The organism is Cupriavidus gilardii (genome assembly GCF_017598945.1).
Taxonomy (GTDB): domain Bacteria; phylum Pseudomonadota; class Gammaproteobacteria; order Burkholderiales; family Burkholderiaceae; genus Cupriavidus; species Cupriavidus gilardii_E.
Map to the genome: position 1 here is coordinate 1 of NZ_JAGFTW010000019.1, position 56,350 is coordinate 56,350.

The 56,350-nt window shown below is 68.0% G+C and carries 48 protein-coding genes (1 of these 48 cut by a window edge); 20 read left to right on the top strand and 28 right to left on the bottom strand.

Going from position 1 to position 56,350, the window contains the following annotated elements:
* Positions 1-291: 291 nt before the first annotated feature.
* A complete protein-coding gene (locus J5T34_RS07905; RefSeq protein ID WP_244258759.1) occupies positions 292-888 on the bottom strand; it encodes an alpha-ketoglutarate-dependent dioxygenase AlkB in 597 nt (198 codons plus the stop codon).
* A gap of 268 nt (positions 889-1,156) precedes the next feature.
* Here J5T34_RS07905 and J5T34_RS07910 point away from each other — a divergent pair, with 268 nt between their 5' ends.
* Entirely contained in the window at positions 1,157-1,939 is a 783-nt protein-coding gene (locus tag J5T34_RS07910) for a transporter substrate-binding domain-containing protein (protein WP_208579262.1), read from the top strand.
* 5 nt (positions 1,940-1,944) lie between these two features.
* Here J5T34_RS07910 and J5T34_RS07915 read toward each other — a convergent pair whose 3' ends face one another.
* Positions 1,945-2,343 (bottom strand): DUF1801 domain-containing protein, encoded by a 399-nt coding sequence (locus tag J5T34_RS07915; protein WP_208579263.1) that lies wholly within the window; start codon positions 2,341-2,343, stop codon positions 1,945-1,947.
* Between the two features lie 180 nt (positions 2,344-2,523).
* Complete coding sequence (locus J5T34_RS07920) at positions 2,524-3,849, bottom strand: PepSY-associated TM helix domain-containing protein (RefSeq protein ID WP_244258760.1); 1,326 nt, start codon at positions 3,847-3,849, stop codon at positions 2,524-2,526.
* Positions 3,850-4,120: 271 nt separating this feature from the next.
* On the opposite strand from J5T34_RS07920, the gene J5T34_RS07925 reads away from it, so the two are divergent.
* Positions 4,121-6,238 carry a TonB-dependent receptor gene (locus tag J5T34_RS07925; protein ID WP_432207638.1) on the top strand — a complete coding sequence of 706 codons (2,118 nt, stop codon included), beginning with the start codon at positions 4,121-4,123 and terminating at the stop codon, positions 6,236-6,238.
* A gap of 128 nt (positions 6,239-6,366) precedes the next feature.
* Positions 6,367-7,959 carry a phospholipase D family protein gene (locus J5T34_RS07930; protein WP_244258762.1) on the top strand — a complete coding sequence of 531 codons (1,593 nt, stop codon included), beginning with the start codon at positions 6,367-6,369 and terminating at the stop codon, positions 7,957-7,959.
* Between the two features lie 30 nt (positions 7,960-7,989).
* On the opposite strand, the gene J5T34_RS07935 is transcribed toward J5T34_RS07930, so the two are convergent.
* From J5T34_RS07935 to J5T34_RS07945, 3 genes are all read right to left on the bottom strand, one after another.
* Complete coding sequence (locus tag J5T34_RS07935) at positions 7,990-8,418, bottom strand: VOC family protein (RefSeq protein WP_208579264.1); 429 nt, start codon at positions 8,416-8,418, stop codon at positions 7,990-7,992.
* Between the two features lie 69 nt (positions 8,419-8,487).
* Complete coding sequence (locus tag J5T34_RS07940) at positions 8,488-9,672, bottom strand: DJ-1/PfpI family protein (protein ID WP_208579265.1); 1,185 nt, start codon at positions 9,670-9,672, stop codon at positions 8,488-8,490.
* A gap of 164 nt (positions 9,673-9,836) precedes the next feature.
* On the bottom strand, positions 9,837-10,745 hold the full coding sequence (locus J5T34_RS07945; RefSeq protein WP_208579266.1) for a MurR/RpiR family transcriptional regulator: 909 nt from the start codon (positions 10,743-10,745) through the stop codon (positions 9,837-9,839).
* Positions 10,746-10,904: 159 nt separating this feature from the next.
* Between J5T34_RS07945 and J5T34_RS07950 the strand changes: the two genes are divergently transcribed.
* Complete coding sequence (locus J5T34_RS07950; RefSeq protein WP_208579267.1) at positions 10,905-12,065, top strand: M20 family metallopeptidase; 1,161 nt, start codon at positions 10,905-10,907, stop codon at positions 12,063-12,065.
* Between the two features lie 64 nt (positions 12,066-12,129).
* A complete protein-coding gene (locus J5T34_RS07955; protein WP_208579268.1) occupies positions 12,130-13,131 on the top strand; it encodes a Bug family tripartite tricarboxylate transporter substrate binding protein in 1,002 nt (333 codons plus the stop codon).
* Positions 13,132-13,183: 52 nt separating this feature from the next.
* Here the strand turns inward: J5T34_RS07955 and J5T34_RS07960 are convergent, their stop codons facing one another.
* On the bottom strand, positions 13,184-13,663 hold the full coding sequence (locus tag J5T34_RS07960) for an RES family NAD+ phosphorylase (RefSeq protein WP_208579269.1): 480 nt from the start codon (positions 13,661-13,663) through the stop codon (positions 13,184-13,186).
* Positions 13,663-14,091 (bottom strand): antitoxin Xre/MbcA/ParS toxin-binding domain-containing protein, encoded by a 429-nt coding sequence (locus J5T34_RS07965; RefSeq protein WP_208579356.1) that lies wholly within the window; start codon positions 14,089-14,091, stop codon positions 13,663-13,665. The genes J5T34_RS07960 and J5T34_RS07965 overlap by 1 nt, the downstream gene beginning before the upstream one ends.
* Positions 14,092-14,305: 214 nt before the next feature.
* On the opposite strand from J5T34_RS07965, the gene J5T34_RS07970 reads away from it, so the two are divergent.
* A complete protein-coding gene (locus tag J5T34_RS07970; protein WP_208579270.1) occupies positions 14,306-16,672 on the top strand; it encodes a glycosyl hydrolase family 28-related protein in 2,367 nt (788 codons plus the stop codon).
* A gap of 32 nt (positions 16,673-16,704) precedes the next feature.
* On the opposite strand, the gene J5T34_RS07975 is transcribed toward J5T34_RS07970, so the two are convergent.
* The 7 genes from J5T34_RS07975 to J5T34_RS08005 all read right to left on the bottom strand — a co-directional run bounded on the left by J5T34_RS07975 (position 16,705) and on the right by J5T34_RS08005 (position 23,215).
* Positions 16,705-17,466, bottom strand: coding sequence for a hypothetical protein (locus J5T34_RS07975; RefSeq protein WP_208579271.1), 762 nt, complete (start codon positions 17,464-17,466; stop codon positions 16,705-16,707).
* Between the two features lie 80 nt (positions 17,467-17,546).
* Positions 17,547-18,287, bottom strand: coding sequence for a DUF2894 domain-containing protein (locus J5T34_RS07980; protein WP_347880640.1), 741 nt, complete (start codon positions 18,285-18,287; stop codon positions 17,547-17,549).
* The gene (locus J5T34_RS07985) at positions 18,280-18,927 is read right to left on the bottom strand and encodes an OmpA family protein (protein ID WP_208579272.1); all 648 of its coding nucleotides are present in this window, start codon (positions 18,925-18,927) and stop codon (positions 18,280-18,282) included. Before J5T34_RS07985 ends, J5T34_RS07980 begins: the two co-directional genes overlap by 8 nt.
* Positions 18,924-21,203 carry a DUF802 domain-containing protein gene (locus J5T34_RS07990; protein WP_208579273.1) on the bottom strand — a complete coding sequence of 760 codons (2,280 nt, stop codon included), beginning with the start codon at positions 21,201-21,203 and terminating at the stop codon, positions 18,924-18,926. The genes J5T34_RS07985 and J5T34_RS07990 overlap by 4 nt, the downstream gene beginning before the upstream one ends.
* Before the next feature lie 10 nt (positions 21,204-21,213).
* Positions 21,214-21,963 carry a DUF3348 domain-containing protein gene (locus tag J5T34_RS07995; protein WP_208579274.1) on the bottom strand — a complete coding sequence of 250 codons (750 nt, stop codon included), beginning with the start codon at positions 21,961-21,963 and terminating at the stop codon, positions 21,214-21,216.
* A gap of 116 nt (positions 21,964-22,079) precedes the next feature.
* Complete coding sequence (locus J5T34_RS08000; RefSeq protein ID WP_244258764.1) at positions 22,080-22,346, bottom strand: hypothetical protein; 267 nt, start codon at positions 22,344-22,346, stop codon at positions 22,080-22,082.
* Between the two features lie 95 nt (positions 22,347-22,441).
* A complete protein-coding gene (locus J5T34_RS08005; protein ID WP_432207639.1) occupies positions 22,442-23,215 on the bottom strand; it encodes an NADPH-dependent F420 reductase in 774 nt (257 codons plus the stop codon).
* Between the two features lie 350 nt (positions 23,216-23,565).
* Here J5T34_RS08005 and J5T34_RS08010 point away from each other — a divergent pair, with 350 nt between their 5' ends.
* Both J5T34_RS08010 and J5T34_RS08015 read left to right on the top strand, forming a co-directional pair.
* Positions 23,566-24,978, top strand: a complete 1,413-nt coding sequence (locus J5T34_RS08010) for a PLP-dependent aminotransferase family protein (protein ID WP_208579275.1) — start codon at positions 23,566-23,568, stop codon at positions 24,976-24,978.
* A gap of 147 nt (positions 24,979-25,125) precedes the next feature.
* A complete protein-coding gene (locus J5T34_RS08015; protein WP_208579276.1) occupies positions 25,126-26,340 on the top strand; it encodes an NAD(P)/FAD-dependent oxidoreductase in 1,215 nt (404 codons plus the stop codon).
* A 34-nt stretch (positions 26,341-26,374) separates the two neighbouring features.
* Here the strand turns inward: J5T34_RS08015 and J5T34_RS08020 are convergent, their stop codons facing one another.
* The gene (locus tag J5T34_RS08020; RefSeq protein WP_208579277.1) at positions 26,375-26,728 is read right to left on the bottom strand and encodes a hypothetical protein; all 354 of its coding nucleotides are present in this window, start codon (positions 26,726-26,728) and stop codon (positions 26,375-26,377) included.
* A gap of 342 nt (positions 26,729-27,070) precedes the next feature.
* Here J5T34_RS08020 and J5T34_RS08025 point away from each other — a divergent pair, with 342 nt between their 5' ends.
* Together J5T34_RS08025 and J5T34_RS08030 are read left to right on the top strand one after the other, a co-directional pair.
* Positions 27,071-27,892 carry a class I SAM-dependent methyltransferase gene (locus tag J5T34_RS08025; RefSeq protein ID WP_208579278.1) on the top strand — a complete coding sequence of 274 codons (822 nt, stop codon included), beginning with the start codon at positions 27,071-27,073 and terminating at the stop codon, positions 27,890-27,892.
* Positions 27,893-28,012: 120 nt separating this feature from the next.
* A complete protein-coding gene (locus J5T34_RS08030; RefSeq protein WP_208579279.1) occupies positions 28,013-29,101 on the top strand; it encodes a LacI family DNA-binding transcriptional regulator in 1,089 nt (362 codons plus the stop codon).
* On the opposite strand, the gene J5T34_RS08035 is transcribed toward J5T34_RS08030, so the two are convergent.
* The 4 genes from J5T34_RS08035 to J5T34_RS08050 all read right to left on the bottom strand — a co-directional run bounded on the left by J5T34_RS08035 (position 29,087) and on the right by J5T34_RS08050 (position 33,970).
* The gene (locus J5T34_RS08035; protein ID WP_432207640.1) at positions 29,087-29,797 is read right to left on the bottom strand and encodes a sulfite exporter TauE/SafE family protein; all 711 of its coding nucleotides are present in this window, start codon (positions 29,795-29,797) and stop codon (positions 29,087-29,089) included. The two genes, J5T34_RS08030 and J5T34_RS08035, sit on opposite strands and share 15 nt — an antisense overlap.
* A complete protein-coding gene (locus J5T34_RS08040) occupies positions 29,797-31,269 on the bottom strand; it encodes an amidohydrolase family protein (RefSeq protein ID WP_208579281.1) in 1,473 nt (490 codons plus the stop codon). The genes J5T34_RS08035 and J5T34_RS08040 overlap by 1 nt, the downstream gene beginning before the upstream one ends.
* 213 nt (positions 31,270-31,482) lie before the next feature.
* Positions 31,483-32,814 carry a uracil-xanthine permease family protein gene (locus tag J5T34_RS08045; RefSeq protein ID WP_208579282.1) on the bottom strand — a complete coding sequence of 444 codons (1,332 nt, stop codon included), beginning with the start codon at positions 32,812-32,814 and terminating at the stop codon, positions 31,483-31,485.
* A 274-nt stretch (positions 32,815-33,088) separates the two neighbouring features.
* Positions 33,089-33,970, bottom strand: coding sequence for a LysR substrate-binding domain-containing protein (locus J5T34_RS08050; protein ID WP_208579283.1), 882 nt, complete (start codon positions 33,968-33,970; stop codon positions 33,089-33,091).
* 109 nt (positions 33,971-34,079) lie between these two features.
* On the opposite strand from J5T34_RS08050, the gene J5T34_RS08055 reads away from it, so the two are divergent.
* From J5T34_RS08055 to J5T34_RS08075, 5 genes are all read left to right on the top strand, one after another.
* Positions 34,080-34,679: a cysteine dioxygenase family protein gene (locus J5T34_RS08055; protein WP_208579284.1), complete on the top strand. Its 600-nt coding sequence runs from the start codon at positions 34,080-34,082 to the stop codon at positions 34,677-34,679.
* A gap of 183 nt (positions 34,680-34,862) precedes the next feature.
* Entirely contained in the window at positions 34,863-36,431 is a 1,569-nt protein-coding gene (locus J5T34_RS08060; RefSeq protein WP_208579285.1) for a rhodanese-like domain-containing protein, read from the top strand.
* Positions 36,432-36,481: 50 nt separating this feature from the next.
* Positions 36,482-37,474, top strand: coding sequence for a Bug family tripartite tricarboxylate transporter substrate binding protein (locus J5T34_RS08065; RefSeq protein ID WP_208579360.1), 993 nt, complete (start codon positions 36,482-36,484; stop codon positions 37,472-37,474).
* A gap of 32 nt (positions 37,475-37,506) precedes the next feature.
* A complete protein-coding gene (gene metC / locus J5T34_RS08070; RefSeq protein WP_208579286.1) occupies positions 37,507-38,691 on the top strand; it encodes a cystathionine beta-lyase in 1,185 nt (394 codons plus the stop codon).
* A gap of 504 nt (positions 38,692-39,195) precedes the next feature.
* Complete coding sequence (locus J5T34_RS08075; RefSeq protein ID WP_208579287.1) at positions 39,196-40,287, top strand: porin; 1,092 nt, start codon at positions 39,196-39,198, stop codon at positions 40,285-40,287.
* Here J5T34_RS08075 and J5T34_RS08080 read toward each other — a convergent pair.
* Positions 40,278-41,819 carry a glycine betaine ABC transporter substrate-binding protein gene (locus J5T34_RS08080; RefSeq protein WP_208579361.1) on the bottom strand — a complete coding sequence of 514 codons (1,542 nt, stop codon included), beginning with the start codon at positions 41,817-41,819 and terminating at the stop codon, positions 40,278-40,280. The genes J5T34_RS08075 and J5T34_RS08080 overlap by 10 nt on opposite strands.
* Before the next feature lie 317 nt (positions 41,820-42,136).
* On the opposite strand from J5T34_RS08080, the gene J5T34_RS08085 reads away from it, so the two are divergent.
* The 3 genes from J5T34_RS08085 to J5T34_RS08095 are packed head-to-tail and all read left to right on the top strand — an operon-like array spanning position 42,137 to position 45,891.
* Positions 42,137-43,186 (top strand): LysR family transcriptional regulator, encoded by a 1,050-nt coding sequence (locus J5T34_RS08085; RefSeq protein WP_208579288.1) that lies wholly within the window; start codon positions 42,137-42,139, stop codon positions 43,184-43,186.
* Positions 43,187-43,206: 20 nt separating this feature from the next.
* Positions 43,207-44,676 carry an NAD(P)-binding domain-containing protein gene (locus J5T34_RS08090; RefSeq protein ID WP_208579289.1) on the top strand — a complete coding sequence of 490 codons (1,470 nt, stop codon included), beginning with the start codon at positions 43,207-43,209 and terminating at the stop codon, positions 44,674-44,676.
* Positions 44,677-44,721: 45 nt separating this feature from the next.
* The gene (locus tag J5T34_RS08095; RefSeq protein WP_208579290.1) at positions 44,722-45,891 is read left to right on the top strand and encodes a CMD domain-containing protein; all 1,170 of its coding nucleotides are present in this window, start codon (positions 44,722-44,724) and stop codon (positions 45,889-45,891) included.
* Between the two features lie 210 nt (positions 45,892-46,101).
* Here the strand turns inward: J5T34_RS08095 and J5T34_RS08100 are convergent, their stop codons facing one another.
* From J5T34_RS08100 to J5T34_RS08110, 3 genes are all read right to left on the bottom strand, one after another.
* Complete coding sequence (locus J5T34_RS08100; protein ID WP_208579291.1) at positions 46,102-49,176, bottom strand: DNA translocase FtsK; 3,075 nt, start codon at positions 49,174-49,176, stop codon at positions 46,102-46,104.
* Between the two features lie 96 nt (positions 49,177-49,272).
* A complete protein-coding gene (locus J5T34_RS08105) occupies positions 49,273-49,686 on the bottom strand; it encodes a DoxX family protein (protein WP_174106938.1) in 414 nt (137 codons plus the stop codon).
* A gap of 271 nt (positions 49,687-49,957) precedes the next feature.
* Complete coding sequence (locus J5T34_RS08110) at positions 49,958-50,923, bottom strand: LysR substrate-binding domain-containing protein (RefSeq protein WP_208579292.1); 966 nt, start codon at positions 50,921-50,923, stop codon at positions 49,958-49,960.
* A gap of 150 nt (positions 50,924-51,073) precedes the next feature.
* Between J5T34_RS08110 and J5T34_RS08115 the strand changes: the two genes are divergently transcribed.
* Together J5T34_RS08115 and egtB are read left to right on the top strand one after the other, a co-directional pair.
* Positions 51,074-51,697, top strand: a complete 624-nt coding sequence (locus J5T34_RS08115; RefSeq protein ID WP_208579293.1) for an FMN-dependent NADH-azoreductase — start codon at positions 51,074-51,076, stop codon at positions 51,695-51,697.
* Positions 51,698-51,918: 221 nt separating this feature from the next.
* Positions 51,919-53,220 carry an ergothioneine biosynthesis protein EgtB gene (gene egtB / locus J5T34_RS08120; RefSeq protein ID WP_208579294.1) on the top strand — a complete coding sequence of 434 codons (1,302 nt, stop codon included), beginning with the start codon at positions 51,919-51,921 and terminating at the stop codon, positions 53,218-53,220.
* A 216-nt stretch (positions 53,221-53,436) separates the two neighbouring features.
* On the opposite strand, the gene J5T34_RS08125 is transcribed toward egtB, so the two are convergent.
* From J5T34_RS08125 to J5T34_RS08140, 4 genes are all read right to left on the bottom strand, one after another.
* Complete coding sequence (locus tag J5T34_RS08125) at positions 53,437-54,153, bottom strand: ankyrin repeat domain-containing protein (protein ID WP_208579295.1); 717 nt, start codon at positions 54,151-54,153, stop codon at positions 53,437-53,439.
* On the bottom strand, positions 54,146-54,943 hold the full coding sequence (locus J5T34_RS08130) for a TatD family hydrolase (RefSeq protein ID WP_208579296.1): 798 nt from the start codon (positions 54,941-54,943) through the stop codon (positions 54,146-54,148). Before J5T34_RS08130 ends, J5T34_RS08125 begins: the two co-directional genes overlap by 8 nt.
* A 14-nt stretch (positions 54,944-54,957) precedes the next feature.
* Positions 54,958-55,494, bottom strand: a complete 537-nt coding sequence (locus tag J5T34_RS08135; protein ID WP_208579297.1) for a GNAT family N-acetyltransferase — start codon at positions 55,492-55,494, stop codon at positions 54,958-54,960.
* An 84-nt stretch (positions 55,495-55,578) separates the two neighbouring features.
* Positions 55,579-56,350, bottom strand: partial view of a DNA polymerase III subunit delta' gene (locus J5T34_RS08140; RefSeq protein WP_208579362.1) — the 3' portion only. It continues 260 nt past the right edge of the window; 772 of the gene's 1,032 nt are visible here — the last part of the coding sequence; its start codon lies beyond the right edge, outside the window; its stop codon occupies positions 55,579-55,581.

Consider the following 56,350-nt stretch of genomic DNA (forward strand, 5'->3'; position numbering starts at 1 on the left):
CACACGGCGCTCCCGGCATAGTCGCCGGCTGTGCCGTCATCGAAACTGCCAGCCTCCGAAAGGTAAGCGCCTAGGGGCGGGTAACAAATTTATGCAAAAACGGGTAACAAATTTATGCAAATTAACGCTCACACGCCCAGCCTTGTTAGCCGATCTAATCTGATGTTTAACATAACAAACATTATCGGCAACGCAGGTGTTGGCCGTTTTTTCTAATGTCGTAGATGGGATAAATAGAAATGTCCGCTGTCGGACCTGTCTCGGCGGCATGTGGCAGCGCCCATGCAATCCTCAGCGTTCGCGCGGCGCGCCGCGGCGTTCGCGGAACGTGATGGACCAGCGCATTTCCTTGGTCGGCTCGACGCTGTGCTGCCATTGCCATCGGGCGTCGCCCTCGATCCGGTAGATCGACCTGGGTTGCGCGTCGAGGGCCACAATGTGCCGCCGCAGAGACGAGCTGTAGGGATAAGGACGAAAGCGCAGTCGCGCGGCGCCACCGAGCGATACACCGAAGATCCGCTCGAAGTCAGGCACGTCGCGGTGCCAGCCCAGCGGTGTGCCCGGGGCGTACTCCGCCACAAGTACATGCGCCAGGCGCTCGGGCGACATGCCGGCCCACTGTGCCACGCGCTCGCGCAGCGGCAGAAGCCGCGCATCCAGCGCCTGCGCGGGCAGCAATTCGTTGCTGTCGAAGTCGTAGCTGCCGCCGAAGCTCACCACGCGGCGTCGGGCCAGATAGCCCTTGTATCGCGCAGCCTGCAGCGGCAAGGACTGAACGATCTCGATAATGGACGTTTCCTCGTCGGGGCTGAGGAAATCGGGCTGGTAGATCAGGCCCGGAATCGAGGCTTCGACCGCGCCGCCTCCGAACAGGCTGAATTGGTCCATCGCGTTCCTTCTGAAGCCCGTTGGCGCCCATGTGCGACCGGATTTGTGCTGGCGAAAAGAGTAACACGCCCGGTGGCGCCATCCCGCGGCGCAGCCGTGTGCTGGAGGTCGCCCCGACTGCTCAGTATCCGATGTACGCGGGTGTGCGCTTATGGGGCTCATTCATCACCTAGAATGATGCGAAATCGGCGTTCAGGGCGAAGGCGCGCACAGGGGCGCGCGATTCACTGCCCTGCTCTCACATCAAAACAAACCAGGAGATTCCCAGATGAAACGAACCCACAAAGCCCTCGCCGTGCTCGCCGTCGCCTGCGTGCCCTGCTTTGCATTGGCCCAGCCCGCCAATACGACGCTGAACCGCGTCAAGGACAACGGCACGCTGCGTATCTGCACGCCCGGCGACTACAAGCCGTTCAGCTTCGAGAAGGCGCCGGGGACGTTCGAGGGACTCGATGTCGACCTGATGCAGACGTTGGCCTCCGCACTGCAAGCCAAGCCGCAATACGTCAAGACGAGTTGGGCGAACCTGATGCCGGACTTCGTCGCGGGCAAGTGCGATATCGCCGTCGGCGGTATTTCGGTCACGCTGGAACGCCAGCGGCAGGCCTATTTCAGTGCGCCGTACATGATCAACGGCAAGACGCCGCTGACTCGCTGTGAAAACGTCGCCAAATACCAGACCATCGATGCAATCAATCAGCCGGCCGTGCGGGTGATTGCCAATCCCGGCGGCAGCAACGAGCGCTTTGCACGAACGCATCTGGGCCGGGCGCAGCTGAAGATCCATTCGGACAACGTGACCATCTTCGATGAGGTCATCCAGAAGAATGCCGATGTCTTTGTCACGGAAGCTGCCGAAGCCATCGTGCAAAGCAAGGCGCATCCCGAACTGTGCGCGGTCAATCCGCAGAAGCCGCTGCAGTATGCGGAGATGGCCTATCTGCTGCCGCAGGGTGACGAGGTTTTCAAACGCTTCGTGGACCAGTGGCTGCACCTGAACAATGCATCCGGCGAGTTCGCGCGCGTGCGGGCGAAATGGCTGCCAGAGTAAGCGGCTTATTTCTTTGGCTTGGCGCTGTTCAGCGCCACCGCCTCGCGGATCAGCGCCTTCAATGCGGCTTCGTTGATCCTGTCGCCCTCGTGGAAATCGATAGCCCGTCTGGTATTTCCGTCGAGACTGGCGTTGAAGAGACCCGACGGATCCGGCAAGGCCGCCCCTTTGGCGAAGGTCATCTTCACGGCGTTCTTGTAGGTCTCGCCGGTGCAGATGATCCCGTTGTGCGACCACACAGGAACGCCGCGCCATTTCCATTCCTCGACGGCTTCAGGATCGGCTTCCTTGATCAAGGCCCGGAGGGTGGCCAGCATGTCGCCGCGCCAATCGCCGAGTTCTTCGATGCGCGCGTCGATCAGCGCAGATGCGGACGGCTCTTCCCGGGCTTCGTTCTTTTGCATAGCGATGACTCTCCATAAGCGAAGGGCTCATGGCAATGTCGCCTGTGATCAGCGTTGCCACGCCCGCGCCGAACTTTATCCGAGTGGCCGCCAGGGGACAATGCGCTCCACCACTACCCTGCCCGCTTCATCGCGTGACATTGCTCGCCGACATCCAGGTTGGAGTAGTACCCCAACCGATCACTGCGGCACCGGTCTGGCCGGCTCGCTGGTTCTTCTGGCCACCAGCCAATCGATCATGCAGACCAGCAGCATCGTGATTCCCATCAGCGGAAAGATCATGCCCAGCACCGTCAGTCCGGCCATCCAGGCACGCATCGGCGGCTGGCTTGCCGGGCGGGACGGCGCGCCCAGTGCATTCGCCGGTTTGCGCTTGACCCACATGACAAAGCCAGTGATCGCCAGCGCCATCAGACCCAGCGAAATCGCGGCGCATACGATCTGATTGGCCAGGCCGAAATAACGGCCCATATGGAGGGACGTGCCGTAGGAGACGGCCTTGGCAACGGGGCCGTAGTCCTCAAAGCGGATATCCCGAACGATGTTTCCGCTGTGCTGATCGATATGCAGCGTCCGTTCGGCCTTCGGATCGGCGGGGAAGCACGAAACCGAATAGACCGCATCGGGCGTTCCGGGCAGCACGACCTGGCACCCCGGGCCGGCACCGCGCGAGTGGACGATGGCCAGAGCCCGATCGAGACCGATCGGCGCATCAGCGGTGGGCCGGGCAGCCCCGGTTGGGACGGCCGTCAATCCCGTCGCCCATGGCACGTCGCTCAGCGGCAGCGAGTCCATGGTCGTGCGGTGCCCTCGATGGTCTCCACGACTGTCGTGACGGACCGGTGCGTGCATGTGCCCTGCCTCGCCTTCTGCGGGCCGCCCCAGATTCGCCGCGGTCGTGATGGCCTTGAACTGCTTGCCCCAGATGGCCGTCCACGGCAGACCGGACAGGACGAACGCGAGCGCGCCGATGGCGAGCGATGCGCCAAGCATCAGATGGATTTCCTTCCAGCGCCCTCGCCGGCCGCTTGCCGGCTTCATCAGGAACGCGCGAGCGCCGGACTCGCGCAACCGTGGCCACCACATGGCCAGACCCGTGGCGATCATCACCAGCGTCCAGCATCCCGCCAGTTCCATCAGCAATTCGCCGGGCTTTCCTGCCAGCAAGGCGCGATGCAGCAGGCGCACCTGCTTCATGAACCGGTCTTCGACGCCAAGGCTGCCGAGGATCTGGCCGGTGTAGGGATTCAGATAGAGGCTTTCGCTGCTGCCGGAGGGCAGGCGAAAGATGAATTCCGAACTGGCGCGCGGATCGGTGCGAATCGAATAGGTGGTCGCAACCGCCCCGGCGGGCGCGGCCGTCCTTGCGCGCTCCAGCAGCGCCTGCGCGGAAAGCGGCTCGCCTTGCGGCGTCACCCGCAATAGCCGCGGATACAGCAAGGGCTCGATCTGCGGCTGGAAGCAGTAAATGGTGCCGGTGATCGCCAGGACGATCAGGAATGGCATCACAAACAGGCCGGCATAGAAATGCCAGCGCCAAAGCGTGCGATGGGCAGCCGACCTTGCGGTGGTCGATGGGGGTGTCGGTACGGACATCGGCGGAAGCGGTTGAGGCGTTATTTCTTTATGTCTTTTGCGTGCGAAGGGCGTGCAGCGGTTTTTCCGCGCCGATGCGTACTGTGCGACGAAATGCCGTGCGAGTCCTGCGGCATGGTGTCGCATGGTCCGTTTGGAGCGTGGCCAATAGAATCGGGCAGCAAAAAAACCACCGCATCTCATGGCCCGACTCCTTCCACGCGAGGTGGCGCTAGCCGCCGCCGCCGTTTGCCTTTCGGCTCAAGCCGCCGCAGCTTCTGATGATATTCACGAACTGGAACCGGTCACTGTCCATGCCGGCGGCCAGACCGCTCTGGATGAACCGGCGTCGACCGGATCGAATCTCGGCCTGACGCCGATGCAAACGCCGGCAAGCGTCGACGTGATTGCCCGCGACCAGATCGAGACCCGTGGCGACGTCTCGCTGGTCGATGCCATCACCCGTGCTCCCGGACTGTCCGCCCTCGGCCATCCCGGCAATGGCGGCGCTTCGCTGTCGGCTCGCGGCTTTACCGACGCGGCCTCGGTGATGCGGCTCTACGACGGAGTACGCCAATACGGCGGGATCGGCGTGACCTATCCCTTCGATACCTGGTCGGTGGAGCGGATCGAGGTGCTGCGCGGACCGGCTTCAGTGATCTATGGCGAGGGCGCGATCGGCGGCGTCGTCAATGTCGTGCCAAAGAAGCCAACACGCGGGCCGGTGGAAAACGAAATCCAGGCCACGATCGGCACGGAAAACACCCAGCGGCTCGCCTTTGGCAGCGGCGGCGCCATCGATGAGCGATGGTCGTATCGCTTCGATGTCAGCGGAAATCGCACGGACGGCTCGGTGGATTTCGCCGATTCGCGCAATCTGTCGGTGTCGGGGGCATTGCAATGGGACCCGACGCCCGAACTCGGCATCAAGCTGAGCTACGCCAAGGGCTGGCAGCAACCGGCGCGCTATTTCGGCGTGCCGCTGGTCAATGGCCGCCAGGACCCGTCGTTGCGGACCCGGAACTACAACGTCAGCGACAGCCGCATCCAGTACGACGACCAGTGGACGGAGTTGTCGGCGAAGTGGACGCCGAGCGCCGACCTGACCGTTCGTTCGCGCGCGTACTACATCGACAGCAAACGCCATTGGCGCAATGCCGAGTACTACGACTATCTGCCGGCCAACGGCCTGATCCAGCGTTCGTCCTATGTCGAAATCCTTCACGACCAGTGGCAGGTCGGCAATACCACCGATGCGGTCTATCGCCATGCGGTATTCGGCATGAACAACAGCGTGTCGGTCGGCTTCGATATCAATCGGGCATCGTTTCGCCATACCAATAATTCGCCCTACTCCGGCAGCACGGTGGTCGATCCTTACGCGTTCGATCGCGGCAATTTCATCAATGTGGCCGGTACCACGCCGCGCTACAGCAACGAGGCGGTGCAGTACGCCTTGTTTGCCGAGAACCGGTTGGAGATCACGCCGCGGTGGTCCGTACTTGGCGGTTTGCGTTATGACCATGCGCGGATCGAGCGCCACGATCTGGTCAATCATCAGCAAGCCTTCGACAAGACGTTTTCCCACGTCGGTTGGCGTGCGGGGACTGTCTACAACCTGACACCGAATCTCGCCATCTATGCGCAGTACTCGGAGGCCGCCGATCCGGTCAGTGCGCTGCTGATGCTCTCGTCGTCCAACAGCAATTTCGAGCTGTCCACCGGCCGTCAGATCGAGGCTGGCATCAAGCAGGATTTCTGGAACGGCAAAGGCGAATGGACCGTTGCGGCGTACCGCATCGTCAAGAAGAATCTGGTGACCCGCGACGCCGCCGACCCGACGAAAAGCGTACAGGTGGGCGAACAGTCTTCACGCGGCATCGAGGCCAGCGTCGGCGTGGAATTTCTGCCGGGCTGGCGACTGGACGCCAATGCCGCGCTGCTGCAGGCGCGCTACGACCAGTTCACCGAATCGGTGAACGGCACGGCAGTCTCGCGCAATGGCAACGTGCCGACCGATGTGCCGGAACGTCTTGCCAATGCCTGGCTGACTTGGCGCTTCCTGCCGGCATGGACAGCCGGCGCCGGGCTCCGCTATGTCGGCCGCCGTTTCGCCGATAGAGCCAATACGCTGGAGATGCCGGCTTACACCACCACCGATCTGCTGCTGCAATGGCGCCCGCGCAAGGACACCACGCTGTCGTTGCGTGGCTTCAATGTCTTCGACAGGCACTATGTCACCACGGCGTATTACAACCCGACGCAGTGGCTGCAGGGAGCGGGACGGCGGGTCGAGCTGACGGTCAATTACCGGTTCTGAGTCGTCGAGGGAGAGAGACCCGTTGCGACCGCTGCCGAGCAGTGGCGAGCCGAGTGCGGAGCAACCCGCCGACCGATGTGGTAAATACTGACGTCGTCCGGCAGTCCTTCTCGCCATCGTCCATGCTCATGCCGTTTCGTCGCGCCTTTTCCCAATTACGCCTCTTCGCCCTGCCCGCCCTGGCAACGCTGCTGCTTGCCGGATGCGCGCTGCCATCGCTGGAACACCGGACGCGCTCCGAAGCACTGACCCCGGAGCAGTCGCGCGAGACCGCGCTGGGCCGCGCGCTGGCACCGGCGCTGGCCGAGCGGCCTGGCCTGTCCGGCATCCACCCGCTATCCGATCCGCGCGAGGCCTTTGCGGCGCGGGTACACGGCGCCCGCATGGCCGAGCGTACGCTCGACGTGCAGTACTACATCTGGCGCCGCGACACGACGGGGACGCTGCTGCTGCGGGCCCTGAACGAGGCGGCCGAGCGCGGCGTGCGGGTACGCCTGCTGCTGGACGACAACGGCATTTCGGGGCTCGATGAAACGCTGGCCGCGCTGGACGCGCATCCCAATATCGAAGTGCGGCTGTTCAATCCGTTCGTGGTGCGGTCGCCGAAATTCCTCGGCTATCTGACGGACTTTCGTCGCCTGAATCGGCGCATGCACAACAAGTCGTTCACAGTCGATGGACAGGCGACCATCGTGGGCGGCCGCAACATTGGCGACGAATACTTTGGCGCCACCGATGGCGTGCTGTTTTCCGATCTCGATGTGCTGGCCGTCGGGCCCATTGCGGCCGACGTCGAACGTGATTTCGATCGCTACTGGGCCAGCGCCAGTGCCTATCCCGTCGATCGGATCGTGCTGCCGGTCTCGGTGGATCGGCTGGAGCAGCTGGCTCGCGAGGCCGCGACGGCCGAGCGCGACCCGGCCGCGATGGCATACATGAAGGCGCTGCAGGCCTTGCCCGCATATCGCCGGATCCTCGATGCAAGCTTGTCGTTCGAGTGGGCAGCGACACGGATCGTCAGCGACGATCCGGCCAAGGTACTGGGCAAGGCCCCCAGGAACAAGCTGATCGTGCATCAGCTGATCGACACCATCGGTGCGCCGACTCGCGAACTCGACCTGGTGTCGCCCTACTTCGTTCCCACCGAGGCGGGGACCCAGGCCTTTGGCGACCTTGCGCGCAAGGGCGTCCATGTACGCGTGTTGACCAATGCGGTCGAGGCGACGGACGTCAAGGTGGTGCACTCGGGCTACGTCAAACGGCGGCGCGCATTGCTCGAGGCCGGCGTCCAGTTGTTCGAACTGCGGCGTGGTATCGCAGCGTCCGAGGACAAGGCCGATACCACGCCGGTTGCAAAGCCCGAGGAGCGCGCCGGGCCGTTCGGCAGCTCCGGCGCCAGTCTGCATGCCAAGACGTTCGCGGTCGATGCGAAGCGCGTGTTTGTCGGCTCGTTCAATTTCGATCCGCGCTCGGCCAATCTCAATACCGAACTGGGATTCGTGATCGACAGTCCCACGCTGGCCGGGCGAATCGAATCGGCCTTTGGCACGAGCGTCCCGCAGAACGCCTACGAGGTGCGCCTGTCCGACAGCGGCAGCCTGTACTGGCTGGAGAGGCGCGGCAACGAGACGATTCGCCACGACACCGAGCCCAATACCACCTGGCTGGAGCGCTTTGCAATCTGGGGGGTGTCGTTGCTGCCGATCGACTGGTTGCTGTGAGGCTGCTGTCGGGGTGGCGTGCGGGTTTTGCTATTGCTCCTGGCCGTCTTGTTCGCCCATCATCCCCTCCGGGTTCATCCACACCGGCTCGAACAGATTGCCGTCCGGGTCCTCGAACGTACGCAGGTACATGAAGCCCATGTCCTGCGGCTCCCGAACGTCCGCACGGCCGCCGGCCGACTGCGCGGCGTCGACGATGGCATCCACGTCCTCGCGGTTGTCGAGCGTCAGCGCGATCAGCATGGCGCTGGTCTGGTGCCCGTCGGCGATCGGCTTGCTGGTGAACGTCCCGTAATAGGCGTGCGTCATCAGATGGAACGTGATGGTGTCCGACCACATCATCGAGGACGTCTGATGGTCGCTGTACTGCGCGTTCTTGACACAGCCGATCGCCTCGTAGAATCGCGTCGCCGCGGTCAGATCGCGGACCGGCAGGTTCAGGAAAATCATCTTTGCCATCGTGGCTCCTCCGTTGGGTTCAGCAAGCCGGTTTCGTCCCGGTCCTGCTTGTGTATCGAATCGGCGCCATCACGGCGTATTCCTTGCCGCTTCCGTTTGCTGAATGGGGAGCGAACTTGCGCGCGGGTATTCGAGTTGCATGGCGACGAATGCCTCGGTGCGCGTCCCGTATCGTTTGCCGATCGCGTTCAGGGCCTGGTCCAGTGCCCGTGCGGGCTGCGGCTCCGCGATGGGCGGAATGATCCGTTGCCGGTCCCAATCCGAGCCGATGTGCTCGGGCAGCAGGCGAACGCCATTGCGGGTCTCGACCGGCCCCGCCTGTTCGGCAAAGGAAACGGCATGCGATCGGTATGTCCGCGACCAGGCGTCGGCTACCAGCGCCAGCGATACTTCGTCGATCCCCGGCTGCAGCGCGATGCCGAGCCGCTCGCGGTTCCAGAACGCCATCGTGTTGCCGATCGCCGTCAAGGCGAAGGGACGCGTAAAGGTGAAGGCGTCGCTGTCGTGGCGCGCATCCCAGTGCGGCAGGCCCAGATCGCGCGCAACTGCCGCCGCCTTGTCGCGGCCGGCCACGGCTTCGATCAGCGTCAGCGTCATCGGCATCGACGCGGTGATGCCGGTCGTCGTCGCGACGCGGCCGTCGACGACGATACGGCGGTCGGGGACGTAACGCACCTTCGGATGCTTCTCGAGCAGGTCGTCCAGGTAGTACCAATGCGTGGTGGCGCGCTTGCCGTCGAGCAGGCCGGCTGCCGCGACCACCTTCGCGCCGGCGCAGATGCCGATCACCGTCGCACCCTTGGCCGCCTGGCTGCGAATCCATTGCAGCACGACGGGATCGTCGTCGCGGCTCATCGCCGGCACCAGCACGTAGTCGGCGCCCTGCGGGTGCCGCGCGTCGAACTGCGCGATCGTCGCATCCGGCTCGACCTGCAGCGCGGGAAAGAGCTTCACCGGTCCCGGCTGCGTCGCCAATGCGGCTACCTCGCCGATATCGGCGCGGCGCAGGATGCCGTAAGGCATCAGATAGTCGGTGGTTTCGGTGGCGTCGTTGATGCCGACGATCGCGATGACCGGGCGCGCACGCCTGGGCGGCTTCAGCGCCGCCAGCGTGGCGGCCCGCTCTGGCTCGGCGATCGGCGGCGCCTCGGCGGGAGCCGCCGCCGGCGGCAAGGACAGCAGCCACGCCGCGCCGGCGGCCATTGCGACGGCCGCAATACCGACCCCGATCCACCCTGCCAGACGCCGGTTCATCGTGCTTGTCTCCCCGTGGATGCCAGCCAGACCACTAGCTTAGGCGCACGGAATCCGCACGCCAAGCCATGCCAAGGTGTCCACATTGGATCGGTCGATGCCGACACGGTGCCCGGCACCGGTGGTCGGGCGCGGGTCGCCGATAGCCGCTGGGTCTTCGCGCCCTACCCCTTTCGCAATCCCTCCACCGGATCCGTCTCGAACGCCTGCCACAGCGCATCGCGCCGCTGCAGGGCCTCGATCACCGCCGGCTGGCGCAATTGCGCGACGGCGGACACCAGTGCATTGCACAGGAAGAACGCGGCCGTATAGGAGTCGAACGGCGAGGCGTTGGCGGTGCGCACCAGCAGATGGTGATCGGCGAGGGGCACCAGCGGCGCGGCCGGGCTATCACAGATGGCGACGACGCGGGCGCCCCGCTCCCCGAAGGCGCGGGCGATGCTGACCGGCGCGCTGGAATAGCGCCGGATGCTGAAAGTCAGCAGCACGTCTTCCGGCTCGACCCACAGCATCGCGTCGGTCGGCGTCACGGCACCGGTGCCGAGTTCCTGCACATTGGGCCGGCACATGTTCAGATGCAGGGCCAGCCAGGCGCTGACCGGCGCGCTGTTCTTCTGCGCCAGGATGAACAGCCGCCCCTTTGCCGACGCCAGCAGGCGCGCGATCGCCTCGAACGCGGCGATATCCAGCGATTCGTGCGTGGCGGTCAGATTGTGCTGATCGTGCATGAAGGCATCGTCGAGGCAGGCGCGCAAGCTGCGCTTGCCGCCGATCAGCGCCGGCGCACGCTGTCCGGCGGTCGGCAGTGTTGCCGTCACGCTGGCGCGTGCCTCGCGCTGGGCGTCGGCATAACTGGCGTAGCCGAGCTTGGCGAACAGCCTGACCACCGTCGAGGCGCTGGTGCCGTGCTGCGCCGCCAGCGCCGTTGCGGAATCCAGCAGCACATGCGGATAGCCGCGCGTCAGCGCATCGGCCAGCTCGCGCTCGCGCGCGGTCAGCGTGGCGGCTTCGCGCGCCAGCCGGTCCAGCAGCGTGGCGCCATGGCCGGCGGTTTCCTTGCGGGCATTTGTCATATTGACACCATGCAATGCGTATTGCATGATGATATCACCGTTGCAATACACGTTTCATACTGCGTGTTGCCGTGCGCGCGTCCGATCGCACGCGCTCGCACGCGCTCGAACACGCCGCCTTTCATCGAGAACCGTCCGCCGGTCGCGAACAGGAACCCCATGCAGGATAGAGAAGTTGCCCAGCACGCGGATGCGCTGCTGGACTGGCTGCAAGGCCAGAACCAGGCGATGCAGGACTTGCTGCAGCGAATCGTCGACATCGACAGCGGCAGCCGCCATGAGGCCGGCATCCAGGCCGTGGCCGAAACCCTGGGCGCCCATCTGCAGACCGCCGGCATCGCCGTACGCTTTCATTCGGTGCCGGGATACGGCGTCTGCCTCGATGCGCAGGTACCGGGCTCCGGCGAAGGCCTGCCGGTCCTGCTGATGGGCCATATGGATACCGTCTATCCCGAGGGCACGGCGGCCAAACGGCCCTTCCGCGTCGAGGATGGGCGGGCCTACGGTCCCGGCGTCGCCGACATGAAGTCCGGCCTGGTGCTCAATGTATTCGTTGCCGAAGCGCTGGCGCGGCTGGGACGTCATGCGCCGCCGGTGCGGCTGTTCTTCTCGTGCGACGAGGAGATCGGTTCGCCGGCCACGCGCGAGCGGATCCTGGCGGTCGCGCGCGAAGTGCGCGCGGTTTTCAATGCCGAGCCGGGACGCGTCAGCGGCAATCTGGTGACCGGCCGCAAGGGCTCGATGGTCGTCGAGTTCGAGGTCGAGGGCGTGGCGGCGCATTCGGGCATCAATCACGCCCATGGCGCCAGCGCGATCGACGCGTTGGCCCGCAAGGTTCTGGAACTGCATGCGCTGACAGATGCCGCCTCGGGCGTCACCACCAACGTGGGCTGCGTGCAGGGCGGCATCGTGCCGAATATGGTGGCGCCGCATGCGAAGGCGCAGCTCGATGTCCGTTTTACCGCCGATACCGATATGGACGCGCTGTACGCCCGCATCCGCGAGATCGTCGAAGCCGAATCGATTCCGCGCACGCGCGGCCGCATCACCGATATGCGGCGCACGATGCCGATGGCGACGACGCCGGACGCGCTGCTCTCGCTCTACCAGCGCAGCGCCGAACGCGTCGGCTTCACGGTCGAGGGGGAATTCACCGGCGGCGCCGCCGACAGCGGCCTGACCAGCTCGGTCGGCACGCCGACGTTGTGCGGCACCGGCCCGGTCGGCGGCCATCCCCACACCGAGCGCGAATACTGCGAACTTTCCACCTTCGTGCCACGGGCCCAGGCCGTGGCGCTTGCCGTCCTCGGACTGCGATGACCGGCACGCCCTGCCGCATCTCTCGCCGTCGCCCTGATCCGTTACCCATCCTGCCTTCCCGATCATGCAGAACCTGCCCTTCTCCCGCCGCCGTTTCGTTGGTCTCGGCCTGAGCGCCGCCGCCATTGCCGCCGCCGCGCCGCTTGGCGCCGTGGCGCAGGAAACCTGGCCCTCGCGTCCGATTACGCTGGTCGTCCCCTTCCCGCCCGGCGGCTCGGTCGACATCATGGCGCGCCAGTACTCGGAGCCGCTGTCGCGCATTCTCGGTGTGCCCGTGGTCGTCGACAATCGTCCCGGCGCGGGCGGCTCGGTCGCGACCCAGGTGGTGGCCCGCAGCAAGCCCGACGGCTATACGCTGGTGGTCTCGTCGCAGAGCAGCCATCTGGCCAATCCGCTGACGCAGCCGCGCATCGGCTACGACCCGATCAAGGATTTCGAGAACATCGCGATCCTCGGCCGCCAGCCCAACGCGCTGGTCGTGCATTCCAGCCTGCCGGTGCGCACGTTCGCCGAGTTCGTCGCCTATTCGAAGAAGAACCCCGGCAAGCTGGACTACGGCAGCGGCGGTGTCGGCAGCATGGGCCAGCTGAACGTCGAAATGTTCAAGGCCAGCACCGGTGCCATTGCCACCCACATCCCCTACCGCGGCGGCTCGCAGCTGATCACCGCGGTGCTGAGCAACGAGGTGCAATTCATCCTCGACAACCTGGTCATCATGCTGCCGCACGTCAAGGACGGCAAAGTCCGCGCGCTGGCGGTGGCCTCGGAGCAGCGGCTCGAGCAGCTGCCCGACGTGCCGACGCTCGCCGAACTGGGCCATCCGGAACTGAACCTGAGCTCGTGGACCGGCATCGCCGCCCCGGCCGGCACGCCGCAGCCGGTGGTGCAGAAGATCTACCAGGCGGTGCGCAAGGCCGCCAGCGATCCGGCCATGCAGGCCGCCCTGCGCTCGCGCGGCGTGGTCCCGCCGGAAGACATGGCGCCGGCCGCCTTCGAGCGCATGATGGCCGACCGGCTGCAGCGCTACGGCGAGGTGGTGAAGCGGGCGAAGATTTCGGCGGAGTGAATTTCGCTCGGTCCGTGCGCGGCTCCCCGCGCACGGGAACCAGACACGACCGTCAGCCCTGCTTGCCGGCTTCCGGGGTTCGAAAGAGCCGTTCATCCCATCGAACCGGCTCGGGAGGCGAAACGGACAGCGTTGCGGCATCCGGATGCATCGGATTGATCAACGCATTCCACTCGCGGCCAGCAACAACTGACGGGACGAGCAAAATCGCCGACCTCATTTCGGTCAGCCAGCGATCGCCGAATTCGCGAGCCTTCCGTGGATCGTCGATTTTGTCCCAGCCCGCCGGCAAGTCATTCGGTCCGGCGCGTTCTGCAGCGATATCTTCGGGCGCCTCCGCAACCACCACGACATGCTGGCGAGGCACCTTGCCAGTGCGCGTGTGAACCAGGACCTCCAGCATCGCTCCCGCGAAACTTGGCGCACCGTAGATGACGGGGCGCCCTGGACTATTGAAACGGCCGCCAACAAGCATGGCGCCGGTACCGTTCCACACTTCATGGCGGCGGTCTGCGATCCGGTAGATCAGCATTACGCGGCGATGCCATAGAAGAGTCTCCAAAGCAGTTCCTCGACGCGTCGAGCGCCCAGCTCCGTCATCGACACATCAAGTGGCGTGCAACCGTCCAAAAGAGGGTGAGGCGCATTCAGGAACTCCCGCGCGTCCTCTTCGTCATCCCAGACGAAATTGGCAGTGGCGAATATCCGGGCGAGACGTTCGGTTTTTTCGGACTCGTCGGGTGTCAGACGGTCCTTCCGACGTTTGAAAGTCGCTTCCGGCACGATCCTTGACATCAAGCCCCGGCGCTGCTCCGACGTCCGTACTACGTGGTCGACGATCTCGCGCAGAGCGGACTTCGGCAGTCCTTCCCGCACCGCCGCGTCGAGCTCGGCGATCGAAACACGAGGTGGTGAAAGCGCCATTGCGGCGCTGATTAGCTCGGGGGCGACGACCAACACGGCGGCATCTCGCGGATCAAGTGATACCGCATTGTAGTCCATATGATCCCCTTCTTGGTTGTTTGATGCCGAGCAGCTTGCCAGCCGCTCCCCCTATGTGACGTCTCGAACTGTTACTGCGGTGGTTTTTCGACATTAATGCCGACTCGCATACAACAGTTTGGCGACTGCTCCCACCGCAGCCGCCCGTCGCAAGTCAGAACCGGGGGTAAGCATGAGTCCAGCCTTTCGCTTCCATCGGAAGCGCCTGCTGTCGGCCGCGCTCGTTGTGCTCGGCTGCTGGCTGCCGGCGGCCGTGGCGGGTGCGGCAGGCGGTGCCTCGGCGCCGGCCGCGGCGACGGGCACGCCCGTCGCGCCGATCGCCGAGGTGGGCACGCTCAGCGGCTGCACCAACCCGATGATCGGCAGGAATGGCGACACCGGCAGCGGCAAGCGCGCCGTGTTTGTCGACGTCAATCAGATGCGGCCGGACAGCGATCCGGTCTATACGAAGAACGCCATCTTCTGGACCTCGCGGCAGAATCGGCCCGGCCAGAGCGTGCTGATGAGCGGCGCCTTCACGGCAAACCGCAAGACCGTGCGTCTTGCTCCGCTGACTTCCGGCATCAGCGACTGGCGCAGCGCGGTGCGCTCCAGCGCGATCACGGTGCCCGCCGTCAACATGAGTTCGACCGGGCTGACCTTCACCATCCCTGCGAACCTCAAATACGGGCCCTACGCCTATCGCATCGAGGATCAGGACCGCGCGGTGCCGCCGCTGGAAGGGATCGTCAACCGACCGGAGATCCAGTGGATTCTCGGTACGCCCGATTCCGATTCGAGCCTTCAGGCGCCGGCGCATGAGCTGGTCAATTGCGGCGCCGAAGCCGGCGGCAAGCTGCGGGTGTTCGGCAAGAACATCAATGGCAGCAAGGAGGCCTATCTGCAGTCGGCCGACAACCGGCTGTACCCGTTGACGGTCGAGCATGCCGACGACACCGCGATGGTGGCCAACGTGCCGGCAGACTTGGCGCCCGGCTCGTACCACGTGTGGATCGGGTCGGCGCAGAAGGACCTGACCGCTTCGCTGCCGGTACCGATCCGCATCCAGCCGGCGCCCAAACCGCCGGCCGTGGTGTCATGTCCGGGATTGGTCGGCGATGGCGCCACCGACAACGCGTCGGCGCTGCAAGCCTGCCTCGACAAGCATCGCAGCAACGGCATCCGCACCGTATTCAAGCTGCCTGCCGGGCAATTTGCGATATCGAGGACGATCGCCCTGCGTCGCTACCAATACCTGGTTGGCGATTCGGAGGACACCACCCTTCTGGTGGGCAAGGCAAACAGCGCGGCGGCCACGCCCGCAGCGTGGATCACCGGCGAGAGCTATTTCGGCGTCGCTTCGCTGACCCTGCGTGCACCGCATCGCGAGACGATCCTGCGGGCGACCGATCTTGGCAGCGATCCGCGCACACACGGCCATATCCTGATCCAGCGCGTCAATTTCGATGTTTCGGCGGACTACACCAACGGCGCGCAAAGCGCGCAGCTGATCAAGATATCGGGGCCGGATCTACGCATCGTCAATTCGACGTTGAGCGCCCGCAAGACCATGTCGATCGACTACGGCGATGGCGTGCTGATCAGCGGCAATCGGGCCACCAAGGGCGACTACGGCATCGCCAACAGCCAGAACGTGGTCGTCACCAAGAATCTGTTCGGCGCACAGGACGAGATCAACGAAGGCGTGGTGATCGGTGCCAGCCGGCCGATGATCAGCGGCACCACCGCCAATGCCACGCGGAACTTTTATCTCGGCTACAACCTGTTCCGCAACATGACCTACACGCCGACCAACCAGTTCTTCACCACGGACGGCGGCGGCGGCGCGTATCTCGGCAGGATTGCGGCGAGCTCGGCCAGCACGGTGACGCTCGCGCGGGATCCGAACTGGGACATGGTCGGCACCAGCAATCCGGAAAACGTGCTGATGTCGATCGTGGCCGGTACCGGCGTCGGTCAATATCGCCCCCTGAAATCGATCAAGGGGCGCGTGATGGAATTGGCCACGCCGTGGGACGTGGTGCCCGATTCTTCCTCGGTGATCAACATCACCACGGGCTATCTGCGCATTACCGTCAGCCACAACGAATTCCGCAACATGCATGGCCACGCGCTCAATTCGGTGCTGTTCTTCGGCGGCGTGTTCGACAGCGTGATCGACCACAACTACAACATGAACGCCGGCAATGGCATCGCCATCGCAGCCTATGGACCCTATGGCGACAACACCTATCTGCCGACCTTCAATATCGACTGCCTGAACAATACCGTTGCCGAGGATGGCGACCCGGTGTTCGTGATGCGCACGGCGTTGCGCAACGTCACGCGCGGTCTGGCGGTGCAAGGCATGCCCGGCGCGACGCTGTCCGGCATCCTCGTGCGAGGAAACCGGATTGCCAGTCCCGGCATGATCTTTTTCCCGAACAGCTTCAAGGACAACTATTCGGTATTGGTCGAACAGAACCAGGCGCGGGTCGAGCCGTGGTTCGGGGGATCGAGCGGCCCGCCGGGCGCGTTGATCCGGAACAACCGGCCTTGAGCGCGGGCGCCCTGCCCTTGGCGACGCCTTGCTTACGACAACGCCGGGCTCGTGCTGGACGCCTGCGCGCGCAACGCAGTCAGCGCCCGCAGCGACAGGTGTGCAAACCAATACACGAGAAACAGCATCCCCAGCACACGGCCGACCGTGACGCCGGCAAAGGCGGCCGGTCCCGGCATCAGGAACGCGATCGCGCCGGAGATCGCCGCGGCGATCAGGCCGCTGAGCACGATGCCGGCCATGGCAACGCCGGCAAACGGCAGCCGCCACCGTTTCGTCAGCGCGGCAAATTCGCTTGCCGACGCGCGCCGGCGCAGCGCGAGGTATGGCAGCAGGCGCATCGCCAGCCAGGCCTGCGCGGCGAGGTTGGCCGCCGCGTACAGCAGCGGAACGTTGCCCAGAAACTGAATCAGCGCACACAGCACGATATAGGTCCCGATATGGTGCGCCACCGCGCCGCGCAGGCCAGGCATGGCCTCCGGCGACGGGCCGGCCGCCGGGTAATCGCCACCGATTTGTGCAATGGCGCCCGGCATCGTCCATAGCGCTACCAGCAGAATGAGCGCCAGCTGGTAGAGCACCACCAGCAGCGTCTGAGCGACCCCACCCGAGCCGCCGTACAACGCCTGCAGCCACGGAGGCACGACACCGGTCATCAGCATGACCAGCGGCAAGCCGAGATAGACCGCACCGGCAATCAGCAGCACCACGACCGGGCCGAGGGCGAGCTTCAGCGCGCTCGAACTGACGAAACTGGCAAGCGCGGCACGAAAGGCGGCGAGCGATGGCTGCATTGGCAAAGGCTTCAAGGGCAAAGTGCGGGAGCCTAGCACATTGGCGCTACGCCAAGCTGGCGAGCGCGCCGTTCGGCGCCCTAACCTTTCGCCTGCGGCGCTGGCCTGGCGCGCGACTGGCGCGTCTTGCCGCGCGCGTTCCTGGCCGGCGCGTTGGACGGCGGCGTGCCCCTGGTGTCCGCCGCACTGTCCCCGTTCATCCGCTCGAGCCGCGACAGCGTATCGACATAGGACAGGAACTGCTGCAGATAGCCCGGCGACAACTCGCGCATCGCCGACAGCGCGCGGTGGATCAGGTGGTTCGAGTTCAGCGGTCCGGCGTTTTCCGGCACGCGTTCGAGCGACTGCCGCCAGGCGCGGTCGGCGCTGAGTCGGGTCCAGGTCTGGCGGACATAATCGACCAGTTCCGGATCGGGCTCAGGCGGGTGCCGGGGCGCGCTGGCACCTGCTGCCGTGTTCAGGTCCTGCCCATCGGCATCGCCTCGGAGCTCGCGTACCAGTGCCGCCAGCGGACCGGCCGCGGGCCGGGTTTGCGCCGGCTCTTGCTCCGGCGCTTGCTCCGGCGCTTGCTCCGGCGCTTGCTCCGGCGCTTGCTCCGGCTGGGCCGACTTGCCTGCCGCGCGATCCAGCACGCCCTCATAGGCCTGTACGAGACCGGTCAGCTTGTCCTCGAGCCGGCGCCGTGCCTCGCCGCTGTGGGCCGGCACGCGGCGCGCCAGTGCCTCGAGCAGCCGAAAGCGGACCGGGTCCACCCGCTCGGCGCCGCTGTCGCGCCATGCCGCGATCCGCGCCAGCATGTCGTCGAGGCCGAGGCTAGCCACCGGACTTCCCTGTTCCCATCGACACGCGCGGGATCGGCGCGATCTCGACGCGGCGATTGCGCGCGCGGCCCTGGGCGTCCTTGTTGGAGGCGACCGGCTGCTGCGAGCCGAACGCCGCGGAAAAGACCAGCGACGCCGGCACGCCGGCATCGATCAGCGCGCGGGTCACCGTCAGTGCGCGCTGGGCCGACAGCTCCCAGTTGTCCGCGAACTGGCGATTGCCGTCGCGCACCTGGCGGTCGTCGGTGAAGCCGCTGACCATCAGGATCTCGTCGCGATTGCGCAGGTAGGTCTTCAAGGGCGCGGCCAGGCTCTTGAGCACCTCCTGGCCTTCCGGCTGCAATTGCGCCGAGTTCAGTTCGAACAGCACGCTGCCGCTGATGCCGATGCGTCCGTTGACCAGCGTCACGCGCCCCGCCGCCAGCGGCCCGGCCAGCGCCTTTTCCAGGCTCTCGCGGCGATGCATCTCCTGCTGGCGCTGCTTGACCTCGTTGTCCAGGCGCGAGGCCAGTTCGAGCTGGATGCCGATCACGCCCAGCAGAATCAGCACGAAGGCGCCGAGCACCACCGACATCAGGTCGCCGAAGACGGCCCATGTCGGTACGGTCGGCTCGACGCCGGCGTCGATTTCCTCTCTCATGCCGCCTCTGCGTTCGGAGCCCGTTGGCCGGCGACCTGCTGCAGGTCTTCGAGGATCTGCTTCTGCGAACGCATGCTGAGGTCGACGACTTCGCGCGCCTGCGCCACGTAGTAGGCCAGCTGTTCGTCGCTGCGGGCCATCGATTTGTCGAGCGCGGACTCGATGCGCTGCAGGTGCGCGACCAGTTTGTCGTTCGACTCGCCGAACCGCTGCACCGCCGCGCCGAACGCTTCGCCCAGGCTGGCGACCTCGACCGCGCTGCCGGTGACCTGCGCCGCGACGTCGATCAGCTTGCCGGTCTCCGCCTCCACCGTGTCGGTGAAGCGCGAACCGATGCGCTCCAGCAGTTCGGCGCTGCTGCCGACCAGCGCATCGATCGCCTCGCGTTGCGAGGTGGAGGCCCGATTGACGCTGTCGAGCAGCGTGGACAGGCTTTCCATCAGGCGGGTGCGCTCCTCGAGCATCGTGTTGTCGCGCGCCATTTCATCGGAGAGCTTGCGCCGCAGTTCGGCAATGGCGTCCGCCGCCACGCGCGGCGCTTCGCCGGCGACCTGCGCCAGCTGCGCGACCTCGGCGATGGTGGCGCTGGCCTGGGCCTGCGTCCGGGCGGTGATTTCCTGTGCGGTGCGCTCCAGCGTTTCGCAGATCTGCTGCTGCCGGCTCGCGATGTCCGCACCGGTCTGTTCCCATTGCTGGCGGAGGCCAGCGGCGATGCCGTCCAGCGTCGCGCTCCAGTTGGCGAGGCGCTGGTCGTCGTGCGCCGCCAGTTGCGCGCGCAGTTCCGCCTGCGCCTGCGCGACCGTGGTCAGCAGCGCGTCGGCATGTTGTGCGAATGTGCTCGCGGCAGTCGTCAACGCCTGCTGATTCTCCGCCGCGATCGCACCGACCGTGCGCTCATGGGCCGACAACGTGGTGCTCCAGTTCGCCAGCCGCTGTTCGTCCTGGGCCGCCAGTTGCGCGCGCAGTTCGGCCTGCGCCTGCGCGACCGTGGTCAGCAGTGCGTTGGCGTTCTGTTCGAAGGCGCTGGCCGCGGTCGCCAGCGCCTGCTGGTTTTCGGCCGCGATCGCGCCGACCGTGCGTTCGTGCCCCGACAGCGCGTCCTTCCAGCGCGCAGCGGTATCCGCTGCCGCCGTGTCCATGCGCTGGGCGACCTGCTCGATCAACCCGGTCGAGCGCTGCTCGAAGTTGGCGGCGAAGCCGTCCAGCGTCTTGCGCAGATCGCCGGCCAGTACCGCGCTGGCGCTCCGATGCTCGGCCAGCGCCGCGTTCCACACGTCGGCCACCTGCGCGGTGGTGGCATCGAAGCGGGACGCCAGGGCTTCCAGTTGCTGGCGCATCGACTCGGTGACGGTCTCGCGCAGACCCGCGGCCTCGCGCGCGAGGCCGCTCATGGTCGCCTCCACCGCCGGCTGGATCGCCGCGCTGGCAGCGCGCGCGCTTTCGGCGACGCCGTCCTTCAGCGATTGCTCGACGGACGCGGCCAGGCGCGTGTAGACCGCTTCGGTCTTGCCGTGGAAGGCGTCCTGGCTGGCCGAGAGGCGCTCCGTCAGCGCCACGCTCTGCTGTTCCATGGCGGTCATCATGGCGTTCAGCCGGTCGACCAGGGCCGGCATCACCTCGGCCTGGCGCTGCATCAGCTTGAAGGCTTCCTCACGCTGATGGACGGGCGAGTGGACGCGCAGGGTCGTCGCGATACGGGCGTCGAGCGCCTGCGCCGCCTCGATACGCTCGCGCCGGCACAGCGCCGACAGCAGGCCCAGCATCGCCGAGGTCGCCACGCCAGCCACCGAGGTGCCGAAGGCAAAGCCCAGGCCCTTGACCGGCGCGGCCAGCGATGCGCGGATCGCCTGCAGGTCGGTCGCGGTCTCGAGCGCCAGCCCGGTCCCCTTCAGCGTGGCGACCATGCCGAGAAACGTCCCCAGCATGCCGAGCAACACCAGCAGCCCGACGACATACGAGGTCAGCGCCGGTCCGGGCAAGGCCACTCGTTCGCCTTCGATTCGCAGACGCACGGCCTGGCGCAGGCTTGGATCGATGCGCTCGAGCCAGGTGCCGAGGCTGGATGGCGTCTCGGCAAGATCGCCGACCGCCTGCGTCAGGCTGGCGGTGGCGCGGCGATACCGCTGCAGTTCGAACGCGCCCGCCAGATAGAAGCCGCCGATCAGCAGCGTCACCGCCAGCGCCAGCAAATTCGAGCCCGCGTAGCCGGCGCCGATCCAGCAGACGGCCAGCAGGCCGGCCAGAAACACAACAAGTTGGATAGGGAGTCGGGTCATGATGTTCTGGTTAACTGCCACCAAGGGCTGCAAGCAATCCGTCGACGGGCTGGAAGCGCAGGTCCAGTTCGGCCAGCAGCATGGCTTCCATATCGCGTCGGAACACGCGGCGCCACGCGCCGCGCAGCGTCGGTCCTGCGGCCGCCTCGCCTGCCTGGGCGTCGGCCAGCGCGCTTTCCTCGGCCTGGCGCAGCCGCTGGTAGTTCGCCTCGAGCACGGCCGGCACGTTGGCCAGCAGCGCCTGTTCGCGCGGCCCCATGACGCGTTCCATCACCGCATCGAGCATTGCCAGCCGCGCCTTGCCTGGTTGTCGGGTCAGCGCCGAGCGCAGTCGGCCGCGCAGCTCGCCGATCGCGGTTTCCATCCGCTGTTGCAGCGTCAGATAGCGCTGGCGGTAGATCGCGAAGTCGGCGGACGCATCGAGGGCTTCCGCCGGCATGGGGCGGACCGGTGCGCGCCGTCCCCTGGCCGACGCGCGATCATCGCGGATGGCGTCCGTCAGCATCTTGCGTACGCGGGCGCATTCCGCCTCGTCGTCGCCGGCTGCGGCACGCCCGGCAGCGGTCGGCGCGGCCGGCGCGGCCGGCGGATGGCCATTGAGCGCCGACGACAGGGCGATCGCATCCGTCCAGCCCAGCCATTGGCTGAGCTGGCCCGACAGCGATGGGACCGGTTCGGGGGCCTTGGCCTCGGTCAGCTGAGCAAGCAGGCGGATCAGCGTCTGTCCGCCGGGGCCTGCGCTCGGGGGCACTTGCAACATAGCGCCTGAGTGAAAAACCCCGCAGTTTACACTGCCGGGGCCGCGCTTCGGCCGCGGCGTGAACAGACGCACGCGCGCCAGCGTGGCGCGGTCGTTGGCGCGCCCGCCAATGACGGCTAGGGCTGGCTTTGCAGCTTGCGTTGATCGTTGGCCAGCGACAGCATGCGCAGCGCCTCGGCGAAGACATCGTCGCTCTGCGCGTTGCCCACTGCTTGCGCCTGGACGCTATCCCGGTCGGCCGTCACGCCGCGGATCAGCTCGTCGAGCAAACCGGGCTGCTGCTGCTCGACGCGCTGCAGCAGCATGTGGAGGATGTAGCCGCACGCGCCAAGGCGGGCGGCGTCGGTGGGTTGCGGGATGGTCGGGTTGCTCGTCGCGCTCATCGTCGTTTTCTCCTCGATGCAATGGCCGTCCGGCTGTGGCCAGCGATCCGGTGTTGTTGTCGCCGGGATTCTATCGGCATGGGCGTCGCCCAGCGCTAACGCGAAGCCGGCGCCGCAGGCACCGCCGCCCTCGCCTTCTGCCGCAGTTCCTCGGCGCTGCCGACCTGGCGGAACAGGGGTCCGCCGGGCGCGAAGCTGTCGGCGATCTTCAACGGACCGACGACGACGGGCTCGAAGCCGGCCGCGCGCACCAGTTCCGAAGCGGTGTCGAGCGCGGCCCGATCGTCGCCGGCAATCGGTATCGCGATTCTCGGTTCCTGGTGGTGGCGGGTCGCGAAGTCGCTGGCGCTGGTGAAATTGAAGGCGCGCACGATACGCGTGCCCGGCAGGTATTTTGCCGTGGTCGCGCCGATGCCATTGGCCAGCGCCTCCTCGCCGGCGGCGCCATCGCGATGGCGATAGGCGTTGGTGGCGTCCAGCACCACCTTGCCGGCCATTGCGCGCCCATGCTCCTTGCCGATGTCGGGCAACGCGCCGTAGGGCACGGCGACGAACAGCACGTCGCCGAACGCGACCGCCTCGGCCACGGTGCCGGCCCGTGCCAGCGGGCCGAGCCCGTCGACCAGCGGCTTGAGCTGGTCGGGATGCCGCGATGAAAACAGGACCGGATAGCCCGCCTTGACCCACAGTCCACCGACTGTGCCGCCGATGCGGCCGCTGCCGATCACGCCGATCTGCATCGGCTTGCTGCCAGATGGCCGGGGCACGGACTGCTGTGGCGATGGCGATGGGGACGGCGATGGGGACGGCGATTGCGCCGAGGCCAGCCCGGGCCATGCCGCGGGCAGCAGCATCGCGCCGCCGGCCATCGCCAGCAGCCGGCGGCGACGCGGATCGGGCCGCTGCGCAGGGAATCGATGCAAGGGCAGCAAGGTCGGCAACCGGCGCGGCAGCCGACGCAATAACGGACGGTCCATGGCGATGTCCTCCGAACGGCAAGCGATGCAGGAAGCGATGCAGGGAGAGCGGCGCGTACGAGCCCTCGCCGCGGCCACTGTCGCCACTCTAGGCCAAAACGCCGCCGCTCTCCATGTCGCCCCCGCCATGTCCTCCAACCATGTCGTCCCCACGATGGCTGCGGCTTAGAATGCCTGTCCCGAGCCGGCCCGTCGCGATGCGGCCGCCCGGCACCGATCGAAACACCGATCCATTCCCTCGCATGGACCCAAGCCTCGACGTCAGCCTCGACCGATCGTCATCGGAACCCCTGAGCGCCCAGATCGCCAGCAATCTGCGCGTGGCGATCCGCGATGGACGGCTGGCGCCCGGCGCCCGGCTGCCATCGTGGCGCGATCTGGCGGCCCGGCTTGGCGTCGGCCGCGGCACCGTCCGCAGCGCCTACGAACGGCTGATCGACGAGCGGCTGATCGTCACGGCCGGAGCCGCCGGCACGCGCGTGGCCGCGCAGCCGGCACGCGTCGATTCGGCGCCGCCGCCGGCGCCGGCGCTGAACGCTCCGCTGAGCGGCATCCTGCACGACTTCTCCGCCCCGCCGTTGCCGTTCGAGATGGGCGTGCCCGCGCAGGACGCGTTTCCGGCCAAGCTGTGGTCGCGGCTGCGTGCGCGTGCCCTGCGCACCGGCGCAATGTCGCCGGTCACCTATCCCGATCCGCGTGGCACGGCGACGCTGCGGGCGCAGCTGGCCAGCTATCTGGCGATCGCACGCGGCATCCATTGCGCGCCGGATCAGATCATCCTGACCGCGGGCTATCGCGGCGGACTGGGGCTGACGCTGACCGCGCTGCAGCTCGCCGGCCGCGCCGCATGGATCGAAGAACCCGGCTATATGGTCACGCGCAGCGGCCTGCAGCTGGCCGGGGTGCGCGCGGTGCCAATCCCGGTCGACGCGCATGGAATCGACGTGGAACGCGGCCTCGCACTGGCACCGGACGCCGCGCTCGCGGTCGTCACGCCCGGCCAGCAGGCACCGACCGGCGTGCCGATGTCGCCGGCACGGCGCCAGGCGCTGCTGCGCTGGGCCGTCCGCGCGCAGGCGTGGATCGTCGAGGACGACTATCTGAGCGAACTGCAATTGCAGGGGCGCGCGACGCCGGCACTGGCGGCCGGCGATCGGCATGGCCGCGTGATCCATATCGGGACCTTCAGCAAGACCATGAGTCCGTCGTTGGGGCTGGGCTTCGTCGTGGCGCCGCTGCCGCTGGCAGAACGCTTTGCCGAGGTCGCGGGCTGCCTGGCACCCGCGCCGAATCTGGCCACACAACTGGCCTTTGCCGAGTTCATGGCCGAGGGCCACTATCTGCGCCATCTGCGTCATATGAAGGCCCTGTACGCACAGCGGCGCGATGCGCTGCGCGCCCGCCTCGGCCCGCACGCGGACATCGATGCGATCGCCGGGCTGGCGGTGCGGCTTCGTCTGCCGCCCGGCTGCGACGACCGCGCGATCGCCGCCGAAGCGGTGCGCCGGGGTGTGGCGCCCTCGCCCGTTTCGCGCTGGTATGCGCAGCCGCAGCGGCACGAGCGCGGCCTGTTGCTGGGCATCACCAATTTGAGCGAGGCCCGTCTGGCACCGGCTTGCGACACGTTGATGGCGCTGCTGGCCGAGATGCGCTGAGCCCCGGCCGCGGCGGTATCGCGCGCCTCGGCCCGATGGTGCCTGCATTTCGTCAGATCTTGGTACTGTTCCGGCGCAACTCGCCGCCCCTACCATCCCCACGTACCGATCCGACCGGATCCGCTGTCGTCGCCATCGTGGGGTGTCATGAGCAAGCAAGTCGTTATCGTTGGGGCCGGCTTTGCCGGCATGTATGCGGCGCTGGCCGCGGCCAGGCTGCGCGATTGCCACGGCGTCGCGCCGGATGCCATCGAGATCGTGGTGGTGGCGCCCGAAGCGGCCCTCACGCTGCGGCCTCGCCTCCATGAAAGCGCGCCGGCGCGGATGGCGGCGCCGCTCGATGTGCTGTTCGACACGGTCGGCGTGCGCTTCGTCGAAGGCTGGGTGGAAACCATCGACACGACCGCGAGCCGCCTTGCGCTGCGCAATGGCGAAGGCCAGCGCGGCGGGATCGGCTACGACCGGTTGGTGCTGGCCGCTGGCAGCCGCCTGGCGATGCCGGCGGTGCCCGGCCTGGCGCAGTTCGCCTTCAGCGTCGATCAGCGGGAAGACGCGGTCGCGCTGGAGCGGCATCTGCAGGCGCTGGCCGAGCGGCCGCGGTCGGCATCGCGCAATACGGTGGTGGTGGCCGGCGGCGGCTTTACCGGCATCGAGACGGCCGCCGAACTGCCGGCGCGCTTGCGCCTCGCGCTGGGCGACGACAGCGAAGTGCATGTCGTGATCGTGGAGCGGGCGGAGGCCATCGGCCCCGATCTCGGACCGGGTCCGCGTCCGGTCATCGAGCAGGCGCTGGACGCGCTCGGCGTGCAACGCCGGCTCGGCGTCGCGGTGACGTCGGTCGACGCGAACGGCGTGCTGCTGAGCGATGGCGCGCGGATCGATGCCGCCACCGTGATCTGGACCGGCGGCGTGCAGGCGAGTGCGCTGACCCGGCAGATTCCGGCCGAACGCGATGGCGCCGGACGGCTGCTGGTCGACCGCGATCTGCGCGTACCGGGTGCGGCGAGCGTGTTCGCTGCCGGCGATGCGGCCAGCGCGCAGACCGACGAGGCCGGCCACCGCACGCTGATGTCCTGCCAGCATGCGATGCCGCTGGGTCGGGTCGCCGGCAACAACGCGATGGCCGATCTGCTCGGCGTGCCGGCGACCCCGTATGTGCAGCCGCGCTATGTCACGTGCCTGGACCTTGGGCCCTGGGGCGCGGTGCTGACCCAGGGCTGGCAGCGCCAGGTCCAGCTGGCCGGCGCAGAAGCGAAGGTCCTCAAACGCCAGATCAATCAGCGGTGGATCTATCCACCGCTGGCGCATCGCGGCACGGCGTTCGAGATGGCCGAGCCGGGATATCACCCGACGGTCGAGTAGCCGTCAGGGTGGCGCGGTGCCGGACGGCGTGCGCTCATGCGCTCGACTCCGACAAGCGGTTCAGTATGCAATTTCCCACGCAGCCCATCAGGGTATTGCCCAGCCCGAATACCGCGGCCGCGGCGAGCCAGTCATGCGTGGTGGCGAAGGTGATGCCGGTCGCGCCGGCGACCAGGCCGAAGGCAACGACGCCACTCACCACGCCGGTCAGTTTGGGATGGGCCAGCCAGAATGGCTCGCCCGGACTGTCCAGCCGCGCATCGGTATCGATCGTGATGCGCGATTCGCGGAACTGGCCGTAGCCCCCGTCGTGGGGGCCGTCGATGTCGAGCGTGGTGCGGCTGGTGGCAAGGTGAGGCGAAAGCAGCGGAGTACGGGTGGTTTGCAAGATCAGGCTCCTGAGTGGATGGATGGTGCAACGATGGTTGGAACGGCGCGGTGCGCCGATCGCCCAGGCCGCTCGGCATGGCGATGCGCCAGATCGTATGCAGCTGAGCCAGGCGGCCAAACTTCCACGCCCTCCTTCCCGTTCGAGAACGAACAAAGCGAGCACAAAAGCACAGATCGGGCTGGACGCCCCGCGCCCGCCTCGGTGAAGCCGCGCTGCCTGCGCATTTCGCCGGAAGGTCATCGGTTCACACCGCCCCAGCCGGGATCGGCGACTAGCATGGACTGGCAGGACGAACAAGCGCCGGGCGCCCCGCCCCCGCCGCCTGCCAGGAGACCCACCATGGCCACACCGAACACCGACAAGCTGTTCACGGGCCCGATTCCCGAGCTGTACGAGCGTTACCTGGTGCCGATGATCTTCCAGCCCTATGCCGACGACCTGGCCGGCCGCGTGGCGGAGCGGCGCCCTTCCCGCGTGCTGGAAATCGCCGCGGGCACCGGCGTGGTCACGCGAGCGATGGCCAGGGTGCTGCCCGACGAAGCCGAGCTCGTCGTCACCGACCTGAACGCGCCGATGCTGGCGCGAGCCGAGGCGACCGGACTCGACGGCCGCGTGGCCGAATGGCGGCAGGCCGATGCGATGCAATTGCCGTTCGACGATGGCAGCTTCGATCTGGTGGTGTGCCAGTTCGGCGTGATGTTCTTCCCCGACAAGCCGGGCGCCTTCGCCGAGGCGCGCCGGGTGCTGCGGCCTGGCGGCACGTTGCTGTTCAATGTCTGGGACCGCATCGAGGAGAACGATTTCGCCAACGCGGTCTCGCGCGCACTGGCCGAGTGCTTTCCCGAATCGCCGCCGGACTTCATGGCGCGCACCCCGCATGGTTATCACCGGCGCGATGTCATCGAGCGCGACCTGAGCGCCGGCGGCTTCGCCACGATTCCCGCAGTCGACACCGTCGCCAAGCGCAGCCGGGCCGATTCGCCCCAGGTGCCGGCGATCGGCTTCTGCCAGGCCACGCCGATGCGGGCCGAGCTCGACGGACGCGGTGGCGATGCGCTGCAGCGCGCCACCGACTATTGCGAGGCCGCGCTGCGCAGCCAGTTCGGCGAAGGTCCGATCGAGGGCCGGATCTCGGCGCATGTGGTGACGGTGACCGCTTGATCGCGTGATCGCGTGATCGCGTGACATGCGCGAGGGAGCGGCGGGATCGCTGGTGTATGCTTGCCACCGCACTGCCACCACCGCATTGCCACCGCTACCCTGCTCCGTCACCCATCACGCATGAAAGACCCGAGGCCGAGCGCATCCGCCCCGCAACGACGCATCACGATCCATGACGTGGCCCGCGAGGCCGGCGTCTCGCTGACGACGGTGTCGCATGCGCTCAACGATCGCGGCGTGGTCGATCCGGCCACGCGGGCCCGGGTCAAGCAGATTGCGCAGCAGCTCGGCTATCGGCCCAGCGTGCGCGCGCAGCGGCTGCGCTCGGGGCGCGCCAACAGCATCGCGCTGGTGTCGTCGATGCCGTTCGCGGTGGCCGGCGGCACCTCGCGCCTGGGCTTCATGATGGAAGTGGCGGCCATCGCGGCCGAAGCGGCGCTGGGCCGCGGCCAGGGCGTCGTGCTGGTGCCGCCGCTGGAGGGCGCGGGCGGGCTGCTGGACAGTCTGGACATCGATGGGGCCATCGTCATCGAGCCGGTCGCCAACGACGCGCATGTCGCGCTGCTGCGCCAGCGCGGCGTCAGCATCGTGTCGATCGGGCGCGAGCCCGGCACCGACGATCCGGTGCCCTATGTCGACCTGCAATCGGAATACACCGCCCGGCTGCTGCTCGAGCACCTGCACGCGCAGGGCGGCCGCCGCATCGGGCTGCTGATCGGTGCCACCGCGCGGCAATCCTATGTCGAGACCGAGCGCGCCTATCGGGCCTTCGTCGCCGCGGCCGGCCTGCCCTGTCATATCGTCACCGCGCAGGAGAGCGAAGGCGAAGCCGGCGGCGCCGCCGCCTGCGCCGCGCTGCTGCGCGAGCACCCGGACATCGATGCGCTGTGCGCGCCGGTCGATGCGTTCGCGGTGGGCACGATCGCACACGCGCAGTCGCTCGGCAAGCGGGTACCGCAGGACCTGATGGTGGCGACCCGCTACGACGGCATTCGCGCGCGCAGCCACCAGCCGCCGATCACCGCGGTCAATCTGCATCTCGAGCGGGTCGCATCGCTGGCCGTCGAGCTGCTGTTCGAACATATCTCCGGCCGGCGCGAGCGCTCGTCGGTCGCGGCACCGTTGCCGGAGCTGGTGCCGCGCGAATCGTCTTCCCGGACTTCCGGGTCTTCCGCGTCTTCCGCGTCTTCGGCCTCAGCCGCGCACTAGCACCACCAGACCCGACACCAGCGCGAACACCAGCACGCCGATGCGCAGCGCGCGCTGGTTGATGCGCCGGTGCACCAGATGGCTGGCCCACATGCCGGCGACCAGCACAGGCAGCATGCCGAGCGCGTAGTGCCATTGCGGCGCGCCGAGGCGTTCGCCCACCGCCAGCACGATCAGCGAGATGACTTCGCCCACCAGAAAACACAGCGCCACGGTGGCGCGCAGCGTCGCCACCGGCGCGTGCTGATAGGCCAGCGCCAGCGGCGGTCCGCCGACGCCCGTGGCGGTTTCCGTCACGCCGGTGATCAGGCCGGTCGAGGCGAAGGTCAGTCGGCCCGGCGTGAAGGCCGGCGCAATCAGCGACACCAGCGCCGCCAGAATCGTGCTGCCGCCGACCAGCGCGTTGAGCCAGGCCATCGGCACCGCGACCAGCACCCACAGGCCGCCGAAGGTGCCGGCCAGGCGTCCGGCGCTGATCCACTTCGCGCCGCGCAGGTCGATCGCATGCCGCTCGCGCCAGGCCACATAGGCGTTCAACGGCAGCATTGCGATCAATAGCGCGCCGGGCAGCATCGCGGGCGCGGCCAGCGCCAGCACCGGCACCACGATCAGTGCGAAGCCCATGCCGGTGGTGCCCTGGATCAGCGCGCCGGCGAACACGGCGAGCCAGACGCTCAGCATCGTCGTATCGAGCATCATGCCTGCGCCCCGCCCTTTGCTCCGCGGAACGACGCGCCGCAAGCGGCGCGATGGACGTCGGCCGGATCATGCAGTTTGGTGATCGGCGCGTTGGCGATGGTCTGCTCCGCCATCTGGCGGATCTCGCGCATCAGCGCGCGCGCGTCCCAGTCCAGCGGCCAGCCGTCCCACAGGCGCAGCCGGCCATCGACGAAGACGCCGCGGATCTGGTCGCGATTGGCCAGCCGCACCAGTTCCCAACTGAGGTCCCACGACGGCGTCATCTCGGGCACATCGCAGTCGACCAGCAGGAAGTCGGCCTGCTTGCCCGCCGCGATCTCGCCGGTGATCTTGCCCAGTCCGGCCGCCTCGGCGCCATCGTGCGTCGCCATGTCGAGCCAGCGCCAGCCCGCGCCGCACGACGAGTCGCCGACGCCGATGCCGAAGGCGAAGCGCTGCGCCGCCTCGGCATAGTCCAGCAGGCGGAAGCCGTCGCTGCGGGTGCCGTCGGTGCCGAGGCCCAGGCGCACGCCGAAGGTCGCCATCGTTTCGGCCGGCGCCACCGCATTGCCCTTCCATGCGCTGGCGACCGGGTTGTAGGCCACCGCCGCACCGCGCTCGGCCAGCAGCCGGATCTCGTGCGGCGTCACCAGCGTCGCGTGCGCCAGCAGCGCGGCCGGGCCCAGCGCGCCGACCGCCTCCAGATGTTCGATCGGCCGCTGGCGCCTTGCATTGAGCGAGCGTTCGACCGCGACCAGATGCTCGTTGGCATGCGTCTGGAAGACGCGGCCCGCCTCCTCGCACAGGCGATAGACGTCGCGCAGCATCGCGTCGCTGGCCACGTCGGGAATCGAGATCGCCAGCGACGGCACCACCAGCGGATCATCGCCGTACATCGCCAGGTGGCGCTCGGCACGTCGCAGGATCGGCGCGGCATCGAGCGTCTGACCGCCGGGGCGATCGTTGCAGATCAGGCCCAGCACGCAGCGCACGCCCGCCTCGCCGACCGCCTGCGCGATCGCCTCCAGTCCCGCATCGGCACGCGTGCCGGCATCGCAGACCGTGGTGAAGCCGCCGCGCAGCGCTTCGAGCGCGGCCAGCTTCGACGACAGGTACAGATGCGTCTCGGTCAGGCTGCCTTCGAGCGGTACCCACACGCGCCGGAAAATCTCCGACGGCTCGCCGAATACCAGCGACTTGCCGAACGATTGCGTCAGGTGATGATGGGTGTCGATCATCCCTGGCATCAGCAGCATGCGCGGCAGCGCCAGCGTGGGCAGATGCGGGAATTGCGCGGCAATCTGCGCGGCCGGGCCGACCGCGGCGAAGCGGCCGTCCTGCACCACGATCGCGTGGTCGCGCACCATGCCGCCGCGCAGCAGGGTCCATTCGGGCAGCAGGATTTGGGGGCGGTCGAAGGACGCGGGCCGCAGTGCGGTGCGGTCCGGATCGGCGAAGGGATCGGAAAAGGCGGAAGAAGAAAACGACATACGGTCTACGGGTTGCGGCGCATGCATGCAGCGGCATGGCCAGATAAGCGGATGACTGCTCCCTCTCCCGCTTGCGGGAGAGGGTTGGGGAGAGGGAAATCGGCGGTGAATTGACCAGCAGCGTCAGCCATGACGACCGCCCTAGCCCTCTCCCCCGCCCCTCTCCCGCTTGCGGGAGAGGGGAGAAAACCGACGGGACCATCAAAGGCCGACTCAATGCGCGACCGGCACCTTCTGCATGCCGCGCCGCAGCCCGGTATGGAAGAACAGGAAGTTCATCAGCGCCGCCGTGATCGCCCCCATCGCCACGCCGTTGCCGACCAGGATGCGGATGTTGGCCGGCACGCTGGCATAGATGCCCGGCACCAGGATCGGCAGCAGCCCGACCGCCAGCGCCACCGCGACGATGTACATGTTGGCGTGGTCGCGCAGATCGACCTTGCGCAGCATGTCGATGCCCATGGTGCCGACGATGCAGAAGACGATCAGCCCGGTGCCGCCGACCACCGCCTCGGGAATCGCGGCGATCAGCGACGACACCGGCGCCAGCAGTCCGAACACGACGAGGATGCCGCCCGATACCGCGGTGACGTAGCGCGAGCGCACCCCGGTCGCCCGCACGATGCCGATGTTCTCGCCGCTGGTGATGATCAGCGACGTCCCGAACAGGCCGCCCAGCAGCGAGGTCAACGCATCGCCGCGGATGGTGCGCGGCACGTCGCGCTGCTCGTCGATCGGCTTGCCGACCGCATCGCCGATCGCGATGGTCTGGCCAGTGGCCTCCACCATCGACACGATCGAAAACACCATCAGTGGAATCGCCGCGATCAGGTCGAACTTCGGCATGCCGAACGGCAAGGCGGACGGCAGCGCCAGCACCGGCCACAGCGACAGATGCTCGCTGTGGAAGGCGCCGATGCCCACCGCCACCAGCGCCCCGCCGAGCAGCCCCAGCAGGATCGCCAGCTGTCCCAGCATGCCGGTCAGCACGCGCGAGAACAGCACGGTAAAGGCGATCGTCGCGAACGCCAGCAGCAGGTTGATCGGCGCGCCGAAGCCCGGCGTGCCCGGCTGCCCGGCGATCAGCTTGCCCGAAACCTGCGCCAGATTGATCGCCACCAGCAGCAGCATGGTGCCGACCACCGCCGGGGGGAAATAGCGCAGGCAGCGGCGAAATACCGGCAGCACGAGGAAATAGAACACCCCGGTCAGGATCACGGCGCCGGCGGCCGTCTGCACATCGGTCTGCTGCGCGATCAGGATGAACAGCACGATCGGCGCCCCACCCGGCAGCATGATGAAGGGCAGCCGCGCGCCGATGCCCCTGGGCCCGAACGATTGCAGCAAGGTACCGAGGCCGCAGATCACGAAGGTCGCGCTGAGCAGCTGCATCGCCAGCGCGGGCGGGAAGTTGAGCGCCTTGCTCATCAGAAAGACCGAGGCGATCGGCGATGCGGCCATCACCAGTACATGCTGCATGCCGAAGGCGAACAGGCGCCGCCACGGCAATACCTCGTCGACGGCCGCGATTGCGGGTTGGGACATGGGGTCTCCTCCTTGGATGGAAAGCGGCGGCTTATTGGTGTTGGCACGGTCGGTGAGCCGTGCGGGTACGTCTATGCGCGTCTGTGCGTATTTCGCCGCTCAATGATCAAAAAGCCCTTAACCAAAACGTTTTGGTTAGTCTATGCGAACGCCGAAGGGCATGCAAGCTGGCGGTCGAAACCAGCGGTATCGGCTGTGTTGCCCCGCCCTACGCGCCAGCGTGGACACGCAGACAGGCAGGCGGGCAGGCAGGGGGCAGGCAGGCGGGAGAAATTCAGCCCTGGGACGGTCCGGCCGCGGTCGCGTTCAGGCCCAGCGTGGACTTCAGCATCTCGTAGACCTGCCGCGTGGCCGGATTGATCACGTCGGGACGCATCCACAGGTAGTACGCGACATCGGGCAGGCGCGGCATGCCGTCGTTCTCGCCGAGCACGCGCATGTCCGGCCCGAGCAGCTCGATGCTGCGTGCCGTCACGCCAAGGCCGGCGCGGATCGCCGCCTTGATGCCGATCAGATTGGGCGCCAGATAGCCTGGCCGCCACGGCACCTGCGCCAGCTCCAGCGCCTCCAGGGCCAGCCGGCGAAACAGGCTCGGCTCGTCGGCCAGGATCAGCGGCACCGGCCTGGAGATGTCGTGCACATAGTCCGCCGCGCAGATCCACACGGTCGGCGAGGTCCGCAGCACCACGCCTTCCAGCGTCGGATCGCTGCGCGTCGACAGCGTCAGGTCGATCTCGCCCCGGCGCAGCGACTCCATCAGGAAGGGGCTGCGCCCCACATGGATTTCCAGCTGCAGCTTCGGCGAGCTGCGTGCGATATGCGCGAGCAGCGGCGGCAGCATGGTGTCGGCGATATCGTGCGGCGCGCCGATGCGCAGCGCGCCTTCCAGATTGCCCTCGCGCAGCGCGCGCAGGGCCTCGTCGTTGATCGCCAGCATGTGCTTGGCGTATTCGAGCAGCTTCTGTCCATGCGGCGACAGCCGCTTGCTGCGGCCCTGCTTGTCGAACAGCGGCAGCCCGACCTGCTCCTCCAGCCGCTGCATCTGCTGGGTGACCGCTGACTGGGTCTTGTGGGTTGCCTCGGCGGCGGCCGCAAAGGTGGTGTGCTCGGCGATGGCGACCAGCGTCCGCAGCAGTTCGAGGTCGAGATGGCGCATGAAGAATATATAAGGGATGCTTATATGATTGCGCAATATTCTAAGTTGTTCGGCCCCATCCCGTTCAGTACAGTGTGGCTCCAGACCCGTCCCTTTCAGGAGTTGTTCGATGAGCCTCGCTCCAGCGCGCGCCGAAGCCCGTACCGCCGGTGTCCATCACGCCATTCAAAGCATTAAGGATATTGTTGAAAACAAGCCGCTGACGCGTGAGGCGCTGGATCAGGTGCTGGCCGTGGTCAAGGGCCTGGCGGCCCATCGCGAATGGTGGAGCGAGGCCGATTTCGCACCGCCCGAGGCCGGCGAGCGTCAGGCCCGCTATCTGATCAGCGAAGATCCGGACCAGCGCTATGCGCTCTATCTGAACGTGATGCGTCCGGGCAAACGGATTCCGCCGCATAACCACACCACCTGGGCCTGCATCGCCGCGGTCGAGGGCGAAGAAACCAACTACGTCTATCGCCGGCTGGACGACGGCTCGCAGCCCGGCGTCGGCCAGCTCGAAGAGGCCGGCACCGTGCCGGTCGGTCCGGGCGAAGGCATCGCCCTGATGCCGGACGACATCCACTCGGTCGAGATCCAGGGCGAGCAGGTCATCCGCCATCTGCACATGTATGGCCGCGCGCTCGAAACGCTGAAGGAACGCATCGCATTCGACCTCGAGACCGGCCGCTATCAGGTGATGTCGGTCGGCGTGCAGACGCGCCGCTGACCCCCACGCTGCCGTCCTCGAGCCGCGACAGATCGGCAGCAGCGCATCGAGGACGGCGGCCCCTTCCGTCTTGTCCCCCTCCCCTCGCCACGTATGGCTGTCCTCGGCCAGGGGAACGTTTTGCTCGAATTCCGCCGGCGAGCCGTGTCGCACCGCTGGCCCATGAACCTGCAACGACCCGCAATGACTCACTACGTAGACGCCCCGACCCTGAAGACCTGGCTGCATGACGGCGGCGAGATCGCGCTACTGGATGTGCGCGAGCACGGCCAGTACGGTGAATCGCATCTGTTCCTCGCGGTGCCGCTGCCCTACAGCCGCCTCGAGGTCGAGGTCGGCCGCCTGGTGCCGCGCCGCGATGTGCGCGTGGTGGTCTACGACCATGACGAGAGCGTCGCCGTGCCGGCCGCCGCGGCATTGCACGCCGCCGGCTATACCGACGTGCATGTGCTGCGCGGCGGCACCGCGGCCTGGGCCGCGGCCGGCCATGCGCTGTTCGCCGGTGTCAACGTGCCCTCGAAGACCTTCGGCGAGCTGGTCGAACACAAGCTGCATACGCCGCGCATCGGCGCGGAGCAGCTGCATGCGATGCGGGCGCGCGGCGACAAGGTGGTGGTGCTCGACGGCCGCCCGCTGTCCGAGTACCGCAAGATGAATATCCCCGGCGCGATCTGCTGCCCCAACGGCGAGCTCGCCTACCGCCTGCGCGATCTGGTGCCGGACGACGATACGCCGATCGTGATCAATTGCGCGGGCCGTACGCGCAGCATCATCGGCGCGCAGACGCTGATCAATCTGGGCGTGCCCAACCCGGTCTACGCGCTGGAGAACGGCACGCAAGGCTGGTATCTGGCCGATTACCCGCTCGAGCACGGCAACGATCGCCACTATCCCGAGAAGACGTCGACGGCGGATCTCGAACCGATGCGCGCCGCCGCGGCACGTGTGGCCGAACGCCACGGCGTGGAAACCGTCGACGCCGCGACCGTGCAAGGCTGGGCGCGCGACACCACGCGCACGCTGTTTCTGTGCGATGTGCGCACGCCCGAGGAATTCGCGCGCGGCACGCTGCCCGGCGCCCAACACACGCCCGGCGGCCAGCTGATCCAGGCCACCGATCAATACGTCGGCGTGCGCGGCGCGCGGCTGGTGCTGTTCGACGACGACGGTGTGCGCGCGCCGGTGGTGGCGAGCTGGCTGCGGCAGTTGGGACACGATGCCCATGTGCTGGCGGACGGCCTGCGCAGCGGCCTGTCCTTGAGGTCGCCCACCGCGATCGCGCTGCCCGCGCTGCCCGCCGTCGATGCCGCGCGTCTGGCGCGCGATCTCGACCGCGGCGAGGTCGTCGCCATCGATCTGCGCGCCAGCATGGACTACCGCAAAGCGCATATCCCCGGTGTGCGCTGGTCGATCCGGCCGCGCCTGGCGCACGACGTGGCCGGCCAAACCCGCCCGCTGGTGCTGATCGCCGAGCAGCCCGAGATCGCGGCCGCCGCTTCGCTGTCGTTGCCGGCGGGACAGCGGTCGCTGGCGCATGTGCTCGACGGCGGCATGCCGGCGTGGACGGCCGCCGGCCTTCCCTTGACCGCATCGCCGAACGAGCCCGCGGACCGCGACTGCATCGACTACCTGTTCTTCGTGCACGACCGCCACGACGGCAACAAGGCCGCCGCGCGCCAGTACCTGGCGTGGGAAACCAATCTGATCTCCCAGCTCGACGCCGCGGAGCTGGGCAGCTACCGCCTGCCGTAGTTCCCACCACGCCTGGAGGAGTCACCATGAAAAGAACCCTGTCCCTGTCGATGCTCGGCCTGCTGACCGCGGTGCAACTGAGCGCGGCCCCGATCGCCACCGCCAGCGCCAGCGCCAACGCGCAGCCGCTGACGCCGGTCGGCGGCTATCCGAGCCAGCCGATCCGCTTCGTCTCGCCCTTCCCCGCCGGCGGCGGCAATGACGCGATCACCCGCATCGTCACCAACAAGCTGGCGGCCGTGACCGGACAGCCCGCGGTGGTCGACAACCGCGGCGGCGCCGGCGGCAATATCGGCGCGAAGCTGGTGGCCGAGACCAAGCCGGACGGCTATACGCTGCTGACCTCGCAGGTCTCGCTGATGGCGGTCAATCCGACGCTGTACTCGTCGGCCGGCTTCGATCCGATCAAGAGCTTCACGCCGATCACACAGCTGAACGCCGCGCCGCTCGCCATCGTCGTGCCGGCCGAATCGCCGCTGAAGACCTTCGCCGATCTGGTCGCGCAGGCCAGGGCCGAACCGGGCAGGCTGACCTATGCGACGCCGGGCAACGGCACTTTGTCCCATCTGGTCGGCGTGGTCCTCGACAAGGACCACAAGATCGCGCTGACGCACGTGCCCTACAAGGGCGCGGGACCGGCCATCACCGACCTGCTCGGCGGCCAGGTGACGACGCTGATCACCTCGACCTCGTCGATCGCGGGCTTCGTGCAGAGCGGCAAGATGCGCGTGCTGGCGGTGACGAGTCCCAAGCGCCTGGGCGTGTTCGCCAAGGTGCCGACGCTCGACGAGCTCGGCTACAAGAACACCAGCTTCGAGGACTGGTACGGCATCTTCGCGCCGGCCGGCACCTCGCCGGAGCGCGTCGCCTATCTGCGCGCGTCGATCGCACAGGTGCTGCAGTCGCCGGAGGTCGTCAAGCTGATCCACGACGGCGGCAGCGAGGTCGTCGCCAGCACGCCCGAGGCCTTCGCCGCGCAGCTCAAGAGCGATATCGCCAAGTGGTCGCGCATCGTCAAGCTGTCGGGCGCGAAGATCGACTGATTCGACTGATTGCCAGCGCCCGCTCCGACGCCATGTCCGACTCCACCCAACATTCGCCGCTGACCACGCTGATCCACGCCGGCAAGGCGCGCGACTACCCGGGCGGCCGTCCGGTCAATCCGCCGGTCGTGCGCAGCAGTACGGTGCTGTTCGACACCGTGGCGCAGCAGCGCGACGCGCGCGCACGGCGTGGCGAGGCGCGCCTGTTCACCTACGGCGCCCGCGGCACGCCGACCAGCTTCGCGCTCGAGGACGCGGTCTGCGCGCTCGAAGGCGGCCATCGGACGCGGCTGTTCCCGACCGGGCTCGCCGCGATCGGCATGACGTTGCTGGCCTATCTGCGCCCCGGCGACCATGTGCTGATGGCCGACTGCGTCTACGAACCGGTGCGCCATCTGGCCAACACCTTTCTGCGCGACCACGGCATCCGCGTCGATTTCTACGCCGCCGACGGCAGCGATATCGAACAGCGGATGCAGCCGGCCACCCGCATGCTGTACGCCGAATGCCCGGGCTCGCTGGTCTACGAGATGTGCGACCTGCGCCGGCTCTCGGCATTGGCGCGCCAATACGGATGGCTGCTCGTTGCCGACAACACCTGGGGCTCCGGCCTGCAATACCGGCCGCTGGCGCTCGGCGCCGATGTCTCGATCATGGCCGCAACCAAATATCTGTCGGGCCATTCGGACGTGATGATGGGCACGGTCACGACCACCGAGGACGCCTGGCCGCCGCTGTCCACGCTGGCCGACAGCTTCGGCATCGCGGTCAGCCCCGACGACGCCTATCTGGTGCTGCGCGGCATCCGCAGCCTGGCGCCGCGGCTGGCGATGCACGAGGCCAACGCGCTGGCGGTGGCCGACTGGCTCGCGCAGCGGCCCGAAGTCGCCACGGTGTTCTGCCCGGCGATGCCCGACGATCCCGGCCATGCGCTGTGGCAGCGCGACTGCACCGGCACCAACGGCCTGCTTTCTTTCGAGCTGCGCGGCCACGATGTCGCCGCCGCCGAGCGCTTCGTCGATGCCCTGGCGCTGTTCGGCATCGGCGCCTCCTGGGGCGGCTACGAGAGTCTCGCCACGCTGTCGGACCTCAAGCGTGCGCGCAGCGTCAGCGACTGGTCGGCCCGCGGTCCGATCGTCCGGCTGCATATCGGGCTGGAGGATCCGCGCGATCTGATTGCGGATCTGGAGCGGGGGTTGGCGGCGATGGGTCGTTAACACGCTGTCCGATCAGGAGCAACGCGTTTAAAGCGGGCCTCCGATCGTTCAAAAAATGCCCGTTTTCGCGAACATCGTTTAGACGTCACACGGCCCCTCCCGCACGGGCATTCGCACACCACGTTTCGGACCTCGCCCGGAATGCGGGTAAACTACCGCCCGTTCGCCGTACCGGGGTCGACCCGGAACATGCCTTCACCGTCCGCCCTGCCATAGCCGGAACGACGCGCGAGGTGGGCGCCGGCGAACCACGCCACTGGGCCTTCGGGCCCACTCTCGCGGCGCCGGACCGTTCGGCACCGCCCAGGCTTGCCCGGCTCCACTGCCGGCATTCGCCGCCAGCAAGGCAACGTCGCCCACTTCGACCTTCGCCCGGGACGCGCGCCACCGCGCCGCGCCCGATGACGACCCGCGTGCCCGCGCGGGACTGGTACCGCAGGCCATCGGCCTGACGGATTCGCCGGCGCGCCACGCGTCGGGCGGTCCGACCTCGGAGGACAATCCATGAAGAAGACAGCCAGCCCCTGGCTGCTGGCGGCCGGGCTTTTGCCCGTCGCCGCTTTCCCTGCCGCCGCGCAAGCCGAGCCCGGCGTCACGCTGTACGGCATCGTCAGCTCGGCGGTGCGCTACACCTCGAATCTCGACGGCCATCACAACGATCAGGCGGCGCTGGTCTCCGGCGGCATGGTCGGCAGCCGCTTCGGCCTGAAGGGCGACGAAGACCTCGGCGGCGGCAACCACGCGATCTTTCAGCTCGAAGCCGGCGTCGGCAGCGACGACGGCCGCCTCGGCTACAACGCGTTCTTCGGCCGGCAAGCCTATGTCGGCCTCAAGGGCAACTGGGGCAGCCTGACCTTCGGGCGCCAGTACAACGCGCTGAACAATATCGGCTGGGCCTTCAATCCGCTCGACCAGGGCTGGGGCAACTTCTGGTCGGATCCGCTGTACCTGGGCGGCGACATCTTCATCCAGGACTACCGCATCAACAACAGCGTGGTCTACCAGCACACGATGGGCCCGCTGACCGTGCAGCTCGACTACGGCGCAGGCGAGCAGCCCGGCAGCCTGGTCCGCGGCACCACGCTCGGCGGCGGCGCGCTGTACCAGCAAGGCGCGATCGCGTTCGGCGTGGCGTACGACCAGCGCAAGAACGACGACGGCAGCGGCACGGTGCGCAACTACACGGTCGGGGGCTCGTATGCGTTCGGCAAGGCCAAGGCGTTCGTCGGCCATATGGGCCGGCGCGAATCGGCGAGCGATGCGCGCCATGCGATCGCCTTCGCGGGCCTGGGCTACCAGCTGACGCCGGCGCTGCATCTGTCGGGCGCCTACTACCGCTACTGGCAGAACGGCAACGTGGCCACGCAGTTCCAGGACGTGCCGGTGCCGCTGGGCAGCGGCAACGCCGACAGCATCGCGGTGGTGGCGGACTATGCGCTATCGAAGCGGACGCACGTCTACGTCGAGGCCGATGCCGCCCGTGCGCGTGGCGGTGCGGTCGGGCGCGAGACCGAGTACTGGGCGGGCACGCCCGCGCTCGATGTCGACAGCACCACGCGCATCGGCGTGATGGTCGGCATGCGTCATCACTTCTGAGCGTTCCGAGCGTTCTCGGCGCTGCGCTGCCCGCGGAACAGCAGCCAGCGCTCGATCCCCTCGAAGACGCCCTGCGCCAGCAGCGCAAGCAAGGCCGAGGGGATCGCGCCGGCCAGCAGCAGCGTGTCGTCGTTGAGCGCGAGGCCGGTGGCGATGCGTTCGCCATAGCCGCCCGCGCCGACGAAGGCGGCGACGGTCGCCGTGCCTACGCTGATCACGACCGCGGTCTTGATGCCGGCCAGAATCACCGGCAGGGCCAGCGGCAATTCCACATGACGCAGGCACTGGCGGCCGGTCAGCCCCAGCGCGCGGCCGGCATCCGACAGGCCGGCCGGCACCTGCTGCAGCCCCGTGCAGGTATTGCGCACGATCGGCAGCAAGGCATAGAGAAACAGCGCCACCAGCGCGGGCCATAGCCCGATACGGCCCAGCAGTGGAATCAGTCCAGCCAGCAGCGCGAGCGACGGCACCGTCTGCAACATGCCGGCGATCGCCAGCACGACCTGCCCCAGCCGCCGCCGGCGCGCAGCGACCACGCCCAGCGGCACGCCGACCACCACCGCGGCGCCCACGGCGCCGGCCACCAGCGCCAGATGCTGGCGCGTCAGCCGCCAGGTATCCGGTCCCAGCAAGGCCCCGAGCAACCGCGCCCGCTTGTCGGCGGACTGGTCCGCCGCGGCGCCATCGCCTGCCAGAAAGCGCCGCGCCACCGAGTCGAAGCTGGCGCCGTCCAGTTCCGCCTGCGCGTTCATTGCGATCATCCGCTCGCCGTCGATGCGGCCCTCGAGGCCGGCGATCGCCCGCCATGCGGCCGGATGGCGCTGCGGCACATCGAGCCGATACATCACGATGGCGTCGTAGCGCGGAAACACCTGGCGATCGTCTTCCAGCACGCGCAGCCGATAGGCGCGGATCTTGGCGTCCGTCGAATAGATGTCGATCGCATCGACCTGTCCGGCGGCAAGGGCCTCATAGGCGATGCCGTGGTCGAGCCCGATCGGCCGCTGCGGCAATCCGTACCGGCTGGCCAGCGTGGGCCAGCCGTCGGCGCGGCCGAGGAATTCATGCGACAGACCCAACCGCAGCGCTGGCGCCTGCGCCAGGTCGGTCAGCGTGCGCAGATTGGCAGGCGCCGCGGCGGCTTGCGGACCTTTGCCGTCCTCGCCGCGCACCGCGATCGCGTAGGTGTTCTGGAAGCCCAACGGCACGGCCGCGCCGAGCCCCAGCGGCGCCAGCGCGGCGTGGATCTGCGCCAGCGTGGCGGTGGGCGGCAGCCGGAGCAGCTCGGCGGCGACGGTGCCGGTGTAGTCCGGATACAGGTCGATGCTGCCGGCGCGCAGCGCGGCGAAGACGATCGCGGTATTGCCAAGGCCCGCCAGGTGGCGCGCGGGGCCGGCCGTGGCCGCGGTCTGGGTCAGGATTTCGCCGAGGATATAGGACTCGGTGAAACGCTTCGAGCCGATCTTCAACGGGGCGTTGCCGGCTGGCGGATCGCCCTGTGCCCAGCTGGAGGGCGGCACGCCGCAGAACATCAGCAGCGCCGCAAGCTGGACCAGCAGCTTGTCCAGCCGCGCACGCAACAGCGGGCCAAAGGACCGGCCGCTTGATTCCCTCATCCCTTCTCTCCAGGCGCACGATCGCCCCATGATAGCGACCCGCCGCCCGGCCGGTCCTCGGTTCGATCCATGAAATCGCGGCTCGGGCGCAGAAGCGTATGCCGAAATAGTATTTGCCTTCGGCATCATAAGCGCGCAAGAATGCGATATACGCATAGTGGATGGGGGCGCAGCCCTACTCCCAGGTGCCTCCAAATTCCACTCGAGCGCCCACTCGAACGTCGTATCCGATCATGGAAATCCGCCAGCTCGAAGCCTTCGCCGCAGTGATGTCGACCGGCAGCGTGACCGCCGCCGGCCGTCTGCTGGGGCGCTCGCAGCCGGCGATCACGCGCTCGATCCAGGAGCTGGAGAGCGAGCTCGGCTTTGCGCTGTTCGCCCGCAGCGGGCCGCGCGTCAGCCCGACCGAGCGCGGTTTTCTGCTGTACGAGGAAGTCGAGCCGGTGTTGCTTGGCATGCAGCAGATCCGCGCCAGCGCCGCGGTGATCGGCCGCGAAGGCAGCCGCTCGCTCAATGTGGTGGCGACTCCGGCGCTGGCCGCCGGGCTCGTGCCGGCCGCGCTGGCCGCCGATCCGGCGCTGCCGGCGCAGATTCATCTGCACAGCGCCTCGCCGGAGAAAGTCGTCCACGCGGTGCTGACCGGCGCCGCCGAGGTCGGCGTCACCAGCCTGCCGCTCGAGCATCGCGGCGTGGCGGTGCACTGGATCGGCGAGGTGCAGTGCGTGGCGGCGCTGGCGGCCGACGATCCGCTGGCGGCGGCCGATTCCGTGCCGCTGGCCGCCTGCGCCGAGCGGGCACTGGTCACGATGCAGAACCCCTACCGGCTGCGCCAGCTGGTGGACCGGGCGCTGGAAGACGCCGGCATCGCGGTGCCGCGCCGGATCGATACCAATACCTCGCTGAATGCCCTGGCGCTGGTGCGCGCCGGGCTCGGGCTCGCGGTGCTGGAGCCCGTCACGGCCTACGGCTATCCGGTCGATGGCGTGGCGGTGCGGCCGATCGACGTGCCGATCCCTTTCCACTTCTGCGTGATCACGCCGCAGGGACGGCCGCCGACGCCGGCGGTGCAGAGCCTGACCGAACAACTGGCGCTGGCGGCGGCCCGCCTGCTGCCCGGTTTCACGCGGCGCGACGCCCGCGAGGGCGACAGCCTGGCGATGCAATATCAGGCCAGCGCTGACGTCGGCAACGACAGCGGCCACGACCGTGACGACCCATCCGAACCAGGCGCACAAGATCCGTGCGCGCGCCGGCAGCCCGCGCTGTCCCGACAGAACGATTGAATTCTTCAGACGTGCCATCGATGTCCACGACCCCATCCCCTCTTCCCCCTGCTCCCGCCGGCCTGCCCGCGCTGGAAGCCCGTCTGCGCCAGGACCTGGCCTGGCTGGACCTGCCCGCGAGGCCGTGGGTTCCGCCGCGCGAGTTCGCCGGTGCGCCGGTGCTCGACGTCGCCATCATCGGCGGCGGCATGGCCGGCCTCGCGGCGAGCGCGACGCTCAAGCATCTGGGTATCGACGCGCGCATCTTCGACCGCGCGCCGGCGGGTTTCGAAGGCCCCTGGGCCACCACCGCGCGCATGGAGACGCTGCGCTCGCCCAAGCAGCTGACCGGCCCCGCACTGGGCCTGCCGGCGCTGACCTTCCGCGCCTGGTACGAGGCGCAGTTTGGCACTGCGGCATGGGACGCGCTCGACAAGATTCCGCGGCTGCAATGGATGGACTATCTGCGCTGGTATCGGCAGGTGCTCGATCTCGACGTGGCCAACGAGCACACCGTCGACACCGTGCTGCCGCGCGCGGACGGCCTGGTCGAACTGCAGATGACGACGCCCGCCGGGCCGCAACGCGTGATGGCACGCCGCGTGGTGCTGGCCACCGGCCGCGACGGGCTCGGCGGCGCGCAGGTGCCCGCCTTCGCGCAACACCTGCCGCCTCATCTGTGGGCGCATTCGTCCGATCCGATGGACTACCGCGTGCTGCGCGGCAAGCGCGTCGGCGTGGTCGGTGCCGGCGCGTCGGCGATGGACAGCGCCGCCACCGCGCTCGAAGCGGGCGCGGCCAGCGTCGACCTGCTGATTCGCCGCGCCGAGATTCCTCGCGTCAACAAGAGCAAGGGCTCGGGCAACCCCGGGCTGACGCACGGCCACTACGGCCTGCCCGACCAGTGGAAATGGCGGCTGCGGCATTACATCAACAGCGAACAGGTGCCGCCGCCGCGCGGCAGCACACTGCGCGTCTCGCGCCACGACAATGCGCGCTTCCATGTCGGCTGCCCGATCGAGGCCATCGAAGTGCGCGGCGACACGCTGCACGTACGCACCGCCAAGGGCGTGTTCGAACTGGACTTCCTGCTGCTGTCGACGGGCTTCCGCGTCGATTTCGGCGCGCGGCCGGAGTTTTCCGCGATTGCCTCTCACATCCGGCTGTGGCGCGACCGCTTCCAGCCGCCAGCCGGCCAGGACGACCAGGAACTGAGCGATTCGCCCGACCTGGGCCCGGTATTCGAATTCCAGGAGAAGACGCCCGGCGCCTGCCCCGGCCTGTCGCGCGTGCATTGCTTCTGCTATCCCGCCGCGCTGTCGCACGGCACGATCTCCGGCGATATCCCGGCCATCAGCGACGGCGCGCGCCGGCTGGGCCAGGGTATCGCCGCGCTGCTGTACCAGGAAGACGTCGAGACGCATTTCGCCGCGCTGCAGGCCTATGCCGAGCCGGAGCTCTACGGCGACGAATGGACGCCGGCGCCGCCGCCTTCGCAGCCGAGCCAATGAACGCCGCTTTCTTCCGCTGACCGCTTACCTTTCCCGCCTGACACCATGACTGCTTCTTCGACTCAAGCCAACGCCACCGCCGAACTGGACCTGATCGACCGCCTCGCCGGCCTTGCCGCCGGCAGCGCCACGCATGCGCTGCGCCATCAGCGCGACAAGGTCGCCATCGCCACCGAGGGCAGCTATCGGGCGCTGTTCGATCCGGCCCTGCCCGGCCTGACGCTGACCGAACGGCTCGCGGTCGCGTTGTACGCGTCGCGTCTGACGCCGTCGGCAGAACTGGCCGCGCACTATCTCGATCGCCTGCAGCAGGCCGGCGCCGATGCGGCGACGGTGGCCGCGATCGACGGTGCCCGCCTCGATGGCGTCGCCGATGCACGGCTGCGTGCGATGCTGGCCTTCACGCAGAAGCTGATCGAGAAACCGGTCGAGGGCGACCGCGCCGCGCTGCTGAGCCTGCCGGCCGCCGGCCTGGCGACGCCCGAGGTCGTGACGCTGGCGCAGCTGATCGCCTTCCTGGCGTATCAGGCGCGGCTGGTAGCGGGCCTGCGCGCGTTGAGCGGCGCGTCGCAAGGGCAGGCACTGCCGAGCGGCCTGGCGCCGGCCGCAGCGGCCACGACCAGGCCCGGCGACACCATCCGCATCAACGGCTTCACCAACGAAGTGCTGGACTGGAAGGCGTGGCTCGACGTGGTGCCGGTCGAGCGCGCGACGCCGGAGCAGATCGCGGTGCTCGAGGAAAGCCATCCGAAGGCCAAGGTCTCGGACTATTACCTGTTCCTGGTGCACCAGCCGGAAATCCTGCGGCAGCGTTCGGCGGCGTTCAACGCGATCATGTACGCCCCCGGCGGCATGGCGCGCGACGAGCGCGAACTGGCCAGCACCGTGGTGTCGTGCGTCAATGGCTGCGTCTACTGCGCATCGGTTCATGCGCAACGCTTCGAACAGCTGGCCAAGCGCAACGACGCGATCGCGCAGGTCTTCGACAATCCGCGCACGGCGGGCACTACCGCACGCGAACAGGCGATCGCGCGCTTCTCGGTGGCACTGACCGAGCATCCCGACCGCATCGGCGCGGCCTCGCTGACGGCGCTGCGTGACGTCGGATTGAGCGATGCCGAGATCCTCGACGGCATTCACGCCATCGCGATCTTCGCGTGGGCGAACCGGTTGATGCTCAATCTGGGCGAGCCGGTGGTGGCAGTGCAGGCGTAAGGGGTCGTTGGGCCGCTGCTGCCCTCTCCCCGACCCTCTCCCGCAAGCGGGAGAGGGAGAACACCGACGGAATTTTTTGCCCTCCCAGCTTGCGGGGGGGAAGAACACCGAAGCCTTTGCTGTCGCGCTTGGTTGCTCCCCTCGCCCGCTTGCGGGAGAGGGGCTGGGGGAGAGGGCAAGCGGCGCCCGCCAACCACCACCGTCAACCCTCTACTCCTGCCCCCCAGGCGCCAGCACATCGCGTGCCCCATTGCGCCCCATCGGCGAAACCAGGCCCGCCACCTCCATCTGTTCGATCAAACGCGCCGCGCGGTTGTAGCCGATGCGCAGATGGCGCTGCACCGCCGAGATGGACGCGCGGCGCGACGTCAGCACGAAGGCCGCGGCTTCGTCGTACAGCGGATCGACCTCGGCATCGCCGCCGGGCCCGTCGCCGAACAGATCGCCGCCACCGGCCTCGGCCGGATCGGGCGCCAGGAGCGCGTCGTCGTAATCGGGCTCCCCAAACTGCTTCCAGTGCTCCACCACCCGATGTACTTCGTCGTCGCCGGCGAAGGCGCCGTGCACCCGTTGCGGGTAGCCGGTGCCCGGGGGCAGGAACAGCATGTCGCCCTGCCCCAGCAGGCTCTCGGCGCCCATCTGGTCCAGGATCGTGCGCGAGTCGATCTTCGACGAGACCTGGAACGCAACGCGCGTCGGGATATTGGCCTTGATCAGGCCGGTGATCACGTCGACCGAGGGGCGCTGCGTGGCCAGGATCAGATGGATGCCGGCGGCCCGCGCCTTCTGCGCCAGCCGCGCGATCAGTTCCTCGATCTTCTTGCCGGCGACCATCATCAGGTCGGCCAGCTCGTCGATCACGACCACGATCAGCGGCAGCGTCGACAGCGGCTCGGGCGCATCCGGCGTCAGCGAGAAGGGATTGCGGACCTTGTCGCCGGCCGCCTCGGCGGCGCGGATCTTCTGGTTGTAGCCGGCCAGATTGCGCACGCCGAGCGCCGACATCAGCCGGTAGCGCTTCTCCATCTCGCCGACGCACCAGTTCAACGCATGCGCGGCCTGCTTCATGTCGGTGACCACCGGCGCCAGCAGATGCGGAATGCCCTCGTAGACCGACAGCTCCAGCATCTTCGGGTCGATCATGATCATCCGCACATCGTCCGGCGTGGCCTTGTACAGCATCGACAGGATCATCGCGTTGATCGCCACCGACTTGCCCGAGCCGGTGGTGCCGGCCACCAGCAGGTGAGGCGCGCGCGCCAGATCGGTGACCACCGGATTGCCGGTGATGTCCTTGCCCATCGCCAGCACCAGCCGCGAGGCATGGGCCTGGAACGACGAGGCGGCGACGATCTCGGACAGGCGGATCATCTCGCGGCGGGCATTGGGCAGCTCCAGCCCCATGCAGGTCTTGCCGGGAATCGTCTCCACCACGCGGATCGAGCTGACGCCGAGCGCGCGCGCCAGATCCTTCATCAGGCCGACTACCTGCGCGCCGCGCACGCCCATCGCCGGCTCGACCTCGAAGCGCGTGATCACCGGCCCGGCCGACGCGCCGACGACCGACACCGGCACCTTGAACTCGGCCAGGCGCTGTGCGATCAGTTCGCCGGTTTCGGCCAGATGCTGCTCGGAGACCTGCTCGGCGTGTTCGACGGCCGGCTCCAGCAGGCCGATGCCGGGCAAACGGTAGTCGACGATGCGCGGCGGCGGCGGTGGGGCAATCGGGGGAGCCGGGACGACGACGGCGGCCGGTTTCGATGCGGCGTTGGCGGCGGCAGACTGTGCGGCGACTTCGAGAGGCACAGCGCGGCCGACCACGGCCGGCACCACGATCCGGGGCTTTTGCGCCGGGGCCGGGGTTGCTGCCGGTTCGGATTGTTCCGGCGGCATCGCCGGCGGTTCGGGTTCCGGGCCAGTGTCGAGCTCTGGCTCTGGCTCTGGCTCTGGCTCGGGTTCGGGTTCGGCATCATGCCGGGACTCGGGCTCCGGCAGCGGATCATCCGCCGGCACGTCGATGCGCTGCGGCACGGCCTGGGCCTCAGCCTCGACCGCGTCTTGCTTCGGTTGCGCGATACTCGCTGTCTCTTCCACCCCGCCCAGCGCGCGCAACTCCGCCAGCAAGGCCTGCGCCTCGGCGCGGATCGCCTCGTAGGCGGCGGCCTGTTGCGCGTCGTCGGCTGCATCGCTTTGTTGCGGGTCGACCGGCGCGGTCAGGTGTTCGGCTTCGATCGCGACCTCGGACAGCGCAGCAACACCCTGCTCCGCGAGCTGCACCGGTGCGGAAGATTCGGCAGACGCCGCAGCCGATGCCACGCCGCTGCCATTCATCGGCGCAGCGGTTGCCGCCGTTGATTGCGGTTGCGGCTGAGGTTGGGACTGAGGTTGGGACTGAGGTTGGGGCTGTGCCGCCGGCAGCGTCGTGATCGCATTGCGCAAGCCCAATTGCGGCTGATGGAAGGGGCTCGCAACGACGGTGGCGCGCAATGGCCCGCGCGAGGGAGCGGAGGCGGCAGCGGATGCGGTCGACGCGGCGGCAGCCGTCGGGACAACGCCTGCCGGCCGGGAAGCCGTCGAAGCAGCCGCCCTGACCGGCGTGGGCTTCTGCGCTTGCGATGCTGGCGCAGAAGCAGGCGCGGACGGCGCCGGTTTGACCGTACGGGTCGGCTGCGTCGGATGCAGCCAGATTTCGCCTGGCTGGGGCGGCGATACGCGCGTGCGCGGCGGCGGTTGCCACGCCGGCGCGCGCCGTGCCGATACCGCTTCGATGCCCTTGTGCCGCGCGGCGGGCCGCCGCGCGCTGTCATCGCCGACCGGCGTCCAGCGCGTTGCCACCGGAGCCGGCATGGAGGCTTCACGCACCGGCCGCCCGGCAGCGGGCGCCGTGTCATCGGCCGAATCCGCCGCCGCGGCATGGCGCCGCGGCTTGCGCGCAAACAGGCTCGGCCAGGTTTCGCCGAACACCATCGGCGCGGCCAGCGCCAGCACACCGAGCATCAGCAGCAGCGCGCCGGTCCAGCCGAACAGATCGGCCGCGATGCCGGCCACCCCTGCCCCGGCGGCTCCGCCAGAGGACGCCGTGGGCTCGCCGTCGGGCGAAGCCGACGAATGCGAGGTCAGCGCTTCGAGCGCCGCGCTCGCGCACAGCGTCAGCGCACTGCCAAGCCAGACGCGCAGCGTGCCGGGCCCGGAAAACACCGGCTGCCCCGCCAGCATGCGCGCCACCATGCGCCACGCCAGCGGCAATAGCCAGAAGGTCGACAATCCGAACCAGCCCAAACCCATATCGCTACGCCATCGAAAAAACCACGGGCAGCGATTGTAGCGGTTATGCAGCCGGTGCCGGCCCTGCCACAGCCAAAAAACGCCGCACGGGGCGTATCAATTCAGCGGTCCGCCCGCTCCGCCGACGCTGAAGCGGCCCGCGCCGAGCAGCATCACCGCGACCGCCGCGCCGAGGAACATGCCCTGCAGCTCCAGTTCCCAGCCGCCGCTCTTGTTCAGCATGCCGAGCTGGTGCATGTGGACCAGGCCGATCGCGAACAGCATGTTGATGACGATCACCAGCGCCGCGGCGCGCGTCCACAGACCGATGATCAGCAGCACGGGCGCCAGCACTTCGCCGATGTAGACGCCATAGGCCAGCACCGACGGCAGCCCCGCCTGATCGACCATCTGCGCGATGTTGCCGGGGCCACTGATGACCTTGGCGATGCCGTGCAGCAGGATCAGTATCCCCAGCACGATGCGAAGCACCGCCTTGCCCAGATCCTGCGAACCATGAGTAGCAGCCATCGATGTCACTCCTTCGGTGTTGACGCGAGCGGATCCGGAAGATCGGTCCCGCGGTTTCGCCCCGGGTTGAAAGCGCGCGGGCCGTTTGTCCCGGCGCGCGCTGTTTGTTGTAGGCGCCTTGCGCTGCACGCGCAACGCCCCTGTACCTTAGCTCCGGTTCGCGTGGAGGTAAAGCCGCAAATGCGTCCCGAGCCCTTGCTGGGCGCGGGGTGTGGCGCCGATGGCAAACACGGTGGCAAACCCGGCGGCAAGCCCGGCGGTAAAACCGCGCTCAACCCGGCGCGTTCGGCGGCACCGGCTGATGCATGCCCGGCGGCAGGATCGGCTGCATGCCGGCCTGGCGCACGTTCTCTGGCAGGATCTCGGTCAGGAAATCCAGGAAGCGCCGCACCGCCGGCGGCATGCCGGTCCGCGACGGAAATACCGCGTGCAGGGTGCCGACCGGCATCCGCCATTGCGGCAGCAAAACCTCCAGCTCGCCGCGCTCGATCGCCTCGCGGCAATACATGCGCGGCAGCATCGCGACGCCGATGCCTTCGACGGCCGCCGACAGCAGCACGGCGAATTCATCGCAGACCAGCCGGGGATCGTAGGGAATCTGCGTGGGCGGCTCGTCGCCGATGCTCAGGTTCCAGACGTGCCGCCCGTCGTGCGGCTTCTGGCCGACGCCCGGCACGCCGGCCAGCGCCTTGGGCGTGCGCGGGCGGCCGATCGCGTCCAGCAGGCCGGGACTGGCCACCAGCGTCAGCGGGCTGGAGCCGAAGGTGCGGATCGCCAGCGACGAATCGTCGAGCACCTCGCGCACGCGCAGCGCCAGATCGTAGCCCTCCCCGATCACGTCGACGCGCCGGTTGGTGGCGTCGATCTCGACCCGCACGCCCGGGTTCTCGCGCATGAAGCGCCCGATCGACGGCGCCAGCAGGTTCTGCGCGATGCCGACCGCGCAGGCCACGCGCAGGTGGCCGCCGGGCTGGGCGCGCGCCTGCTCGACGACGTCGCGCGCGGCCTGCGCCTCCGACAGCATCGCCTTGCAGCGCTCGTAGAACGCCTCGCCCAGCGGCGTCACCCGTACCTGCCGGGTGGTTCGCCGCAGCAGCTGCACGCCGAGCTCCTTTTCCAGTTGGGCGATGCGCCGGCTCAGGCGCGACTTGGGCACCCCGGTGGCGCGGCTGGCGGCCGAGAAGCTGCCGTGCTGCACCACCTGGGCATAGAGGAAGAGATCGTTGAGGTCTTGCATGGTCGCCATCGTAAGGGCTGAACGGCCGGATCGTCCGACGCAATTCGTTCTATGGATGGAACAATAAATTGCATTATGGACCACTACCGACATCAATCGCCAGCCTTTATCTTTCACCTCATCCAAACCAAACCCGATGTGGAGAGCGTGATGAAGATTCTGCAAGTCGATTCGAGCGTACTGGGCGACAACTCGGTGTCGCGCAGCCTGACGGCGCAAGTGGTGGCGGATCTGCGCGCCCGCCATCCGGAGGCCACCCTGACCGTGCGCGACCTGGACAAGGAAGCGGCGCCGCATCTGTCCGGCCATCTGCTGCCCGTGCTGGGCGGCCCCAAGGACGGGCTGGACCCGGTGCAGCAAGCCGAACTGGAGCGCACCGAGGCCTGGCTGAAGGAATTCCTCGAGGCCGACGTGCTGGTGCTGGGCGTGCCGCAATACAACTTCGGCATCCCGAGCCAGCTCAAGGGCTGGATCGACCGGATCGCGCAGGCCGGCCGTACCTTCCGCTATACCGAGACCGGGCCGGTGGGCCTGGCCGGCGGCAAGAAGACCATCGTGGTGTCGTCGCGCGGCGGCGTGCGTCAGGACCCGAACGGCCTGGACCTGCACGAGGTCACGATCGATACGGTGCTGCGCTTCCTCGGCATCACGGACATCACCTATGTCCGTGCGCACGGCCTGGCGATGGGTGCGGAATACCGGGCCGCGGGCCTCGATGCCGCCAAGCGCGATGTGGCCGCGCTCAACGACGAGGACGGCCGCCTGGCTGCCTGATCGCGCGCCTCGGCAAGACCGCTGACGGCGCCCCGCCGTCAGCGGCTGTCCGACTCCCCGCAGCAAGGGATCGCGTCTATGATGGAGCGGTTCGTACCTGCGGTTTCGGCGTACGCCCACTCGGGGGAGCTGGCGCTGCCGCGCGATGCGCGGGCTGGCCGGAACCGGCCACGGCGACGGTGCCAGGCAGGCACCGCTGCGCCATCGACCCCGGAGCCCGCATGCCCTCTTCCCTGTTGCCCGCCAGCGTCGTCCACCCTCCCCAGGAACCGGCGCTCTTGTCCCGGTATCGCCATATCCGCGCCGCCACCGAAGCGATGGTGGCCGATATCAGCGACGCCGACGCGACGGTGCAATCGATGGACGATGCCAGCCCGGCCAAATGGCACCTGGCCCATACCACCTGGTTCTTCGAGGAATTCGTGCTGACGGCGCGACTGCCCGACTACGAGCCGGTCGATGCGCGCTACCGCTATCTGTTCAATTCGTATTACGAGGCGGTCGGCGCGCGCCACCCGCGCCCGCGCCGCGGCCTGCTGAGCCGGCCCACGCTGGACGAGGTGCTGGCCTACCGCGAAGCGGTCGACGAGGCGATGTTCGATCTGCTGATGCGCGCGCAGACCGACGAGGAGGCCGCGCTGATCGAGCTGGGCCTCAATCACGAGCAGCAGCATCAGGAGCTGTTGCTGACCGACATCCTGCATCTGTTCGCGCAGAATCCGCTCAAGCCGGCCTTCGCGCCCGAACTGGTGGCGCCGGTGATCGCCGACCCGCGGCCGGCGCCGGAGTGGCTGACCTTCCCCGGCGGCGTGGTGGCGATCGGCCACGAGATAGGCCAGGACCGCGAGGGCTTCGCGTTCGACTGCGAGGGACCGCGGCATCAGGTACTGCTGCGCCCCTATCAGCTCAGTTCACACCCGGTGACCAACCGGCAGTGGTTCGAATTCATCGAGGATGGCGGCTATCGCACCGCCGGCCTGTGGCTGTCCGATGGCTGGCACTGGGTCTGCGGGCAAGGCATCGAGGCCCCGCTGTACTGGGAGGAGCGCGACGGCACCTGGTGGCAGATGACGCTGCGCGGCATGCATCCGGTCGACCCGGAGAGTCCGGTCACCCATATCAGCTATTACGAGGCCGACGCCTTTGCGCGCTGGGCCGAGCGCCGGCTGCCGACCGAGGCCGAATGGGAACACGCCGCGCGCAATCTGCCGGCCACCGGCAATTTTCTCGAGGGCCGCGCGCTGCGGCCGCTGCCGGACCGGCAGAACACCGCCGGCGCGCTGCGGCAGATGTACGGCGACGTCTGGGAATGGACCGCCAGCGCCTTCCTGCCTTACCCGGGCTTCCGCCCGAGCCCCGGCGCGGTCGGCGAGTACAACGGCAAGTTCATGAGCAACCAGATGGTGCTGCGCGGCGGATCGTGCGTGACACCGGAATCCCACATCCGCGCGACCTACCGTAATTTCTTCTATCCGCACCAGCGGTGGCAATTTACCGGCGTACGGCTGGCGGACGACGCTTGAGTGGCTGTTATCGCGATCGGCTTGATGTCTTTTGCTCGATCGCCCGCTCTGGCGATGGTTGGCTCCCTCTCCCGCTTGCGGGAGAGGGCTGGGGAGAGGGAAACAGCGGCCCACAATCCGGCGCCGTCGGCCATGGCGAGCGCCCTTGCCCTCTCCCCCGGCCCCTCTCCCGCAAGCGGGAGAGGGGAGACAAGCAACGGGTCTAGCGGCACTGCCTTACCACCCCGCCTTGCCCTTCCCCTTGCCCCCATCCATCGGCGTATCCGGGAACTGCTTCTGCCAGCGCGAGCGCAGTCCCTGGGCGATCTCCGGCTGGTTGTAACGGTCGGCAAAATCGATCGCCGTCATGCCCTGCTGATTGCGGATCCGTATGTCGGCGCCCTCGTCCAGCAGCAGCTTGACCGTCTCGATATGGCCGCCGCGCGTGGCCATCATCAGCGGCGTGGTGCCGTTCGGGCTCTCCGCGTCGACATAGGCCGAATGATCGAGCAGGTAATGGACGATCTCGCGGTGACCGTTGGTAGCCGCGTAGTGCAGCGGCGTCCAGCCGGTCTTGTTGATCTCGACCTGGCGCTGCTCGACCATCAGCTTGACCATGTCCAGCTGGCCCTGCAGGCTCGCCATCATCAGCGCGGTCTCGCCGGCGGCGTTCGGCTTGTCGAAATCGAGGTTCTTCGCCTGGATCAACGCCTCGGCCGCCTTCAGCGATTTCTCGCGCAGCGCCGCCACCAGCAGCGGATCGCCGCGGCGGTCCGTCAGGTTCGGATCGACGCCGCGCGACAGCAGCTTCCGGACCTCATAGCCGTTGTCGAGCTCGACCGCCAGCCGCAGGTCGTCGGCCGGCGCCGCCAGCACGGGCAGCGCGCCGCCGGTCAGCGCCGCGGCCAGCACGGTAGCCAGCAAGGGGACACGCCACGACTTGATATCAAGCATTAGCAGTCCTCTCTATGTGCTTGAACAGATTGAAGAAGTTATCCGTCGTCTGCTGCGCCACCTGCTCCACCGGCAGCCCGCGCAGCGTGGCGATGAATTCGCCGACGTGCCGCACCCAGGCCGGCTCGTTGGTCTTGCCGCGATACGGCACCGGCGCCAGATACGGCGAATCGGTCTCGATCAGCATGCGGTCCAGCGGCACCTTGCGGGCGGTCTCCTGCAGATCGACCGCGTTCTTGAAGGTGACGATGCCCGAGAACGAGATATGGAAACCCATGTCCAGCGCCTGCCGGGCGACGTCCCACGTCTCGGTGAAGCAGTGCAGCACGCCGCCGACGGCGCCCGCATCCTCTTCGCGCATCAGCCGCAGCGTGTCCTCGGCCGACGAACGCGTATGGATGATCAGCGGCTTGCCGGTCTGCCGCGCGGCGCGGATATGGGTGCGGAAACGCTCTCGCTGCCATTCCATCTCGTCGACGCTGCGGCCGTTGAGCCGGTAGTAGTCGAGCCCCGTCTCGCCGGTGCCGACCACGCGCGAATGGTTCGACAGCGCGACCAGCCGCTCGACGGTCGGCTCCTCGGCGCCGTCCTCGTAGTCCGGGTGCACGCCGACCGAGGCGTACAGATTGGCATGCTGTTCGGCCAGCGCCAGCACGCGCGGGAAATCCTCCAGCGTCACCGAGATGCACAGCGCATGGGTGACCTGGTTCTCCCGCATATGGGCCAGCAGTTCGGGCAGCCGCGCGGACAGGTCGGGGAAATCGAGATGGCAGTGGGAATCGACAAACATGGCAGATCGGGTAATCAGGCGGATCGGGACGATTGGGCGCCCTGGTCGACGCGCCGTCCCACGATGATCAGGTCGCGCTCGATGCCGTCGAGCACCGCGACGCGCGGCAGCTCGCCCCAGCGGGCAAAGCCGAGCCGCTCGAACAGCGCCAGGCTGGGGGCGTTGTGGCCGAAGATGAAGCCGAGCAAGGTGTTGACCCCGACCGCAGGCGCGTGGGCCATCGCCCGTTCCAGCAGCAGCCGGCCCAGGCCCTGGCCGCGATAGCGATGGTCCAGGTAGATCGACACTTCGCTGGTGGCGCCATAGGCCGGACGGCCATAGAAATCCGAATAGCTGAGCCAGCCGGCCAGCTGACCGCCGGCGTCCTCGACCACCCACAGCGGCCGGCGCTCGGGGCCGTGGGCGTCGAACCAGGGCTGGCGCGAGGCAACGCTGACCGGCTCGGTGTCGGCCGTGACCATGCGCGAGGCAACCGTGCTGTTGTAGATCGCGACGATGCCGGGCAAGTCCTGGCGCTGTGCGTCGCGCACGGTGAAACCGCTTGCTTCCATATTTCTCTTCTTTTAAATCAAGTCGTTATCGTTGAAACTTCAAGTCTTGCATCAGGGTTGCGCAGCGGTCTGCACGGGCCGCGGTCACGCCGGTTGCCGCTCGAACAGCTGCCGGTAGTCCATCAGCACCGCCTCCATCACCAGCCGCGCCGCAAGCGGATGCTGCTCGTGGCGACGGTGCTGCACCAGCCGGGCGGCAAAGGCCTGCAGCCGGTGGGCGTCGGTGCCCGCGGCGCAGCGCTGCAGCGCCGCCGCCTCGCCGGGGAAGTAGCGCGCGCCGCCCCCGCCGCCCAGGCACAGTGCCAGCAGATCGTAGGTCCAGCGCTGCAGGATGCCCAGCACCGACGGCACGGGCAGCTTCTGCAACTGTTCGGCGGCCGCCAGCGCGTCCAGGCTCGGGCCGGCGGCCAGCTGGCCGACCAGCCAGCGCTGCAGCGGCAGCTCCTCCGCCTCGGCCGCATGCAGCGCGGTCAATGGCGCGCCGCCAGCCTGGGCCAGCTGGGCCGATGCATCGGCCACGCCTTGCGCTTTCAGCCATTCGAGTGCGGCCGGCTGGCCTGGCCGGCGCAGCGCGACCTGGCGGCAGCGCGACAGGATCGTCGGCAGGATCCGGTCGATGCGGTCTGTGACCAGCAGGAATACCGTCGCGGGCGGCGGTTCTTCCAGCGTCTTCAGCAGCGCGTTGGCGCCTTCGTGCTGCAGCGCATCCAGCGGGTAGATCACCACCGGCCGCAGGCCCGAGCGATGGGTGCCGATGCCGACCGCCTCGATCAGCGCCCGCACCTGCTCCATCCGGATGATCTTGCTGGGCGCCTTTTTCTTGCCGCCGCCGTCGTCGGCCTTGGCGTCGGCATCG

What these genes read in the sequence shown, in the direction of transcription:
- metC (WP_208579286.1), top strand. Translation starts at nt 37,507, where the DNA reads ATGTCCGACTCCACCCAACATTCGCCGCTGACCACGCTGATCCACGCC.
- J5T34_RS07905 (WP_244258759.1), bottom strand. Translation starts at nt 888, where the DNA reads ATGGACCAATTCAGCCTGTTCGGAGGCGGCGCGGTCGAAGCCTCGATT.
- J5T34_RS08100 (WP_208579291.1), bottom strand. Translation starts at nt 49,176, where the DNA reads ATGGGTTTGGGCTGGTTCGGATTGTCGACCTTCTGGCTATTGCCGCTG.
- J5T34_RS08055 (WP_208579284.1), top strand. Translation starts at nt 34,080, where the DNA reads ATGAGCCTCGCTCCAGCGCGCGCCGAAGCCCGTACCGCCGGTGTCCAT.
- J5T34_RS08065 (WP_208579360.1), top strand. Translation starts at nt 36,482, where the DNA reads ATGCTCGGCCTGCTGACCGCGGTGCAACTGAGCGCGGCCCCGATCGCC.
- egtB (WP_208579294.1), top strand. Translation starts at nt 51,919, where the DNA reads ATGCCCTCTTCCCTGTTGCCCGCCAGCGTCGTCCACCCTCCCCAGGAA.
- J5T34_RS08000 (WP_244258764.1), bottom strand. Translation starts at nt 22,346, where the DNA reads ATGAGCGCGACGAGCAACCCGACCATCCCGCAACCCACCGACGCCGCC.
- J5T34_RS07945 (WP_208579266.1), bottom strand. Translation starts at nt 10,745, where the DNA reads ATGACAAATGCCCGCAAGGAAACCGCCGGCCATGGCGCCACGCTGCTG.
- J5T34_RS08005 (WP_432207639.1), bottom strand. Translation starts at nt 23,215, where the DNA reads ATGGCCGGCGGCGCGATGCTGCTGCCCGCGGCATGGCCCGGGCTGGCC.
- J5T34_RS07925 (WP_432207638.1), top strand. Translation starts at nt 4,121, where the DNA reads ATGGCCCGACTCCTTCCACGCGAGGTGGCGCTAGCCGCCGCCGCCGTT.
- J5T34_RS07935 (WP_208579264.1), bottom strand. Translation starts at nt 8,418, where the DNA reads ATGGCAAAGATGATTTTCCTGAACCTGCCGGTCCGCGATCTGACCGCG.
- J5T34_RS08075 (WP_208579287.1), top strand. Translation starts at nt 39,196, where the DNA reads ATGAAGAAGACAGCCAGCCCCTGGCTGCTGGCGGCCGGGCTTTTGCCC.
- J5T34_RS08095 (WP_208579290.1), top strand. Translation starts at nt 44,722, where the DNA reads ATGACTGCTTCTTCGACTCAAGCCAACGCCACCGCCGAACTGGACCTG.
- J5T34_RS08050 (WP_208579283.1), bottom strand. Translation starts at nt 33,970, where the DNA reads ATGCGCCATCTCGACCTCGAACTGCTGCGGACGCTGGTCGCCATCGCC.
- J5T34_RS08125 (WP_208579295.1), bottom strand. Translation starts at nt 54,153, where the DNA reads ATGCTTGATATCAAGTCGTGGCGTGTCCCCTTGCTGGCTACCGTGCTG.
- J5T34_RS07995 (WP_208579274.1), bottom strand. Translation starts at nt 21,963, where the DNA reads ATGTTGCAAGTGCCCCCGAGCGCAGGCCCCGGCGGACAGACGCTGATC.
- J5T34_RS08135 (WP_208579297.1), bottom strand. Translation starts at nt 55,494, where the DNA reads ATGGAAGCAAGCGGTTTCACCGTGCGCGACGCACAGCGCCAGGACTTG.
- J5T34_RS07940 (WP_208579265.1), bottom strand. Translation starts at nt 9,672, where the DNA reads ATGAACCGGCGTCTGGCAGGGTGGATCGGGGTCGGTATTGCGGCCGTC.
- J5T34_RS07975 (WP_208579271.1), bottom strand. Translation starts at nt 17,466, where the DNA reads ATGCAGCCATCGCTCGCCGCCTTTCGTGCCGCGCTTGCCAGTTTCGTC.
- J5T34_RS08010 (WP_208579275.1), top strand. Translation starts at nt 23,566, where the DNA reads ATGGACCCAAGCCTCGACGTCAGCCTCGACCGATCGTCATCGGAACCC.
- J5T34_RS08040 (WP_208579281.1), bottom strand. Translation starts at nt 31,269, where the DNA reads ATGTCGTTTTCTTCTTCCGCCTTTTCCGATCCCTTCGCCGATCCGGAC.
- J5T34_RS07960 (WP_208579269.1), bottom strand. Translation starts at nt 13,663, where the DNA reads ATGCTGATCTACCGGATCGCAGACCGCCGCCATGAAGTGTGGAACGGT.
- J5T34_RS08130 (WP_208579296.1), bottom strand. Translation starts at nt 54,943, where the DNA reads ATGTTTGTCGATTCCCACTGCCATCTCGATTTCCCCGACCTGTCCGCG.
- J5T34_RS07910 (WP_208579262.1), top strand. Translation starts at nt 1,157, where the DNA reads ATGAAACGAACCCACAAAGCCCTCGCCGTGCTCGCCGTCGCCTGCGTG.
- J5T34_RS08115 (WP_208579293.1), top strand. Translation starts at nt 51,074, where the DNA reads ATGAAGATTCTGCAAGTCGATTCGAGCGTACTGGGCGACAACTCGGTG.
- J5T34_RS07915 (WP_208579263.1), bottom strand. Translation starts at nt 2,343, where the DNA reads ATGCAAAAGAACGAAGCCCGGGAAGAGCCGTCCGCATCTGCGCTGATC.
- J5T34_RS08015 (WP_208579276.1), top strand. Translation starts at nt 25,126, where the DNA reads ATGAGCAAGCAAGTCGTTATCGTTGGGGCCGGCTTTGCCGGCATGTAT.
- J5T34_RS07955 (WP_208579268.1), top strand. Translation starts at nt 12,130, where the DNA reads ATGCAGAACCTGCCCTTCTCCCGCCGCCGTTTCGTTGGTCTCGGCCTG.
- J5T34_RS08030 (WP_208579279.1), top strand. Translation starts at nt 28,013, where the DNA reads ATGAAAGACCCGAGGCCGAGCGCATCCGCCCCGCAACGACGCATCACG.
- J5T34_RS07990 (WP_208579273.1), bottom strand. Translation starts at nt 21,203, where the DNA reads ATGACCCGACTCCCTATCCAACTTGTTGTGTTTCTGGCCGGCCTGCTG.
- J5T34_RS08060 (WP_208579285.1), top strand. Translation starts at nt 34,863, where the DNA reads ATGACTCACTACGTAGACGCCCCGACCCTGAAGACCTGGCTGCATGAC.
- J5T34_RS08085 (WP_208579288.1), top strand. Translation starts at nt 42,137, where the DNA reads ATGGAAATCCGCCAGCTCGAAGCCTTCGCCGCAGTGATGTCGACCGGC.
- J5T34_RS08090 (WP_208579289.1), top strand. Translation starts at nt 43,207, where the DNA reads ATGTCCACGACCCCATCCCCTCTTCCCCCTGCTCCCGCCGGCCTGCCC.
- J5T34_RS07985 (WP_208579272.1), bottom strand. Translation starts at nt 18,927, where the DNA reads ATGAGAGAGGAAATCGACGCCGGCGTCGAGCCGACCGTACCGACATGG.
- J5T34_RS07970 (WP_208579270.1), top strand. Translation starts at nt 14,306, where the DNA reads ATGAGTCCAGCCTTTCGCTTCCATCGGAAGCGCCTGCTGTCGGCCGCG.
- J5T34_RS08110 (WP_208579292.1), bottom strand. Translation starts at nt 50,923, where the DNA reads ATGCAAGACCTCAACGATCTCTTCCTCTATGCCCAGGTGGTGCAGCAC.
- J5T34_RS08035 (WP_432207640.1), bottom strand. Translation starts at nt 29,797, where the DNA reads ATGCTCGATACGACGATGCTGAGCGTCTGGCTCGCCGTGTTCGCCGGC.
- J5T34_RS08105 (WP_174106938.1), bottom strand. Translation starts at nt 49,686, where the DNA reads ATGGCTGCTACTCATGGTTCGCAGGATCTGGGCAAGGCGGTGCTTCGC.
- J5T34_RS07930 (WP_244258762.1), top strand. Translation starts at nt 6,367, where the DNA reads ATGCCGTTTCGTCGCGCCTTTTCCCAATTACGCCTCTTCGCCCTGCCC.
- J5T34_RS08025 (WP_208579278.1), top strand. Translation starts at nt 27,071, where the DNA reads ATGGCCACACCGAACACCGACAAGCTGTTCACGGGCCCGATTCCCGAG.
- J5T34_RS08080 (WP_208579361.1), bottom strand. Translation starts at nt 41,819, where the DNA reads ATGTTCTGCGGCGTGCCGCCCTCCAGCTGGGCACAGGGCGATCCGCCA.
- J5T34_RS07920 (WP_244258760.1), bottom strand. Translation starts at nt 3,849, where the DNA reads ATGCCATTCCTGATCGTCCTGGCGATCACCGGCACCATTTACTGCTTC.
- J5T34_RS07950 (WP_208579267.1), top strand. Translation starts at nt 10,905, where the DNA reads ATGCAGGATAGAGAAGTTGCCCAGCACGCGGATGCGCTGCTGGACTGG.
- J5T34_RS08045 (WP_208579282.1), bottom strand. Translation starts at nt 32,814, where the DNA reads ATGTCCCAACCCGCAATCGCGGCCGTCGACGAGGTATTGCCGTGGCGG.